The sequence below is a fragment of the Ferrovibrio terrae genome, assembly GCF_943372915.1.
GTDB classification, from domain to species: Bacteria; Pseudomonadota; Alphaproteobacteria; order Ferrovibrionales; family Ferrovibrionaceae; genus Ferrovibrio; species Ferrovibrio terrae_A.
On sequence record NZ_CALSAN010000007.1, the window covers coordinates 56,362 to 111,992 of the forward strand.

The following is a 55,631-nucleotide window of genomic DNA, read 5'->3' on the forward strand; positions in this document are numbered from 1 at the left end:
CGACATCAAGGTCGTGCTGGATATTGCGACGCTGCAGTCCAACACCATCGTGATCAAGGATGTGACCATCCTGCAGCCGGCGGTGCTGTATGAATATGCTGGCGCCGGCGGCAATCTGGAAGCGATCCAGAAGAATGTGCAGTCCTATGCCGCGAAATTCAGCGGCGGCAAAACCACGCCGGACAAAAGCGCCGGGGCCAGCGGGGATGCTGACAAAGCAGCCAGCAAGCAACCGGAAAAGAAAGTCATCATCGAAAACCTGGTGATTCGTGATGGTAAGATCGCCGCAACCCATCAGGCCTTGCAGGGCCGCACGCTGTCCGCCCCGCTGCCGACCATCCAGTTGAAGGACATCGGCAAGGACAAGGGCGGCGCCACGCCGGCGGAAGTGGCCGAGAAAGTAATCGGCACCATCAGTGCGCAGGCCTCACGCGTTGCCACAGCGGAGTTGCAGAAGCAGGTCGGCACCCTGCTCAAGGAACAGGCCGGCGGGTTGCTCGGCGGTGCCACGGGTGGCGCAACGGGCGGCGCCGCTGGCAGCAGCCCGGCCGACAAGCTGAAGGGCCTGCTTGGCAAGTAAGCCGCCGCAGCCGTCACTCAAACGCATAAGACCCATCGCCAAATCGTATGGCGGCAAGGGTCGTCGCCACCGGATTGCCGGGCTAGCATGCCTGAGCGGCATTTATAGCCAGCTTTCCGATGTTGCCGGCCCTCTTGTGTTGTCTGGTCCATGATCAATCCTGTTTTACGCAATGCCCTGGCCGGTTTCGGCGCCCTGCTGCTCGGCCTTGGCCTCGGCCGGTTCGGCTATACCCCACTGATTCCAGTGCTGATCCAGGAGGGCTGGCTCAGTGCCGGCGCAGCGGCCTATCTCGGCGCGACCAATCTGTTTGGCTATGTCGCCGGCAGCCTGATGGCTGCGACTCTGGCAAGGCTTGTACCGGTACCGCGGCTGACCCGCATCTCGATGGTGGTCTCGGCGGTCAGCCTGATCGCCTGCGCCATGCCCTGGGGCTTTGTCTGGTTCGCGCCCTGGCGGTTCCTCGCCGGCTTTGCCGGCGGACTGCTGATGGTTGGCGCCATCCCTTTGATCTTGTCCCGTGCGCCGCTGGCGCAGCGCGGCCGCAGCAATGGCATCATCTTCACCGGCGTCGGCACCGGGATCATCACGGCCGGCACGCTGGTGCCCGCCCTGGCCGGCTGGGGCCCGGGCCCTGTCTGGATCGGCATGGGCCTGCTGGCCCTGCTCATCGCGGCACTGACCTGGAAACAGTGGGATGGCGATACCGCCCTGCCCGCACCGCCCACAGAAGCTGCGCCCGCAAGGGCTTTCACCCTGCCGGTAGCCCTGCTGCTGGCCGCCTATACGCTGGACTCTGCGGGCTTCGTGCCGCACACCGTATTTCTGGCCGATTATGTCGCCCGCGGGCTGGAGCGGGGCGTGGCCGCCGGTGGGCTCTATTGGGTTCTGTTCGGTGTCGGCGCCATCAGCGGCCCGCTGATGGTTGGCTTTGCGGCCGAATGGTTCGGCTTCTATCGCAGCATCATCGGCGTGCTCACCATCAAGAGCGCTGCGATCGCCATTCCATTGTTTTCGCAGCACCCCGTCGCGCTGGCGATTTCAGCCATCACCGTAGGCGCGATGACTCCCGGCATCTCTGCGCTGGCCTCGGGGCGCGTGGTTGAACTGGTCGGCTTCGGCGCCCATCGCAAGGTCTGGGGTTGGCTGACCGCCGGCTTTGCCGGCGCCTCTGCCGGCGTGGGGTATCTGTTTTCCTTCCTGTTCGACCAGACGCATTCCTACAATCTGCTCTTCGCGCTCGGTGCCGCCGGCGTCTTCATCGCGATGCTGCTCACCATTTTCGCCCGTAAACCAAAGAATCAGGCCTGAATCTCAGCTTGCCGAATTCCACATTCCGGAGCTTGACTTTTATATTAGTAATTACTAAATTAGTGACATCTAATTAATGAAATGAGGATTCGATGCGTAAGGCCGATCTGACACGGCTGAAGGCCAGTGCCGCCGAGGCGAGCCGCTTCCTGCGCGCCCTGGCCAACGAAAAGCGCCTGCTCACACTGTGCCAGCTGATGGGCGAGGAACGCTCGGTCGGCAGCCTCGCCGAGGCTGTCGGTCTCAGCCAGTCGGCCCTGTCACAGCATCTCACGCGCCTGCGCGAAGACGGCTTGGTCGCCACACGCCGCGACAGCCAGACCATCTACTACCGACTCGCCGATCCTCGCATCGAGGCGGTAATCGGCCTGCTCTACGACCAGTTCTGCAAACCAGCCCGCTAATAGCCCGGAGCATTACCATGTCCATCCTGCCCAAAATCACCCCGACCGCCCTGCAGCAGCGCCTGCAGAGCGGAGAGATCGTCCTGATCGATATCCGCGAACCATCGGAATATGCCCGCGAGCATATCCATGGTGCCCGCCTCGTCCCGCTGGCCGCCATCGACAGCCATGACTTCGATACCGAGCGCAACAAGACAGCCGTCTTCACCTGTCGCAGTGGCAACCGTACCGCCATGAATGCCTCCCGCCTGCTGGCGAAGGGCTTTCGCGAGGCTTACGTCCTTGAGGGCGGCCTCGATGCCTGGAAATCGGCCGGCCTGCCGGTGCATTTCAACGCGGAGGCGCCGCTGGACCTGCAGCGCCAGGTGCAGATCACAGCTGGTGGCATGGCTTTGCTCGGCGCCATCCTGGCCTGGCTGGTCTCGCCCTGGTTCATCGCACTCAGCGGCTTTGTCGGCGCCGGCCTGATGATGGCAGGTATGACCGGCTTCTGTGGCATGGCGCGCCTCCTCGCGGCCATGCCCTGGAATCGGAAATTCCTCTCTGCGTAACGGAGCAAACTATGCACCCCCAGGTCCATGCGTTCTTCGATGAGGCGACCTTCACGGTCAGCTATGTGGTGGTCGACCCGGCAACCAAGGTCTGCGCCATCGTCGATTCCGTGCTCGACTATGACCCGGCATCGGGCCGCACGCGCAAAGCCTCGGCGGATGCCATCATTGCCTTCATCCGGCAGCAGGGACTGAAGCTGGACTGGATTCTGGAAACCCATGTTCATGCCGATCACCTTTCGGCCGCGCCATATCTGAAAGAGAAACTGGGCGGCAGGCTCGGTATCGGATCCAACATCACGGTCGTGCAGAATGTTTTCGGCAAGGTCTTCAATGCGGGCACAGACTTCGCACGCGACGGCAGCCAGTTCGACCACCTGTTCAAGGACGGGGAATCCTTTCATATCGGCAATATCGAGGCCAAGGCCATTCATACGCCCGGGCACACTCCTGCCTGCATGACCTATGTGATCGGCGATGCAGGCTTCGTCGGCGATACGTTGTTCATGCCTGACTACGGCACGGCGCGCTGCGACTTCCCCGGTGGCGATGCGCGCCAGCTCTACCGCTCGATCCGCAAGATCTTCGCCCTGCCGCCGCAGACCCGGCTGTTCATGTGCCATGATTACAAGGCGCCGGGTCGCGACGACTATCGCTGGGAAACCACGGTCGCCGCCGAGCGCACCAACAATGTGCATGTCCATGACGGCATTGATGAAGACAGTTTCGTCGATATGCGACGCAAGCGTGACGCCACGCTGGATATGCCGCGCCTGATCCTGCCCTCGGTGCAGGTGAATATGCGCGCCGGACATATGCCGGCCGCCGAAAGCAACGGCATGCGGTATCTGAAAATCCCGGTCGACGCGCTGTAACCCGATGCTTACGCTGACCGCGACACAGGCTGCCTGGGCTGCCGCATCAGGCAGCGCCGTTGGCTTCGCCCTGGCGCTGGTGGGTGGTGGTGGCTCCATCCTCGCCGTGCCGGCCCTGCTGTATCTGGTCGGCATCACCGATACCCATCTGGCAATCGGCACCAGTGCATTGGCTGTGGCAGTGAATGCGTTTGCCAATCTGGCCATGCATGCCCGGCGTCAGGCGGTGAAATGGCGCTGCGCCGGCGTCTATGCCGTCAGCGGTGTATTCGGCGCCGCCATGGGCTCCAGTCTCGGCAAGCTGGTGGATGGCCGCCATCTGCTGTTGCTGTTCGCCGCAGCCATGGTCGCTGTCGGCTTAGCCATGCTGCGGCCCAAAGCTGCGGGCGGCGATCCGGATATACAACTGAATGCCCGTATCCTGCCAAAGCTGGTGATCCTCGGTCTGCTCACCGGCCTGGTCAGCGGATTCTTCGGCATCGGGGGCGGATTTCTGGTGGTACCTGGACTGATGCTCGGCAGCGGCATGCCGATGCTGAACGCGGTGGCAGCGTCGCTGGTATCTGTCGGCAGCTTCGGCCTCACCACGGCAGCGAATTATGCATGGTCCGGACAGGTGCACTGGATCGCCGCCGCGTGGTTTGTCGGCGGCGGGCTGGTCGGTGGCGTGATCGGCCTGCGGATGTCGGCCTTTGCCGCAAGCCGCAAGGGCCTGCTCAACCGCATTTTTGCCGGTTTGATCTTTGCGGTTGCCGCCTATGTCGGCTGGCGCGCGCTCTGATCAGCCGCCATACAGCCAGTCATTGCCGGCATAAGCCTGCTCTTTCGTCCGCCCACCCAACGCCATGTTGCGTAATTCGCGCACCGGACCGGTGGCGTGATAAAAATCGCCATAGACGCGGGCCATCACCTGCACCCGCGCCGTGCGCAGGTAGCGCTCCTGCTGATAGGCCAGAAATGCACGATTAGGATCGCTGATCGACTGCGCCAGCTTGTCGGCCAGGCAGACGGCGTCCTCAATCGCCATGCAGGCACCCTGCGCTAGATACTGCAGCATCGGATGGGCCGCGTCGCCTAACAGCGCGACACGTCCCTTGGTCCAGTTCGCCACCGGCTCGCGATCGCACAACACCCACATGCGCCAGGCCTCGATCTTGCCGAGCAGCTTGTGCACCTGAGGCTGCTGGTTCTGGAACCGCTCGTTCAGCTCGGCCACGTCGCCGAAACTGTTCCAGCCTTCTTCGTAACGATTGGAGTGGAACACCGCGACCAGATTGTAAAGTTCACTGCGGCGCAGCGGGTAATGCACCAGATGGGTCTTCGGTCCGGCCCAGAGCACCACGTTATTCTCGAACTGGCCCTGCGGCACGTCGGCCACCGGCAGCACCGCGCGATAGGCGATATGGCCTGAAACACGCGGCTTGCCGTCGCCCACGATCTGCTCGCGCACCTGTGACCACAGGCCGTCGCATGCAATCATGCTGCTGCCCTGGATTGTTTCGCCATCGGCCAGCGTCACCGTCACGCTTTCGCCGCTGTCGGCCCAGGCGGTCATCTTGGCGCTGGTGCGCAGTGTGATCCGTGTCTGAGCCAGGCAGGCCTGCAGCAGGGTGTTGTGCAGATCGGCGCGATGCGTCACCGCGTAAGGCATGCCCCAATGGGCGCGGGCCTGTTCACCCAGCGGCATGCGGGTGACTTCCTCGCCCGTCAGCGCGTCACGCATGATCAGGTTCTGCGGAAAGACTGCATCGGCTTCGATGGCGGCGCGGATGCCAAGGGCTTCAAAACGGCGGAAGACATTGGGCCCAAGCTGAATGCCGGCGCCGACCTCGCGGAATTCAGCTGACTGCTCAAGCAGCACCGAGGGCAAACCTTTCAGCGCCAGCGCCAAAGCCGTCGCCAATCCGCCGATACCGCCGCCGATGATAATGACCGGACGATCCTGTGCCGCTGCCATGGCCCCTCCCCGTTTTTTTGCTGAACTGCCTTTGGCAATATAATCAGTACACAGATTATATGGAAATGTCAAGCAGTTTCTACCGCGTACGCACTATCTCAAATAGAATCTGGTGATATTTCCACTGCTTTATGCATTGAATAATGGACATTCCTGATCCGCTGCAGTGGGGGACACATCATGCTGTCATTCAAAAGCTGGGGTATCTTGTGGAAGATCATGGCGGTGATCGCCGTGCTGCTGGCCGCCATGGCCGCCAGTGTCTGGACCGGCTATCGCGGCCTGCACGAACTCTCCGCCGACATCGTCGAACTCGAACTGCAAGCTAAACGGGTCGAAAATGCCGGGCGTGGCACAGCCAATGCCCTGAGTTGGATTCGCATGGTCGAATCGATCCCGCATGCTGCAACACCGGCAGCGCGGAATGATCTTGCCGCCAAGGCAGCCGATGAACGGCGACGGCTGGGTGTGCGCATCGACAATCTGAAGGGACTGCTGCATGCCCCGGAGGCACAGCAGCGCCTCGCTGCCATGGTGCAGGCGGTACAGGCCTACGAAACCGTCCACCGCACCGTGCTGCAACTGGCTGAACAGGGCGATGCGGCAGCGAGCCAGCAGGCCGCCGTGCGCGGTGTGGCACAGGCTGAGGAAATCCGCGCCCGCATCCGGCCGATGGAAGACGCGATCTCCAAGGAGATCACCGAATTCAGCGCCAAGGCACGCGAAGATGGCGAGCGTGCCACCGCTTTCATGTTGACCCAGTCTGGCATCGGCGCGGCCATCGGTCTCGGCCTTGCCATCCTGATCACACTGGCGGCAATCAGCCGCCCACTGCGCCGCATGATCACAGGCATGGAACGCCTCGCTCAGGACGACCTTGATATTGAGATTGTCGATGATGGCCGCCGCGACGAAGTTGGCCTGATCGGCCGGTCCCTGGTGGTCTTCCGTCAGAACGCCATCGACAAGCGTAGCGCCGAAGCCAATGCCGAAGCCCAGCGTGCCGAAACCGAACGTGAGCGCAATGCCCGCGAAGCACGCGAACGCCAGGCCATCGCCGAGATATCCACCCTGTGCGAGCGTGTCGCCAGCGGTGATCTGGCCGGGCGACTGGAGGAAGCCGACAAAGATGGCTTCCTGCTTACCATCAGCCAGCAGCTCAACAGCCTGACCAACACCCTGCAGCAGATGACCCGAGAGCTGGCTGATGTCACTGGCGCCATGGCCGAGGGCAAGCTGACCCGCTCTGTCGATGGCGCCTATAGCGGGGTCTACGGCCAATTGAAGGACAGCGTCAATGCCATGGCCGGCAAGCTGCGGGATTTCGCAGCGCGGCTGGCCGAGACCGCCCAGGTGGTGCGCAATGCTTCCGCCGAAATCTCCACCGCCAGCCAGGATCTGGCCCAGCGCACTGAAAGTCAGGCCGCTTCGATTGAAGAGACGGCTGCCTCAATGCACGAGATCACCACGACCGTGAAGCAGAACGCCGACAATGCCGAAGCCGGCAACCAGATGGCCGCCACCGCGCGCAATGCTGCCGAACAGGGCGGCACCATCATGAGCAAGGTAACGGGCGCGATGAACGGGATCGAAGAAAGCGCCCGCAAAATCGGCGATATCGTATCGCTGATCGACGAAATCGCGTTCCAGACCAACCTGCTGGCACTGAATGCCTCGGTCGAAGCCGCCCGCGCCGGCGAGGCCGGCAAGGGCTTTGCCGTCGTTGCGCAGGAGGTCCGTGCCCTGGCGCAGCGGTCCGCCGACGCATCCAAGGACATCAAGACGCTGATCAGTGCCTCGAACAGTCAGGTGAAGACCGGGGCCGATCTGGTTGGCCAGGCCGGCCGCTCGCTGACCGACATCATGGAATCGGTGAAGAAGGTTTCAGATATCGTCGCTGATATCGCCGCCGCTTCGCGCGAACAGGCGACGGGACTGGATCAGATCAACACTGCAGTCGGCCAGATGGACGAGATGACGCAGCGCAACGGCGCCCTGGTCGAGGAGACATCGGCCTCGGCACAGCAGCTCGCCACCCAGGCCCAGCAGCTGGCACAGCTGGTCGGATTCTTCGATACCGGCCGGCACTGAACCATGCCACCCCGCCCGACTCGGAGCCGCGTATAAAGCGACTCGCTTTACCCGTTTGACACGCCCTGCGTGACGCCGAATGATCGACTTTGGTCGAAGACTCGGCGGCATGTTTCTGTATGCATAACAATAAGCCGCCTGCCCCGACCGCTCGCACTCGCAGACGAAAAAGCAAAGGGGAAACCAATGGCACAGTCAGATGGCGGCTTCCTGTCGCGCTGGACACTGAAGACCGGAGGCGTGATCGCACCGGATGAGCGGCTGCCCATGGGGCAGACGATTGCGGTTGGCCTGCAGCATGTGGTTGCCATGTTCGGCGCCACCGTGCTGGCGCCGCTGCTGATGGGTTTCGATCCCAATGTCTCGATCCTGTTCTCGGGCATCAGCACGCTGATCTTCTTCTTTGTTACCGGCGGTAAGCTGCCGAGCTATCTGGGCTCCAGCTTCTCCTTCATCGCCGTGGTGATCGCGGCCTCGGCCTATAGCGGCAGCGGCCCGAATGCCAATATCGGCGTGGCGCTCGGCGGCATCATCGCTGCCGGTGCGGTCTATGCCGTTATTGGCCTGATCGTGATGAAGGCAGGGCATGGCTGGATCGAGACCCTGATGCCGCCGGTGGTGACCGGTGCCATCGTGGCCGTGATCGGCCTCAATCTGGCACCGATTGCCGTGAAAGGCGTCAGTGCCAATGGCTTCGATGCGTTCATCGGCCTGCTCACCGTGGTCGCGGTCGGTGTCATCGCCGTCTATACCAGCGGTACATTGCAACGCCTGCCCATCCTGCTCGGCGGCCTGGTGGCCTATATCGTCTATGCCGTGCTGGCCAACGGTGCCGGCATGGGCAAACCGATCGATTTCAGCGGCGTGATGAATGCCGCCTGGATCGGCATGCCCAACTTCACCGCACCGGTCTTTGAGGCCGGGGCCATGGCGCTGATCGCACCCGTCGCGATCATCCTGGTGGCGGAGAATCTGGGTCATGTTAAGGCGATCGGCGTGATGACCGGACGCAATCTCGACCCGCTGCTGGGCCGGGCCTTCCTGGGCGATGGTATCGCCACCATGATCTCGGGCGCCGGCGGCGGCACCGGCATGACCACCTATGCCGAAAACATGGGCGTGATGGCAGTCACCAAGATCTTCTCCACGCTGATCTTCATCGTGGCGGCGCTCTTCGCCATCCTGCTCGGCTTCTCGCCCAAATTCGGCGCGCTGATCCTCACCATCCCAGGCTCCGTGCTCGGCGGCCTGTCCCTGGTGGTGTTCGGACTGATCTCGGCGACGGCTGGCCGAATCTGGGTCGAGAACAAGGTCGATTTCTCGAATGCCCGCAACCTGATCACGGTGGGCGTGGCCCTGACTGTGGGCGCTGGCGACCTGATGCTGAAATTCGGCGGCTTCTCGCTGGGTGGGATCGGCACCGCCACCTTCGGCGCCATCATCCTGTATCAGATCCTGAACGGCCGCAGCAGCCGGTAGTCCGGACTCGACACGATAGGCCGCGGCGGAAAGAATTTCCGTCGCGGTTCTTTTCTAGGCTGCTGCCGCGTATGGTCTGCCACGGTAAGAGAATCACTCTGGAGACGCAGACGTGGATGTGAAAGACAGCAACGGCAACCTGCTTGCCGAAGGCGACAGTGTCGTCCTGATCAAGGATCTGAAGGTGAAGGGCGCCAATGCCACCCTGAAACGCGGCACGGTAATCAAGAATATCCACCTCACCGACGATGAGGAGGAAATCGAAGGTCGCACCGACAAGGTGAAGGGCCTGGTGCTGAAAGCCTGTTTCGTGAAAAAGGCCTGACGGGCCGCGCGGTTTTATTTACCCGAGCAGGCGCGCGACGCAGCGCCGCACGCCATCCTGCCAGGGCGGCATGCGGATGCCATAGACTGCCGCGATCTTGCTGGTATCCAGCACCGAGTTGGCGGGACGCTTCGCCGGCGTCGGATAGTCGGCCGTGGTGATCGCCTCCACTGGCACGCTGCGCCCCCCGAGACTGCCCGCCACCGCCATGATCTCGCTGGCCAGGCCGTGCCATGTGGTGGCACCGGAGCCGGCAAGATGGAAAATCCCGGAAAGCGCTGCATCGCTAGGCGCAGCCATAAGACGTTGCGCCATGGTGAGCACGGCGGCTGCAAGATCGGGGGCATAGCTGGGCGAGCCGTGCTGATCGGCCACCACACGCAGGCTGTCGCGCTCGGCACTGAGCCGCAGCATGGTGCGGACGAAATTGGCGCCGAAAGGACTATGGACCCAGGCGGTACGCAGGATCACGGCCTGCGGTAAAGCCGCCAGCACCGCCTGCTCACCGGCCAGTTTCGAGCGCCCATAAGCACCCTGCGGGTTGCAGGGGTCATCTTCACGATATGGGCCCGTCTTGCTACCATCAAAAACATAATCGGTGGAAACATGGATCAGTGGCAGTTTGTTTCGCACACAGACCTCTGCTACGGCCGCAGCACCATCGCGGTTGATCGCAAAGGCCAAGTCAGGTTCGGATTCTGCCCGATCAACCGCCGTATAGGCCGCCGCATTGACGACAATATCCACGGGCAGACCTGCCAGAGCGGCAGCAACGGTTTCCGGTGCCGCGAGGTCAAGCTGCGGTCGGCCGATACGAACGATATCGACATCCTCGCCGATCAGTTCGGCGAGAGAGCGTGCCAGCTGGCCCTGCATTCCGATGACGGCCAGACGCAGCTTGGACTGGCGTAGCATAGCCTCAGCCTTCGTGCCTGCCGTTGGTGACGATCAGTGGCGGCAGCGGATAATAGGGTGGCAGAACCTTGGCCTCGGCCAACAGCGGTGCGGCCAGATCCTTCTTGGCAATGATCGGATCTTTCAGTTTCCAGTCGATGCCGATGGCGGGATCGTTCCAGCGGATCGCATGCTCGCAGCTGGGATCATAGGGCGCCGTGCACTGGTAGAGGAAATCAGCCTGATCGCTCAGCACCGAGAAACCATGGGCGAAACCCGGTGGAATCCACAGCTGCTGGTGATTGTCGCCACTCAGGATCGTGCCGGTCCAGCGACCGAAGGTGGGGGAGCCTTTGCGGATATCGACGGCGACATCGAACACCTCACCCGCCACCACGGTCACCAGCTTGCCCTGGCCATGTGGCTCCTGATAATGCAGGCCGCGGATCACGCCCTTGCGGGAGCGCGAGAAATTGGTCTGAACCGACGGCACACCAAGTCCCTGGTTCAGGTATCGCGGTGCATTCCACAACTCCTTGATGAAGCCGCGGTCGTCGGAGAATATCTTCATCTCGATGATGAAAACGTCAGGCAGGTCGGTGGCGATGATGCGCATGATATGTCCTGCCCGGCCTAGCGGTCACGGCCTTCGTTGAGGATGCGGCGCAGATACTGGCCATAGGCATTCTTGCTGTAAGCACTGGCGAGTTTTTCAAGCTGCGCGGCATCGATATACCCCTGCCGCCATGCGACTTCTTCCGGGGCAGCAATCTTCAGTCCCTGGCGCTTCTCCACCGTGGCGATGAAGTTGGAAGCTTCCAGCAGGCTGTCGGGTGTACCGGTATCGAGCCAGGCGAACCCGCGGCCGAACAGCTCCACTTTCAGTTTTCCGCGCTGCAGATAGACATTGTTGAGATCGGTGATTTCCAGTTCGCCACGTGCCGAGGGCTTCAGCGTCGCGGCAATATCACAGACCGCTTTGTCGTAGAAGTAGAGGCCGGTGACTGCCCAGTTGGTCGGCGGATTGGCGGGCTTTTCGATGATGGCCTTCGGCGTCTTGTCGGGACCGAGTTCCAGCACGCCGTACCGTTCCGGATCGGCGACCCAGTAGCCGAAGACCACGGCACCATCCTGAATGCGGGCCGCACGACGCAGCACATCGCCAAAGCCTTCGCCATAAAAGATGTTGTCACCCAGCACCAGGGCACAAGCTTCCCCATTGATGAAATTGCGACCGATGATGAAGGCCTGCGCAATGCCGTTTGGCTCAAGCTGCACGGCATAGGTAATGGCGATGCCCCACTGGCTGCCATCGCCCAGCAGGTTGCGGAAAGCCACCTGGTCGCGCGGCGTAGTGATGATCAGGATCTCGCGGATGCCGGCGAGCATCAGCGTGGTCAGCGGATGATAGATCATCGGCTTGTCATAGATTGGGATCAGCTGCTTGCTGGTCACCGCCGTTGCCGGATGCAACCGAGTTCCCGCGCCGCCCGCCAGGATGATGCCTTTCATTGCCGTCCGTACCTTTTCTGCGTCACTGCTACGCTGCCGCCGGCGGGTTTGTCGCCGCCATGCGGACCGAGTCTATCACATGGGCGATCTGGGCGCTGCTCATGCCGGGCCAAATCGGCAGGCTGATAGTCTGGGCCGCGATCGATTCCGCCACCGGGAAAGCGCCCCGGCCATAGCCCAGATCAGCATAGGCCGGCTGCAGATGCGGGGGGGCCGGATAATGGATCATGGCCTGCACACCCGCCTCCGCCAGGCAGGCGATCACCGCATCGCGCTGCGGGTGGCGGATGGTATAGAGATGCCACACGGCTTCCGCCCCTTCCGTGATGACTGGCAAGGTGATGCTGTTCAGATCAGCCAGCCCCTTGCTGTAGGCGCGGGCGATCTGGCGGCGCTGGGAATTGAGGCTGTCGAGCTGCGGCAGCTTGACGCTGAGCAGGGCCGCCTGCAGTTCATCGAGGCGCGAATTGCAGCCGGCAACCTGGTGCTCGTATTTGCGTTCGGAGCCATAATTGCGCAGCAGTCGCAACCGCGCCGCCACACCAGCATCGCTGGTGACCACAGCACCACCATCGCCCAGGGCACCGAGATTCTTGGTCGGATAGAAACTGAAGCCGGCGGCAATACCCAGCGTGCCGGTAGTGTGCCCGCGATAGGTGGCACCATGGGCCTGGGCGGCATCCTCGATCAGATGCAGGCCGTGCTTGGCGGCCAGCGCCTGCAGCGGCGCCATGTCGGCCGGATTGCCATACAGGTGCACGGCAATCACCGCCCTGGTACGACTGGTGATGGCCGCCGCCACGCGAGCCGGATCAATATTGCAGGTGGCCGGGTCGCAATCGACCGGCACCGGCCGCGCCTGGGCCCGCGACACCCCGAGCCAGGTGGCAATAAAAGTATGCGCCGGCACGATCACCTCGTCACCGGCCCCGATCCCCAGCGCCTCCAGCGTCAGGGTCAGGGCATCAAGGCCGTTGGCGACACCAATGGCCGCCTGCGCACCACAATAGCGCGCGAATGCCATCTCAAATCCCTGGAGCGCCTCGCCCATGATGAAATGGCCACGCTGCAGCGTGCTGCGCCAGGCGTCATTCAAACCGGCCGCGATTCCCGCATGGGTCGGGCCGATATCGAAGAACGGTATGGTTATCGCGCGCGGCATTGTTGGCTCACTCATTGCGGCGTCACCGCCAGTTCGTACCAATCATGCACAAGCCCGCGGGCGCCGAAAGCCTCTTTGCTTTCGATCAGGCCATAATTGAGGGTGCGGCCCTGGTCGATGGTGGAAACGCCGAAACTCAAGAAGCGATGGCCGGCATACGGCCCGGTCAGCAGATGGTCGAGCAGAAAATCCAGGGCCCCAATGGCTTTGCCTTCCGGCGTGCTCGCCATGTACTGGGTATGGAAAACCGGCTTGTTGTCGTAGATCACGCAGCCGGCCAGCATGGCTTCACCCTGGAAGGCCCCGTAGAGCAGGATCTGCTCCGGGAAGCGTGAACTGAGCAGCTGCATCTCGGCCACGCTATGGGCCGGCGTGACGCCATGCCGCGTCTCAAGGATGGTCGCCAGCATGGGAATGAAGGTGGCGTAATCCTGCGACAGCCGCACCTCAAGGCTGTTGCGGCGGGCGCGCGAGATATTCGATTTCTTGCCCTTGGTGTATTTCAGCCCGCCTTCGATAAACAGTGCCGAAGACAGGTCGCGACGAGTCAACACCGCGCCATTCAGGGTCAGGGCATAAAGATCTTCCTGCGATGGCTGCGTCCAGAAGACATAGGGGATCGGCTTGTAGACCAGGCGATGCAGACCGGCTTCACGCATGAAGCCGATCAGCGCCTGGAAACAGTCCAACATGATCGCGGCCGTCATATCCATGCCGAACAGCATGCCGCCATAGGTCAGTCCCTGATGGCTGTGCAGGCTGCCATCACGGCTGTTGGCCGGCAGGATTCCCACCAGATCGTCATCGCAGTAAAACAGCAACGAGCAATCTTCGAAGCGGTCGGCATGGTAATCCATGTAATCCCGCTTGAAGATGAAATAGCCGTTGCGTGCCGTCGCCACAAAGCCATCCCATTCGGCCTTGCAATGCGCCGCGTAGCGAACGACCTTAATGCGCGATGAGCTCTGCATAGCCAAAGCCATCGACCCCCATGTCGTTGCCGTTATAGAACATCCAGATCTTGCTGCCGTAATGGATCACGCTGGGATAGCACAGATGCCGTGAATCCCAGCCATCGTCCGACAGGCCGATGCCAAGCTGGGAATCATCGCGCTTCCAATGCACGCCATCGCGCGAGGTGGCATAGCCCGGCGTGTAATCACCATCCACGCTGCCCTTGGTGAAGATCATGCGGTAGCCCGTCTCGCCGACATAGACGCGTGGCCGCCCGATGCGGTATTCGCGGCCCGCCGGCGGCAGGCAGAGATCGCCGGTGGCGTCGAAACGGACACCATCCGCTGATGCCTGATGGCGAATGTGATACTGCGGATAGAAGCCGCCCTTGATCGGTTCCCAGCCGCTGCCAGCCGCATACCAAATGCGCCAGCCACCGGCTTTGTCGGGCATCGCCGTATGCACCGCACGAATGAACAGACCCTCATCGGCGCGGTCGAGCACCGGCGCCGCCTGCGCGCGCTGGAAAGAGTTTCCGCCATCCGTGCTGACAGCCAGACCGGTGAAGGCCAGGAATTTCACCCGCGCCACAATCTGGAAACCCACATAATACATGCGGAGCCGATCGCCATCGGCGACCACATCGCCCAGGATCACGCCGTTGTCGTCAAAACAGCCGGCCATGCCGATATCCAGCACCGGCTCGCGCGATACGCCGACCACCACAGACGGATCCTCGGCCCGTACATCGACAAATCCGATGCGTGAACGGCCCTCGCCATCGCGAAACCCGCAATAGACGCGGATGATATCGCCCATCAGCACCGGAGTCGGCGTCAGGCAGCTATGCTTGGCCCATGCGGAACTGCCATCCGGGCCGTAAATCAGACCGCGCTTCTGCCACTTCATGTCGCACTGTCATCCGGAACTTTGAAATAGCGGCGCGCCGGCACCTTTGAAGGCGGCGTAGCTTCCACGCCGAACAGCTGGTTGTCCTCAGTGTTTTTCAGGATGACGCTGGCGGCACCAATCCAGTTGTCCCGGCCGATCTTGACATGATCGGCCAGCGTGGCATTCACGCCCATAAAGCTGTGCGAGCCGATCTCGCAATAGCCCGGGATCATCACATGCGAGGAGACAAAGCAATAATCGTTGATCGCCGAGCGATGGCCGATGTGGTTGCCACTCCACAGCACCACGCCGCTGCCGATCCGCACATGATGCTGGATCACGTTATTCTCGAAGATGAAGACATTGTCACCCAGCGTGACATTGCGCCAGACGAAGGCGCGCGAGCTGACATAATTGGCCAGCACATAGCCCTTGGCGCGGGCAATGCCGCAGAGCCGGGCCCGCACGCGATTGAGCTTGGTATAAGTCACCGCCACATGCGCCAGGCAGCGGTCAGGTGGGAACTGCGTCTCGATATCTTCCAGCGCCACCACCGGCAGATCGTACATCCGGTCCTTGATCAGGAAGGCACGCTCGGCGGCGAAACCGACGACGCGGAAATCGGAATCATGGGTGAAATATTCATAGGCGATTTCGCCGAATTCACCGTCGCCGACGATCACCAGGTCCTTGGTCTTGTCCATCGCGCCCTCCCTGCCGCAGCCGGCTCACGGCACCGGAATGCCAAGCGCCGCCCATTTCGCCACTGCCGCCTTGCGGAAGGTGGCATGGTCGCGGAAATAGTCGCTTTCGTCATAGACCGTGGACGCCATCACCAGGCAGACGCCGCCGGACGAGAAGTTGTTGATCACGCGCCAGACCATCGGACCGATCAGCACGCCCTTGTGCGAGCGATTGAGAAAGATCGATTCCTGCACACGGCCGTCATCGAGGTGAATGCTGAAACTGCCCGAAGCGGCAACAATCAGTTGCGACAGCACCTTATGGGCATGGCCGGCGCGCTCAGAGCCCGACGGCACGTCGTAAAGATAATAGACGCGGGCGATGTCAAAGGGCACCTGCCGACCGCCCTCAACAAAAGTGAGGTTGCCGCGTGGGTCATGCACCACCGGCAGATCGACGACCGTCCAGCTCTTGCCGTCGTCCATTACCCGTCTCCTGGCTGCTGTAAAGTCGGCATGGTTTTCCGCACTTTACCGCATAAATGGTTAACGGTTTTTTGCGATTGGCGACCTCAATCCGCTGGTAAAACCAGCCCTGCGTGGCGGAAAACGTCGAACAGCTGCGCCCGTAGCCGCGCCACCGAGTATTCCCGTCCGACCCGCTCGCGTGCCTTGGTCAGGATGGCCTGCCGGCGGGCCGGGTCACCGAGCAGGTCCGGCAGGGCCGTAACCCAGTCGGCGTCCTTGACCAGCAGTGCGGCACCATCGGCACAGCAGTCGCGATAGATCGGATGGTCGGAGGCGATCACCGGCAGGCCAGCCGCCGTGTATTCGACCCATTTGGTATAGGTCTTCATGCGGGTGAAGGGATTGTCGCACAGCGGTGTCAGGCCAAGCGACCAGTTGCGACGCTGCAGGTCAACCAGATAGTCGTCATAGGCAATGAAGCGGCGCTCATGCCGCACGCGCTCCCCGAACGGCAGCAAGGCCTCGGGCAGATGGTCCAGCGAACCGATCAGTTCGAACCGGACCTGGGGAAACCGCTCCAGCGCCGCGACAATGCCGGGCAACGCGAGTTTCAGATCCTCGCTATGCCCCCCGCTGGCGGCATAGCCGAATACCGGCGCCGCCTCTGTTGGCGCCGGCAACGGCAGCAGATCGACGGCCGCGCAGATCGGGCCGACATGGCTGTTGGCCACGGCGATGCCGAGTGCGAGCATCCGGTCGCGCAATGCATCCGTGCTGAAATAGGACACCGAGGCCAGTTCCATCTGCAGGCGCAATGCCTGCAGGCGCTTCGGATGGTTATAGTAAGCCACCTTGTCGGCGCCCTGATCGGCCGAGACTTCCATCAGGTTGTCATCGAGATGAAAGACGAAAGGCAGGCCGCGCTGGTGGCTGGCCTGCATGAAATCGGCGGCCAGCGGCCCGTTATAGCGGCTGGAGAACACCAGCGCCGGCTGCACCTTGTCGAGAATGACCCCAGCCAGCGTCGGTGCATCCATGCCGGGCGGGGCGCCCTTGGCGATCTGCGCCAGGGCATCCTGGGTCAGCATCTGGATGTTGAAACCGGCCAGGCCCTGCAGCGGGCGCAGCAGATGGATCGCCAGTGTCGGCGACACACTGGTGGCCAGCGCCAGGATGGTCAGCGGTGCTGCGGCTGGCTGGGTCACGCGGTCGCTGCCTGCAAGTCGCGCGCGACATCAAGCCAGCGCGCCGCGATCGCCGGGGGACTGTAGCGGCCTTCGACATAAGCCTGACCGGCGCGCAACCGCGCCAGCGTCGCGGCCGGATCGGCCAGCGCGGTGGCAATGGCGGACGGGATGGACTCATCCAGGCCGATATAATCCCCGAGGCTGCGATAGCTCTCCAGCGGATGCGCCACCACGGCACGTCCCGCCGCCAGCGCCTGCAGGGCCCGGTTATTGCTTTTGCCTTTCGACATCAGCGAGCCGGCATCGAAGGGCAGCACGACGATGTCGCAGGCCGCCAGTGCTGCCTCCAGCACCGGCACCGACCAGGGCTCATGCGTCACGCCAAGCGTAGCCGGATCGGCGGCACCGAAGACCTGGCGGCTTTCCACCGTCGGCAGCTTCTCGCAGACCAGATGCAGCCGGCAGGGCATGGTGGCGCGGATGCTCGCCAAGTCCTCATGCACCAGCTGGCGCAGGGCCGCGATATGCGCCGACAGGAAACCGAACCACAAAAGCTTCAGTTCTCCGGCCGGGGCAAACCTTGCCTCCTGCCGCGCCACTTCCACAACATCGTCGATGACGAAGACCGGGCGGGCATTGCGCAAGGCAGTGCGCAGCAGCCCGGCCAGTGCCTCGGTCGGTGCAGTGACGGCATCGCAGCGGGCGAAGATCGCATCCAGGATCACGCGGTAGGCCTTGGTCTGCTCGGGGCCGAGCGCCTTGGCCATGGCGTCCAGGAATTCAGCGCTGAACTTGAAATCGGACACATCGATCACCACCCGGCCGCCTTCAGCGCGAATTTTGTCGATCTTGTCGAGCAGCACCGAGATGACATTGGCCAGCATCAGGATGTCATGCTTGGGCTGATGCAGCACCAGCAGGTCGAGCCGGGTATCGAAATCGGGGCGGAAGAGGTCCATGACCGTTGAGACTTCGGCGCGCACGCCATCCTGCTGCATCTGCCGCACGGGAATGAAGCCGCGATAGCGCGCGCTGGCCAGGTGGCTCATCTGGGCCACCGGAGCATGGGGCACGGCATTGACCGCAAAGACGACACGCATGGGCTGGCCTGGTCCCCCGATTCGCAGCGTCAGGAGTATACCTATTCCGCCGGACGCAGCGAGGCGCCGGCTGCAGAATCGCCCTTAATCGCCGGATTCCCAACGGGAAACCGCTAGGCGCGACCTGTCAGCCCGCCGCCGCCTGGATTGCCGCGCCGGCGCCGATATCGGCAATATCGCCCACCACGCGCGCCCGCACGCGCATTGCATTGCCCGGGAGATAGGCGATCGGCAGATCCTCGATCTCGACCAGCTTCAGCGTGCCGGCATCCGCGCCGCCATGGACCGCCTTCTGCTCGGCCAGCTTGCGCGCCTGCGAGAGGGCTTCATCGCGGCTCAGGCCGCTGAACACTTGGTCGATTTCACCCGAGACCTGTGCGATGGCCGCGCCCACGGCATTCGCCACCGAGGAATGCTCGACATGCAGCACCCGGCCGACGCCGGCGAGCTTTTCCGGGATCAGGAAAGCACCGCCGCCGGCCGCGATCAGGGTGACATCCTCGGCCTGGGTCTTCATGCGGTCGATGCCTTCTTCCAGCATGTCGCGCATCCGTGCGAGGGCATCATCGACCAGGCTGCGCGGCAGATGCCTGACCCGGTTCTTATCGCCAAGATCGATCAGGCCGGCTGCCACGCCGATATCCGTGCTGGTCAGCGTGGTGCCGCCAAACACCAGCGCCTCCTGCGGCAGGCGGAACCCGACGCTGCGCGGACCAACGCTGAATGGCTTCTCATTGATCAATGTGCCGCCACCCAGACCCAGCGACAGCAGGTCGGGCATGCGGAACAGGGTGCGCACGCCACCGATCTCGACGACATTGTTGGCTTCGCGCGGGAAACCGTGCACCAGACAGCCGATATCGCTGGTGGTGCCGCCGACATCGACCACCATGGCATCTTCCAGGCGCGTCAGGAAAGCCGCGCCGCGCATGGAATTGGTCGGACCGGAAGCAAAGCTGTAGACCGGGAACTGCGCCGCCACCTCGGCCAGCATAACGGTGCCGTCATTCTGGGTCAGATAGAATGGCGCGCGGATGCCAACGCCAGCCAAAGCCGCCTTGAAGGCATCGGTTGTCTTGCGGCCCAACTCGACCAGACAGGCGTTGAGCAGCGTGACATTCTCACGCTCCAGCAGACCGATACGACCAAGCGTATGCGACAGCGTGATGGCGACCTCTGGATAAACCTCGCGCACGATCTCGGCCGCACGCAATTCATGCTCGGCGGTCAGCGGGGAAAAGGTGGCCGAAATACCGACCGAGCGGATACCGGCATCGCGAATCCTGCGTGCCGCATCGCGCACCGCCTGCTCGTCCAGCGGCATGAAAATGCGGCCATCATATTCATGACCGCCCTCGACCATGAAGATCATGGGGTCGACAGTCTCACGCAGATCCTGCGGCCAGTCGATCATCGGCTCCAGAGACTGCGACGCCGGCAGGCTGACGCGGATGGCGGCAACGCGGATCAGGTCGCGCCGCTGCACCACGGCATTGACGAAATGCGTGGTGCCGATCATCACGGCCTCGACACCGGAAACCCGGTTGCCGGCCTTTTGCAGCAGCTGCTGCAGGCTATCCACCACGCCGGACATCACGTCCTGCGTGGTCGGCGCCTTCACCGCCGCCACCACCTTGCTGTCTTCTACCAGGACGGCGTCCGTATTGGTGCCGCCGACATCGATGCCGATGCGTTTCATGCTGCAAATACCGATTTGAAGTCGATGTCATATCCGAAGGCGCGCGGGCCGACATGCTGCAAGCCCTTGCTGGTGGTGAGCACGGCCGGAGCCGGCAGGGCGATCACCGTGACACGCTGGCCATAGCGCAACGTTTCTGTGCCGATGGCATCGCCCGATACCGTGTCCAACACGCAGATCAGGTCCGGCGTCATCACCTCGGGCTTGCCGTTGATGGTGCCGACAGTGAATTCATTCTGGAAATCCAGAATCATGCTTCTGCCGCGATTGTCGTCCAGGCCCTCAATGGTGGCCTTGCCACGGAGGAATCCTTCAGTGGCGCGACGCTGCACATCGGAAATCTTGCCCTTGAAGACTTCCTTTCCGCCCTCAAGCGCAAGCACTGCGGCAATCGGGTCGCTGTGCGCCTTGCGCGCCTTCAGCACCGCCTCGCCAATGCGGATCGCCTTTGTGGTCGTGTAATGGATGCCCCACTGCTTGACCTCCTTGCCGCTGCGCGGCGCCTTGCAGGTCGAAGCGATCGAGCCGACCTCAACGCAGATCTTGCGGCTGATCCGCTCCATCCACTTCCAGGTCGTGACCTTGGTAACGAAGCTTTCATGGCCGCGCACGTCGCACAGGCTGAGCGGATACATCGGCAGGTCGCCGATGGCAAAGCTGGTCATCTGCGCTTCCGGATAGGCGCGCCCCATGGCGTCGGCATCGACCACAGGTACCCGCATCTGGGCGGCGACCAGCAGGGGCTGCAGGCCGTTGCCGCCGCCGATCTCCACGCTCATGACGGCGCGGAACTTGCGGCCGAGATACTCTTCCATCATTTCCACGGCGCGCGCCGCAGTGGCCGGATCGTTCAGCCGCTCCTGCCCCACCAGCGGCGCGCCCATGTTCGACACCACCGCGACCAGGTCGTCGTCCTTCAGGTCCATCGGATCCATCAGGGAGATGCGATGCCCTTGGGCATACAGCTTTCGCAGGTTGAGATAGTTGAGATACGGGCTGCCGCCACCGCCGGTCCCCAGAATCCAGGCCCCGATTGCCAGAGGTTCAATCTCGTGTTCGCCGATTTCGCGCATCTGCGCCCCAATCCTTATCCCGACTTTTGCCGAATCCGATGGCCGCCACGCTACGCCGTCCGCTCCCCGCTCGGGTATCAGGATGGATACGTATGAAAGGCTTGTTCCCCCGCAGCCGAGGGGCTTAGATGACCCCATGATTGCGGAGCGAGAAACGGCTGTTTTGCCTACGAATTCATCATTGCGCCGCCGTGTGGCCAGCCTGACCGTGGGGCAGACACCGCGGGCCGATGTGCTGCCCGATATCCTGGCGCACATGCCGGCACCCATCGAGGTGGAGGAATTCGGCGCGCTGGACGGCCTGAGCGATAGCGAGATCGCCGCTCTGGCCCCGCAGGCCGATGAATACTGCCTGATCACCCGCCTGCGCGATGGACGCGAAGTGCTGGTGTCCAAGCCCCGGGTCGCCGAGCGGCTGGAGGCGATCTGCCGTTCGCTCGACAGCCAGCGCTACGACCTGGTGGTGATCCTGTCGACCGGCCTGTTCCGCGAATTCGAAAGCCCCTGCCCGATGGTGAATGCCCAGCGCGCCATGGAGGCCTCGATCGACGCCATCGCCGCTGCCGGCCAGACCGTGGGGGTGATTTATCCCACCCATCGCCAGATTGCCGAAAATGCCGGCTATTCCGTGCCCGGCCTGTCGCTGCGCTTCAGCTATGCCGAAAGCGGCGTGGCAGACAGCCTGCGCGACGCCGCCACCGATCTCGATTCCTGCGACCTGATCGTGCTGAACTCGGTCAGCTTTACCGAGGAAGACCGCAGCATCATCACGCGCCATACCGGCAAGCAGGTGATCCTGGCCCGCCGCATGGTGGCTGGTGCGATCCGCCTGCTGCTGGACCCCGGCATGCGCGCGGTTGCCCCGGCAGCCGCGGAGGTCGCACCGCCCCGCAGCGATGTAGACGACCGCATTGGCAGGCTTACACCGCGTGAGCGGCAGGTGATGTCCCTGGTCACCGAGGGGCTATCCAACAAAGCCATTGCGCGCCAGCTGGACATCAGTCCGCGCACGGTCGAAATCCATCGCGCCAAGGTGATGGAAAAGATGGAGGCCAGTTCGGTTGGCGCCCTGATCCGGCTGGTTCTGGCAGCACAGCACGCCGACCACTGACCGGGCCGCCAGCGCGACGGTAGAGACCGGAATCATGCCGCAGCGCACAAAAAACGCGCAGCGGGGACGACTTCCCAACCCGGCCCTGTAAGTGTTCACCCGTATTTGCCCGGTGCCGGCCATCGCATAGCCTTCCTGACTGCAGACGCCAGAGTCGCATCTCACAGGAAGGCCGGCCATGCCGCATGCCCCGCGTATCGCTTTCGTCACTATCGGCCAGGCGCCGCGCATCGACCTGACGCCGGAAATCCTCGCCCGGGTTGGCAGCAAGATCGATGCCGTGGAATTCGGCGCTCTGGATGACCTGACAGCCGCCGAAGTGGCCGCCATGGCGCCGCGCGCCGGCGAAGCCAGCCTGTGCACCCGCATGCGTGACGGCAGTGAGGTGGTGATCGGCAAGGACCAGACCCGCGACCGCCTGCAGGCCCTGTTCGACCGGCTGGACGGTGAAGGATTCGATGCCATCACCCTGCTCTGCACCGGCCATTTCGATCATCTGGGCAGCAAGACGCTGCTGATCGAGTCGCAACGCGTGGTCGATGCCACCGTCGACGCTTTTTCGCTCGGCTGCCAGAATCTCGGCGTCATCCTGCCGCTGGAACGCCAGGTGCAGGAATTCCATGTGCACTCCGATGCCGACCGCAAGGTCAAGGCAACGCATTATTCGCCCTATAGCGGCGACCGCCTGGCAGCGGCCGCGCGCGAAGTGGCCGATTGCGACCTGATCGTCATGCACTGCATGGGCTATTCCGAAGCGATGCGCGCCGAAGCCGCCGCCGTCACCAACAAGCCGGTCCTACTGGCGCGACGCATCGTCGCCGGCGCCGTACAGCAAATCGTCTGACATCAGGGAAACCAAAGGGGAGCTTCTGCCATGAAGAAATTCGTCATGCTCGGCCTTGCCGCAGCACTTCTGTCCACAGCCGCATTGCCGGCTGCCGCCTTTGAACGGGTCGGCGACCGCAAGGTGATCGTGTTCGGCGGTCGCCAGCAGGTGCCCGTGATCGACCCGCATGTGCGCTACGATTGGTCGATCCGGATGATGCAGCAGTCGCTCTATGACGCGATGGCCAAATACAACGGCAACCCGGCCAAGATCGAACCCTGGCTGGCGCAGAAGTGGGAATCGAGCCCGGATGCCAAGACCTGGACCTTCCATCTGGTGAAGAACGCCAAGTTCCACAATGGCGATCCGGTAGATGCCGAAGCGGTGCGCTATTCCTTCGAGCGCGGCCTGAAGCTTAACAAGGGCGTGGCCTGGATGCTGAAGGATGTGCTCGATCCGTCGGGGATCGAGGTGGTGGATGCCCATACCGTCCGCTTTAACCTGAAATCCTCCTATGCGCCGTTCATCAGCTGGATTCCGTGGTGGTATATCGTCAACCCCAAGCAGGTGAAGGCCAATGAGGTCGATGGCGATTACGGCCAGAAGTGGCTGACCGAGAATGCGGCCGGCAGCGGCCCATTCAAGACCAAGCGCTGGGAGCAGAATGTGCTGTACGAGCTGGTCGCGGTGGATGATTACTGGAAGGGCTGGCCGCAGGGCGAAAAGAACCGCCCGGCCGGCATCATCTACAAGATCATCCGCGAGCCGGCGGCCCAGAAGGCCGCCCTGCAGCGCGGCGAGGCCGATATCGTCGAGGGTCTGACGCCCGACGATTACGACCAGATCAAGAGCACCAAGGGCATCGTGGTGCAGAGCCATGCCGGCATGACCACCTTCGGCATCAAGTTCAACACCCAGACCGGCCCGACCAAGGATATCAACCTGCGCAAGGCGATTGCCTATGCGGTGGACTACGACAGCTTCGTCAAGGTCTATAACGGTGCCGCGATCCTTGAGACCAGCCCCTTCCCGCAAGGCATGCAGGGCCATATCGATGTGCCCGAGCGTCCGAAGCAGGATCTGGCCAAGGCCAAGGAATATCTGGCCAAGTCGGCCTATCCCAATGGCGGCATCGAACTCGACTACTACCATGTCGCCGGCCTGGAAGAGGCGCGCCGCATCGGCCTGGTGCTGCTCGACAATCTGTCGAAGCTGAACATCAAGGTGAATGTGACGCCGGAACAGTGGCCCAACATGGTCGCCAAGGGCTCGAAGCCCGATACGGCGCCCAACATGACCAGCGTTTACGTGACGCCGATCTCGACCGACCCCGATGCGGTGGCCTATCAGTATCACCGCAATGCCTGGGGCCAGTATTTCGCCATGAGCCACTATGACAACCCGGACGTGAACGCCCTGATCGACAGGGCGCGCACGCTGGGCAAGTGGGAAGAGCGCGCACCGCTCTATGCCGAGATCCAGAAGAAGATCGTGGCCGACCAGCCGGAAGTCTTCGGCATGATCCAGAACCGCCGCTGGGCCCATCGCGACTACCTGAAGGGCTTTGCCTTCAGCCCGGTCCGGTTCACCGGCGAAGTCGATCTTTATCCGCTCTGGATCGACGCAAAGTAAGCAGAGTATCGTAAGGGCGGCCGGCTGCAGGGTCGGCCGCCCAGAACGGAAAGCGCCCCATGGTTCTCTTTGTCGGCAAACGGCTGGTGCTGTTCGGCTTCATGCTGCTCGGCCTGCTGACAATCATGTTCCTGATCACCAATGTGGCGCCTGGCGATCCGGCCAAGCTGATGGCCGGCCAGAATGCCACCCAGGACATGGTCGAAACCATCCGCCGCGAATACGGCCTGGATAAATCGCTGCCCGAGCAATATGCGGTCTATATCGGCGGCGTGCTGCGCGGCGATCTCGGCCGCTCGATTGTCTCGACCAAGCCGGTGGTCGATGAACTGCTGCGCTATTTCCCCGCCACGCTCGAACTGGTACTGGTGGCGATGGGGCTGGGCATCCTGATCGGCGTGCCGTTCGGCATGCTATCGGCGGTCTATCGCGACAGCTGGATCGATCATGCCACCCGCATCTTCTCGGTGTCCGGCGTGGCCCTGCCGGCCTTCTGGTTCGGCCTGCTGCTGCAGCTGTATTTCGCCGTGCATCTGGAATGGCTGCCGGTCTCGGGCCGGCTGGAACTGATCACGCCGCCGCCGGAGCCGATCACGCGGCTCTATCTGGTGGACAGCCTGCTGCGCGGCGAGTTCGACACCTTCCGCGAAGCCCTCCAGCATATCATCCTGCCCGCGCTGGTGCTTTCTTTCCCCTGCCTGGCCTCGATCCTGCGCGTCAACCGCGCCGAGATGCTGGAGGTGCTGCAGTCGGATTACATCGTGGCCGCGCGCGCCAACGGTATTCCGGCCTTCCGCATCATCACCGTCTATGCGCTGAAGAATGCCATGCTGCCGACCCTGGCGATAATCGGCCTGCGTTTCGGCTGGATGCTGGGCAGCACCGTGCTGGTGGAAACCGTGTTCGACTGGCCCGGTATCGGGCTCTATGCCGTGCAGTCGGCGCTGTATTCGGATTTCAAGCCGGTGCTGGGCGTCACGCTGCTGATCGGCTTCTGCTTCATCTTCATCAATTTCCTGATCGACCTGGCCTATGGCTGGCTCGATCCGCGCCTGCGGACCCAGTGATGGCGAGCGACACCACCTCTGTGGCCCCAACCGGCTGGCGCGCCCGCCATGCCGGCACCATCCGGCAATGGCGGCTCTATGCCCATCTGTTCCGCCGCAGCTTTTCCTCCATGCTCGGCCTGTTCCTGGTCGTGCTGTTCCTGGTGCTGGCCGCTGCCGGGCCTGCTCTCGCGCCCTATCCGGAAGACACCATGGGCGCGGTGCATCTGGACAACCGCCTGAAGCCGCCGTCGCTGACGCATCCCTTCGGCACCGACGAGATGGGCAACGACATTCTCAGCCGGGTGATCGTCGGCACCCGCACATCTTTGTGGATCGGCCTGATCATCACCGGCGTGGCCGCCCTCATCGGCGTGCCGCTCGGCATCTTCGCCGGCTATATGGGCGGCCGCATCCGCGAGGTGATCATGCGGATCACCGATGTGTTCCTCTCGGTGCCCGGCCTGGCGCTGGCGCTGGCGATCGTTGCCTCACTCGGCCCCGGCATCACCAACTGCGTGATCGCACTGTCGCTGGTCTGGTGGCCGGGCTATGTGCGGCTGATCGACAGCAAGACGCTCGCGCTGAAAGAGGAACTCTATATCGAGGCGGCACGCGCCATCGGCGCCCGCACGCCGCGCATCCTGTTCCACCATATCCTGCCCAACTGCGTGTCGCCGCTGATCGTCAAGGCCAGCATGGACATGGGCATGGCGATCCTTTCGGCCGCCAGCCTCGGTTTCATCGGCCTGGGCGCCAAGCCGCCGAGCCCGGAATGGGGCGCCATGATCAGCGTGGCGCGCAGCTACATGCCGGACTGGTGGTGGTATGCGCTGTTCCCCGGCCTGGCGATTTACCTGACCGTGCTGGGCTTCAACCTGTTCGGCGACGGCCTGCGCGACATCCTCGATCCGAAAAGCCGCGGCCGATGAGCAGCCTTCTCGACATCCGCGACTACCGCCTGGATTTCGATACCTTCGACGGCGCCTACAAGGTGCTGGACGGCATCGACCTCAGCCTGGCCGAAGGCGAGACGCTGGGCATTGTCGGCGAGACCGGCTGCGGCAAGTCGGTGCTGGCGAAAAGCATCATGGGCCTGCTGCCATCGCCGCCGGCACGCGTGCTGTCGGGCAGCATCATGTTTGAAGAGCATGACCTGCTGAAGGCCACGGCCGCCGACTGGCGCGCCATCCGCGGCCAGCGCATCGCCATGATCTTCCAGGACCCGATGACCTTCCTCAACCCGGTGCTGACCATCGGCCAGCAGGTCTGCGATGTGATCGCCGCCCAGCAGGGCAGCAAGCCGAAAGCCGCACGGCTGGACCGCGCCGCCATCCGCGCCCATGCCACCCGCATGCTGGAGCTGGTGCGCCTGCCCGATGCCGCCGAGCTGCTGAACCGCTATCCGCACCAGCTGTCGGGCGGCATGCGCCAGCGCGTGCTGATCGCCATGGCGCTGAGCGGCTCGCCGCGCCTCTTGATCGCCGACGAACCGACCACGGCGCTGGATGTCACCATCCAGGCCCAGGTGCTGGCACTGATCGACGACCTGGTGCAGCGCCTGAAACTGGCCGTCATCATGATCAGCCATGATCTCGGCGCGGTGGCCGCGGTCTGCCGCCGCATCGCCGTGATGTATGCCGGCACCGTGGTGGAGGATGCGCCGACTGCCGAACTGCTGGCCCGGCCGCGCCATCCCTATACCAAGGGGCTGCTGGCCGCCCTGCCCGATATCGAGGGCGACCAGGCAACGCTGGTCGGCATCGCCGGCAGCATTCCCAATCTGCTCACCCCGCCACAGGGCTGCCGCTTTCATCCGCGCTGCCCGCTGGCGGATGCGCGCTGCCGCAGCGAGAAGCCGCTGCTGCGCCGCCTGAGCGACACTCATCGCGTGGCCTGCCATCATGTCTGAACCGCTGCTGCGCCTGGAAAACCTGACCAAGCATTACACCGTCAAGCGCGGCTCGTTTGCCACCGCCACGGTGAAGGCGGTGGATGGCGTCAGCCTGCATGTGATGCCGGGCGAGGCGCTGGGCATCGTGGGCGAGTCGGGTTCGGGCAAGTCGACCGTGGCCAAGGTGCTGCTGCGCCTGACCGATCCCACCGCAGGCCGCATCCTGTTCGACGGGCAGGACATCACAGCACTTGATGGCGATGCGCTGCGCGCCCTGCGGCGCGACATGCAGATCGTGTTCCAGAATCCGCATTCGGCGCTGAACGGCCGGCACACCATTTTCGATGCCATCGCCGAGCCGCTGGTGGTGCAGGACGGCCTGCGCGGCCAGCCGCTGATCGACCGCGTCAGCCGCCTGATGGACCTGGTCAGCCTGCCGCGCAGCTTCATCTACCGCTATCCGCATGAACTCTCGGGCGGCCAGAAGCAGCGCGTGTGCATCGCGCGCGCCGTGGCGCTGAAACCCCGGCTGCTGGTGCTGGACGAGCCGACCTCGGCGCTGGACGTTTCGGTGCAGGCGCAGATCCTGAGCTTCCTGAAAGACCTGCAGCAGGAGCTGAAGCTCACCTACCTGTTCATCTCGCATAACCTGGCGGTGGTGCGCTATCTGTGCGACCGCGTGGCGGTGATGTATCTCGGCGCCGTGCTGGAGCAGGGCCCGGTGGCAGCCGTGTTCGACCGGCCGCAGCATCCCTATACCCAGGCCCTGGTGGCGGCGATCCCGAAACCCGGCGTGCCGGCTGGCCACAGCCTGCTGGGCGGCGATATCCCGACCGCGAGCCGCATGCCGCCCGGCTGCCGCTTCCACACGCGCTGCGCCGAGGCGATGCTGCCGCGCTGCGCCACCGACAGCCCGGTGCTGGCGCCGCTGGACGCCGGGCATGACTGCGCCTGCTTTGCCCGCGGGCCGGCGGCCTGACCGCGCCGGAAGTCCGGCTAAATCATTGAAAAGATGGTGCACCCGACAAGATTCGAACTTGTGACCTCTGCCTTCGGAGGGCAGCGCTCTATCCAGCTGAGCTACGGGTGCCGGCGGCGGACCGGCAAAACCCCGCCGGTCGCGAACGGGCCGGACCATAGCCGAGCAGGCCCCCCATAAGCAAGGCGGTGCGGCGGGCCAGGCGGCCTCCGGGCCATTGCATAGTCGCCGGGGTTCGGTCTGCTCCATTTGGGTTCGTTCAGGTTCGTTCAGGTTCGCTGGGGTTCGCTGAGCTTCGCTGGGGTTCGCTGGGGTTCGCTGGGGTTCGTTGGGGTTCGTTGGGGTTCGTTGGGGTTCGTTCGCCGTCTCCCTGTCCATCCCGCAGGGCCATGCAGCTTGCGCGCGAACCGCCTCACCGGCTGCGCGGCGGCCGCACCGGCGCGCGGATCAGCAGGGGCGCACCGCTCATATCCACCGGCGGCACCTCATCCCGCAGATTGCCACCGAGCAGATTGCGCAGCAGGGCGAAACTCAGCTCATAGGCATGTTCCGGCCAGTCGGAATGGATCGGGCCGAGGCGCCCGCCATAGAGCGAGCAGCGGACCGGGCAGCCCCAGCCGCCGTGCGGATCGGGTTCCGGCGGCTGCACCTCGGCGGTGAACTCGGCCAGCGCGCCCTTGTGCAGCGCGCGGCCATGAAACCGCGCCGGCGCGAAACAGGGAATGCCGAAGTCGTCCGTCACCGGCACGGCGATCTCCGCCTTGCGGCCTGCGGCATCGCGAATCTCGAAACCGAGCCCTTCCATGTTGAACCGCAGCCATAACACGGCCTTGGAATAGGCCCATTCGGGATAGCGCGAGCGGAACTGACCGCCGCCGCCGAGCAGCGGGCAATCGAAGCTGCAGATGTAGTGGTCGGCGTCATCGGCGACCGGCGCACTGACATGGCCGGTCAGCGGCAGCGTGACGCCATCGGTGTAGCGGGCGGCGAGCGAGAAGGTGAAGGATTTCATCAAGGATATAAGAACATAAAAAGAACATATTGTCAAATAACTTGTTGGAGTACATACGTATTCAGGGTGCCCACAAACTGGTTGCCGGCCATGACACCGTGAACCATTCCGCAAAGGAATACGCTCGCGGCCCGTTCCACACCAATACCGTCGCGGGCGACTTCTCGATCTTCAAGCGCGGCATGCTTGGCATCGCCAAGAAAAGCACCTGCACCGCTATCTGGCGGAATTTGATTTCCGCCACAACGGCTGTTCCATTGACGACGACGCCCGCGCTGGGCTGTCCATCAAGGGGCCAAGGGCAAACGCCTGACCTATCGGCAGACTCACAGCGCCTAAGCCGATTGCTCCGGCTACGGTGCGACGCGCACTCTGTTATGCGATTGGCCAGATTCTTCTAGGCCATCGCAAATAGGTGTCGTCAAATATCTCTCTTTTGGAGGGGGCATATGATTGATCAAGAGAAAGTCCAATTTGAGATGCGTCTTAGCGCTCTCGAATATTTGGTAACAAAGCTGTTTGTTGCGCACATCACAACAGCAGGCCTCTCAGACGAGAAAATACAGAAATACTTCGACGACTTTCGCGATGGCGCGGCCAAGCAAATATTTCCAGGCTTCGATCCGGCCGTTTCTGATTACGTGACAAGTGAGTGGGAGAACGCAATAGAGTCGCTGCTAGTCGCTCAGAAACAAATGTTGGCTCAGCTTCGGCAGCCAAAGCCATAGCGATAAATCTACCATCATTTGTCATTCTATTTTTTTCCGATGGCTTCTTTTTTTAACTTTCGTCTAACGCGGCTGCGGCTTGGTCTGAAGCATCTTCTTCAGTACCTCGTCGCGCTTTGCATCATCAGGGGATTTGGTCATGGAAGATCAGCTCGGTTCTGATTTGCGTGTATTTCAAGAGTACCGTGAAATGCGTCTAGCCATCGCTGGTGCCGTAATGTCATGGGGAACCCTGGAGAACGCCTTAGCTGGGCTTCTTGCGGTGATCCTAGATACACCCAACTATCAGATGCCGTATGCAGTGTACTACGCCCCGTCCAATACAGAAACGCGGCTTTCTATTATCGATAACACCATTACGCATATAGAACGACGCAGCGAGCTTACGCCTCGCATACTGGCATGCTGGGACTCCCTTAGGACTAAAATAGACCGCTCAAAAAACACCAGAAACAAAATTGTTCACGGCAATGTAGTGACAATCCACTTTAACGAGCAAAATCGTTGCCGCTTGGTTAGCCCGGTTTTTGATTTTACTCGCCGTGCACAAAGAGAACTGGCTGCAGCGTTCCAAAAAAAACAGTTTCTAGGTATGTCGCCACACGATGTTAGTAACGCAGCCAAAATTTTCGATGGCCGCACAAAACAAGTGCAGGCGCTATCGGACCTTATAGTTGCTGATCGGAAGGCCCCTTTCGGGCCATCATCATGGCAACATAAACTTCTCGCGCTAGAATCAGATCTGAATCTGACGGCGGCCCATACAAGCGGCCAGACTCCCAAAGCACCGTAGACCCGCGCTCCAACATCTCAGGAGTAATCTCAAATGAGTCATGATCAGCCTGATCCAAAGCTGCTCGAATTAGAGCCAAACGGTCTTTACACGACGCCAATTGCCTCAGGGTTTCTAGGGATGGCGATTGAGGGAGGCTCATTGCCAGTTCAAATCCGCCTGAGTTTCGCGGGCGGAGCAGAACTTCGCATCCCGATGTCCAATCTCGCTGTAAATCGGATGCTGGCTCAGTGCGCTGGGCTGTATCAAAGCCGGAAAGATCAGCGCACTGAGTAGCGCCGGCCTGTCCGTTATATTGCAACACTTCTGGCATTGTTCACTCAAGTATATAATTGGGATAACATTCCTTTCCTTTGGTTTATTAGCCGAGTGCGGATGGCACCCTACGTTTCATCAATATCTGCGCCATACGGCACCATCCGCCCTTCCGGCTATTCTCCCTGAACCTCAATACCCCACGGTGAACCGCTGGCGGATATGCTTGGGGCTCTCCAGCTCGTCGATGAGCGCGATGGCGTAATCCTCCATCGAGATGCGGCTGTCGCCGTTGGCATCGCTGAGCAGCGTATCCTTGCCCAGCCGGAATTTGCCGGTGCGTTCGCCCGGCACGATCATCGCCGACGGCGACAGGAAGCTCCACTCGAGGTCGGCCGCCTGCGCCTTCAGCGCGTCGAGGAATTCTCCGCCCTTCGCCGCTTCGGCCTTGTAGATCTCGGGGAAGCCCGGCGCGTCGATCAGCTTCAGCCCCGGCGCCACCTCCAGGCTGCCGGCGCCGCCCACCATCAGCCAGCGTTTCACGCCCGACTGCCGCACGGCGGCGAGCAGCTTGGCAAAATCGCTGGCGAGGAAATGCACGGCGCTGACCACCGCATCATGGCCGGCCAGCACCGGCGCCAGCGCAGCGGGCTGATGCAGGTCGGCGGCCTTGGCGGTCAGGCCCGGCCTGGCCGCCAGTGCATCGGCCTTGCGGGCAATGGCAGTGACGCTGTGGCCGCGCGTGAGTGCTTCGTTCAGCACGCGGCTGCCGATATTGCCGGTGGCGCCGATCAGGGCGATTTTCATGGTGTCTCTCCTTTTACCGGTATGGTAGTTTCTACCGGTAACCAGATGGCGGATTGGCCATCTGGTGTAAAGAAGGCACTTTTTTCTCGTCAGGTGAGATCGGGGTAACCGCCCATGACCAGGCGCAAAGCGATGACAGGCAAGACCATGACCGGCAACAGTTACGATCCGCAATGCCCGACCCGGCAGGTGCTGGACCGCATCGGCGACAAATGGACCGTGCTGGTGCTGATCCTGCTGCTGGATGAACCGGTGCGTTTCAATGAACTGCGCCGGCGCGTGGCCGGCGTGTCGCAGAAGATGCTGTCGCAGACGCTGAAAAGCATGGAACGCGATGGCCTGGTGCATCGCCGTGCCATCGCCACCGTGCCGGTGACGGTGGAATATTCGATCACGCCGCTGGGCCAGACCCTGGCCGCGCTGGTCGACCAGATGCGGCTGTGGGCCGAACAGAACCTTGCCCATGTGATGGCAGCCCAGCGGCGTTATGACCGGGCGCAGCCGATGCCTGCGCCAAAAGAAATAAAAACAATCCGCGCGGCATAACGCCCGCCGCAGACGCGGTACCGCCAAGCTTGGCTCGGCATCGCGCTATAAACGCCGGAAGCCCGCCATAATGCGCGGTCGCGGTGCATGGCCCGCCCCACGGCGCGGTTGTGCCTACCTCTTTTGTATGCGGCGCGCGTGAGTCGCAACTGCTGGTGCGATCAGCAGTTGGAGATGGACTTACCTCGAAATAAGCGTAGCCTGCACCCATATTGACAATCGCAGACCCCCACGCCGCCATGCGACGCCGCAGATGATGCCGTCCCTGCATCGACTTCTTTCCGGCGCGCAGGCGGAAGAGGCCCGGATGGCAGCTGTGCGGCAGTATGCCGTGCTGGATACGCCGCCCGAGAGCACCTTCGACCACATCACCAGTCTGGCCGCCGAGCTGTTCGGCACGCCGGTGGCGCTGATCAGCATCGTGGCCGAGGACCGCGTCTGGTTCAAATCGCGCCATGGCATGCCGATGGCGCAGACCAGCCGCGATGCCGGGCTCTGTGCCTCGGCGATCCTGCAGAAACGCGCCTGGCTGCTGAGCGATGCGTCCAGCGATCCGCGCGCCCTGGCGCATCCGCTGGTCACCGGCGATTTCGGCCTGCGCTTCTATCTCGGCGTGCCGCTCACCACCGCCGATGGCTGCAGCCTGGGCACGCTCTGCGTGATGGACCACAAGCCGCGCAGCATCACCAAACGCCAGATCGCCAGCCTGAACAGCCTGGCCGCCATCGTGATGGACCAGCTGGAACTGCGCAATGCGGGCCGGCAGGCCGCCATGGCGCTGGCCGAGGCCGCCGCCGCCAAGGACAAGGCGCTGCGCCTGACCACCCTGATGGCCAACGAGATCGACCACCGGGTGATGAACAGCCTGCAGCTGGTGTCGGGCCTGCTGTCGATGCAAAGCCGCACGCCAAGCGACGACGATGTGCCAACCCAGCTGAAGCAGGCGGCCGGCCGCGTGTCTGCCATTGCCCGGGTGCACCAGCATATCTACCTGAGCGAAGGCATCGAACATGCCGATGTGGCGCAGTATCTGCAGCGCGTCTGCGACGACCTTTCCATCATGCTGCAGGCAACCAACCGCGGCAGCATCGAAGTGAGCGGCGCCGAGGTGAAGCTGCCGACCGCGCGGATCGTCGCCATCGGCCTGATCATCAACGAACTGGTGACCAACGCGACCAAATACGGCGCCGGCAAGGTGGCGGTGCGCTTCGCCGATACCGCAACCGGCTATACCCTGTCGGTCTCCGACGAAGGCGACGGCCCGCCGCCTGACGAGATTCTCAAGCCCGCGCGCGGTTTCGGCATGAAGGTGATCACTTCGCTGGTGTCGCAGCTGCGCGGCGACCTCAGTGTCGGCCGCAAGGATGACGGCACCGGCACTCAGGTCACCATCGCCTTCCCGCGCGAAATCGCACTGCCGCACATGCCCTGAACGGAACTATCCAGCACCCGCCCTGTTCTTTCATATGTGCCGGCCTGTTGCGGCACCCGGAGTACCGTCCTTGCCCCACACACATATGATGATGCTCGCCGCGCAGCAGCCGCCCAAGGCGGCCGTTGTGCTGGTCGTGGAAGACGACGATCTGGTGCGCCTGATGACGGTGGATTATCTCGAAAGCTGCGGTTATCTGGTGCTGGAGGCGGACAATGCCGCCAAGGCCAGGGCCTGGTTCGAGCGCCAGGCCATCGACCTGATGTTCACCGATGTGCAGATGCCCGGCGACATGGATGGCATCGCGCTGGCCGAATGGGCGCGGGCAAACCATCCGACCGTGCCGGTGATCGTCACCTCCGGCGTCGCCTCGGAACTGGCGCGCTATGCCGCCGGCCTGATGATGGCCAAGCCCTATGACCTCGATGCCGTGCATGCGCGCATCCAGGCGGCGCTGGGCAAACGGATCCTGCCGTCCGGCTAGGCTGCGCGGTTGCGCGTCAGTTCCAGGAACAGGTCTTCCAGATCGGCGTCCTGCGTGGTCAGGTCATGGATCGCCAGCCCCGCCGCCTGCACACGCGCCAGCAGGGTGCTGAACGGCATCTGGCTCGGGCGGTAATGCAGGCGCAGGCGACGCGGCCCAAGCAGTTCGGCGCCGAGGCTTTCCAGCGCCGGCGGCACGGTGGCCAGATCGGCATCCAGCGTCAGGATCACATCTTTGCGGTCGAGCCGGGCCAGCAGTTTCGGCGTGGTGTCATGCGCCACGATGCGGCCGTGGTTGACGATGGCGATATGGTCGCACAGCGCCTCGGCCTCTTCCAGGTAATGCGTGGTCAGCACCACGGTGACGCCCGACTGGTTGAGCTGTCGCACATAGGCCCAGAGCTGCTGGCGCAGTTCGATATCGACGCCGGCGGTGGGCTCGTCCAGCACCAGCACCGGCGGATTGTGCATCAGCGCCTTGGCCACCAGCAGGCGGCGGCGCATGCCACCCGACAGGGTGCGCGCATAGGAGTTGGCCTTGTCGGTGAGGCCAAGCGCGGCCAGGATTTCGTCGGCACGGCGCTCGGCCTTGGGCACGCCATAGAGGCCGGCCTGGAAATCCAGCGCCTCGCGCGGGGTGAAAAACGGATCGAGATTGAGTTCCTGCGGCACCACGCCAATCGCCGCCCGCGCGCGCCGCGTGTCGGTGTCGATGTCATGGCCCCAGACCGCGGCGGTGCCCGAGGTCTTGCGCACCAGGCCGGCCAGGATGTTGATCAGCGTCGATTTGCCGGCACCGTTGGGGCCCAGCAGGCCGAAGAAGCTGCCGCGCGGGATATCCAGCGTCACGCCATGCAGGGCGGTCTTGGCGCCCTTGCCGCTGCCATAGACCTTGACCAGGTCGCGCACGGCAATAGCGGACACGGCAGGAACCCCGGAAAGCAGGGCGGAATCGGCAGCGGGCATGGCTCTGAAGGCCTGTAAGACTGGCGTGGCGAACGGTGCTGCGCTAGGTATCACCTTGGGCCTTGGGGGTCAAACCCGGGGCATCAGCGAACGCTTTCTGGCAGCCCTCCGGAGACCACCATGCAGGCCGTCAAGACTACTGCACCCGAGACCATCACCGTCGACAGCCCGGTCGTGGCCTGCGATGGCGGCGGCGGCGCGCTGGGCCATCCGCGCGTCTATCTCAACATGGGCGACAAGACCGAGATCGACTGCCCCTATTGCGGCCGCCAGTATCTGCTGAAAGACGGCGCGGGCCACGGGCATTAAACCACCACCGTCATGCCCGGCCTTGTGCCGGGCATCCATCCGCCGTCGATATCACGCTCCTCCGTCGCCGTTTCCCCGCCGATGGACGGGATGGATCCCCGGCCAGGAAAGATTCTTCTTGGGCCCGGGGATGACGAAATAGAGAATTTCGGAGAGCGTATCTATATGGCCACCAAACATCGCCTCTATCTGGTTGACGGTTCGGGCTACATCTTCCGGGCCTATCACGCGCTCCCGCCCCTGACGCGCAAATCCGACGGCCTGCCGATCGGCGCCGTGTCGGGCTTCTGCAATATGCTGTCGTCGCTCCGCGACAAGGCCGAGCATGACCAGGCGGTCAGCCACATGGCGGTGATCTTCGATGCCGGCCGCGAAACCTTCCGCAGCGAAATCTATCCCGCCTACAAGGCCAACCGCAGCGAGACGCCGGAAGACCTGATCCCGCAATTCGCGCCGATCCGCGAGGCGACAAAAGCCTTCGGCCTGCCCTCGATCGAGAAGCCGGGCTTCGAAGCCGACGACATCATCGCGACCTATGCCCGCATCGCCAACGCGGCCGGCATGGAGGTCTGCATCGTCTCGTCCGACAAGGACCTGATGCAGTTGGTCAAGGACGGCGTCGGCATGATGGACCCGATGAAGGACCGCAACATCGGGCCGGCCGAGGTGATGGAGAAATTCGGCGTCACGCCCGACAAGGTGATCGATGTGCAGGCGCTGGCCGGCGACAGCACCGATAACGTGCCCGGCGTGCCCGGTATCGGTATCAAGACCGCGGCCGAACTGATCAACACCTATGGCGACCTGGAATCGCTGCTGGCGCGTGCGGGCGAGATCAAGCAGCCCAAGCGGCGCGAGACGCTGCTGACCAATGCCGACAAGGCGCGCATATCGTATCAGCTGGTCAAGCTGAAGGACGATGTGCCGCTGGAGCTGGGGCTCGACGACCTCAAGCTGGGGCCGGTGGAATGGCCGAAGCTGTCGGCTTTCCTCAACGAGATGGAATTCCGCACCCTGACCGCGCGGATCGAAAACCGCCTGAAGGCGCGCGGCACCGATATGAGCGGCGGTGCGACTGGCGTCACGGCGCGGCCGGAGACGATGTACGCACCGGTGGCCTCGGCGCATAAAGCGACGACGCCGATTGCCTATCCGGGCGAAGGCGGGCCGGAAACGCCGCCGGTCAGCCGCGAACATTACGCGCTGGTGCAGGATCTTGGCGCGCTGCAGCACTGGATCGCGCGCGGCTTCGAAACCGGGCTGATCGCGTTCGACACCGAAACCACCAGCCTGTCTCCCACCATGGCCGAGCTGGTCGGCATCAGCCTGGCGGTGGCGCCGGGCGAGGCCTGCTATGTGCCGCTGGGCCATCGCAAGGCCGGTGGCGGGCTCGATTTCGGCGGCGACGGCGCCTTGCAGCAGATTCCGCTGCAGGATGCACTGGCCGCGCTGAAGCCCCTGCTGGCCGATCCCGGCGTGCTGAAGGTCGGGCAGAATATCAAATACGACATGGCGGTGCTGGAAAAGCACGGCGTGCAGATCGTGTCCTACGACGACACCATGCTGATGTCCTACACCCTGGATGCCGGCAAGCATGGCCATGGCATGGACGAGCTGTCGGAACGCCATCTCGGCCATACGCCGATCAGCTATGACGAGGTGACCGGCACCGGCAAGGCGCGCATCTCCTTTGCCGAGGTGGCGCTGGACAAGGCGTGCGACTATGCCGCCGAAGACGCCGATGTGACGCTGCGGCTGTATCACGTGCTGAAGCCGCGCCTGCTGGCCGAAAAGCAGGTGACGCTGTACGAGACCATCGAGCGGCCGCTGCCGGCCGTGGTGGCGGCGATGGAATGTGCCGGCATCAAGGTCGATCCGGCCGAACTCAACCGCCTGTCGGCCGATTTCGCCACCCGTATGGAGGCTTTCGAGAAGAAGGCGCACGAACTGGCGGAGGAAAGCTTCAACATCGGCTCGCCCAAGCAGCTCGGCGAGATCCTGTTCGACAAGATGAAGCTGCCCGGCGGCAAGAAGGGCAAGACCGGCGCCTATTCCACCGGCGCCGAGGTGCTGGAGGAACTGGCCGCCGAGGGCCACGAGCTGCCGCGCGCGGTGCTCGACTGGCGCCAGCTCGCCAAGCTGAAATCCACCTATGCCGATGCGCTGGTCGCCTCGATCAACCCGCGCACCGGCCGCGTGCACACCTCGTTTGCGCTCTCGGCCACCAATACCGGGCGGTTTGCCTCCAGCGATCCCAACCTGCAGAACATCCCGGTGCGCACCGAGGAAGGCCGCAAGATCCGCAAGGCTTTCGTCGCCGAGGCCGGCCACAAGATCATCTCGGCCGACTATTCGCAGATCGAGTTGCGCATCCTCGCCCATATCGCCGATATCGGCACGCTGAAGCAGGCTTTCCGCGATGGCATCGACATCCATGCGCTGACCGCCAGCCAGGTGTTCAACACGCCGGTCGAAGGCATGGATCCGATGGTGCGCCGTGCCGCGAAAGCCATCAACTTCGGCATCATCTATGGCATGAGCGCCTTTGGTCTGGCCGCCCAGCTCGGCATCCCGCAGCGCGAGGCGCAGAGCTATATCGAGGCGTATTTCCAGCGCTATCCCGGCATCCGCGCCTATATGGACAATACGAAAAAGCAGGTGAAGGAGCAGGGCTTCGTCACCACCCTGTATGGCCGGCGCGTGCATTTCCCCAATATCAACTCGAAGAACCCGGCCGAGCGCAATTTCCTCGAACGCGCCGCGATCAACGCGCCGATCCAGGGCTCGGCCGCCGATATCATCAAGCGCGCTATGGCGAAGCTGCCGGCGGCGCTGGCGGCGGAAGGACTCAAGACCCGCATGCTGCTGCAGGTGCATGACGAACTGGTGTTCGAGGCGCCCGACTCAGAGGTGGATGCGCTGATCGCGGTGGCGAAGACGGTGATGCAGTCGGCCGCCACGCTGGATGTGCCGCTGGTGGTGGATGCCGGCGTCGGCGCCAACTGGGAAGCGGCGCACTAGGCGCCTTCTCCACGCCATAGATCGTCACCCTCGGATTTATTCCGAGAGTCCATCTGTAAGTTCCGATGCGCGGATGGTTGGGATGGACCCTAGGGACAAGCCCTAGGGTGACGGCCTTGTTTGTGACGACGCGGTGCCCTACTCAAACACCGGGCGGAAGAAGCTGCGCTCGAAGCGGCGGAAACATTTGGTCTTCTCGTAGAAGGCCAGGGCCGCCTGGCATTCGGCATCGCTCGCCGCCGCCTTGCGATAGGCCTCATAGGCGGCCAGTGACGGGAACGAGAAGCTGGCCAGCGCCACATCGCTGGCGCCCTCGCTGGGCATCAGATAGCCGTGATGCGTGCCGCCCAGCTTGTTGACCAGCCGGATCCACATGCGGCCGTATTCCTCGAAATCCTTCAGGCTGCCGGGATCGACTTCGTAGCGCAGGAAACAGGTGATCATGGCTTGGCCGGGATGCAGCGTTCGACGATGGCGCCGCAGGGCTCCATGATCTCGCGACCCGTCGCGGTGCGGCCGCGGAACTCGACGCTGCGCACCCGCCCGCCCTGCAACGCAAAGGTCGCCTCGCAGTAGCGGAAATAGTCGTAATTGGTTTCGCCGCGATTGGTCGGCGTGTAGCCGATATCGCCGGAGATCGCCACCGCCGAGCGGCTGGTCTCGCGGAAATAGCTCCACAGCGCGATGCCGTTTTCCAGATTGGTGGCGGTCGGCTCGCCGGCGCAGGCCTTGAGCTGGCCCTCGGTCATGCCAACCATCTCGCTGCGGGCGCGCTCGGCCACGTGTTCGAGTGGCGAGGTGCAGGCGGCCAGGAAAAGCAGGGCGATGAGGACGGGGATTTTTTGCATGGCCCCAATCTGCCGCAACGCCCTCTCCGGGTCAAATCCCTCCGTAGCCTTACGATATTGTCGAGCCGCCCGCTTTCCGATACACCAGATGCAACCGAGAAAGGGACGAAAAACCATGGGTGAGACTGTCACCGTAAAGCCGGAGCCGCTGCGCGCCGCCGTGCGCCATATCTGCCTGGCCGCCGGCAGCAACGAACGCGAAGCCACCCTGGTCGCCGAGAATCTGGTGCTGGCCAACCTGAGCGGCCATGACAGCCACGGTGTCGGCATGCTGCCGCAATATATCCTCGCTGCGGTCGAGAAGCGCCTGGTGGTGAATCAGTCGGTGCGCGTGACCAGCGATTTCGGCGCCATCCTCAATCTGGATGGCGGCATGGGCTATGGCCAGGTGATCGGCCATGAGGCGATGGAACTGGGCATCCGCCGCGCACGGCAAACCGGCGCCTGCATCGTGAGCTTACGCGACAGCCACCATATCGGCCGCATCGGCCATTGGGGCGAGCAATGCGCGGCCGCCGGCATGCTCTCGACGCATTATGTCAACGTGGTGGGCCGCCCGCCGCTGGTGGCGCCGTTTGGCGGCGCCGATGCGCGCTTTGCCACCAATCCCTATTGCTGCGCGATTCCGCCGAGCCAGCCGGGCGGCGAGCCCATCGTGCTGGATTTCGCCACCTCCAAGATCGCGATGGGCAAGGTGCGGGTGGCGATGAACAAGGGCGAACAGGTGCCGCCCGGCACGCTGATCAATGCCAACGGCGCACCGACCACCGAGCCGCGCACCATGTTCGACGGCCCGATCGGCGCCATCCTCACCTTCGGCGAACACAAGGGCTATGGCCTGGCGGTGATCGCCGAGCTGCTGGCCGGCGCCTTTACCGGCGGCATCACCATGCATGAAGGCAGCTGGGCGAAGAACACCATCACCAACAACATGTTCTCGGTGATCGTCGATCCGGCCAAGCTGGGCGGCGCCGACAGCTGGCGCCGCGAAGTGGATGCCTTCGTGAAATTCGTCAAGGCCGCGCCGAAAGCGCCCGGCAGTGACGGCGTGCAGGTGGCCGGCGAACCCGAGCGCCGCTATCGCGCCAGCCGCAGCCGCGACGGCATTCCGGTGGATGCCACCACCTGGCGCGAGATCATCAGTGCCGGAGAATCGGTCGGCATCGGCGCCGCCCAGACCAACACAGCCGCAGGACTCTGACATGTCACCCAACCCCGCCGTCCTCCAGGATGCCGCCGACCGCCTGCGCCAGGCCGGCGAGACCGGCATTCCCTGCGCCCCGGTGCGCGAGCAGCTGGGCAACGACATGGCCGCCGCCTATGCCGTGCAGGGCCTCAACCGCGACATCTGGCTCAAGGCCGGGCGGCGCAGTGTCGGTTACAAGATCGCGCTCAGCAACCGCGCGGCGCAGAAGACGATGGGCCTGACCGAACCGGCCTACAGCAACCTCTATGCCGACATGCTGATGGGCGACGGCGATACCGTGGCGAAAGGCCGCGTGATGCAGCCGCGTGTCGAGGGCGAGGTCGCCATCGTGCTGGAGCGCGACCTGGCGATGGAACAGCCGACGCTGGCCGATGTGATCCGCGCCGTCGCCTACTGCCTGCCGGCCATCGAGGTGGTGGGCAGCCGCATCGCCAATCTGGATGCCAAGCCGGTGGATATCGTGGCCGACAATGCCAATGGCGGCGCCTTCGTGCTGGGCGCACCGGCGCGCCGGCTGGAAGGCCTCGACCTGCGCCGCATGCCGATGAGCATGAGCAAGGGCGGCGCGCAGATCATCAGCGGCACCGGCGAGGCGGTGTATGGCAGCCCGCTGCATGCACTGGCCTGGCTGGCCGGACGGCTGGTGAGCGACGAGATGCCGCTGCGTGCCGGCGAGGTGATCATGACCGGCACCTATTTTGCCATGCAGCCCGCCGCACCCGGCGACCTGTTCGAGATCGAGGCCGAGGGGCTCGGCCGCTGCGCTGTCGGTTTCGAGGCCTGAGGAGACCACCATGCGCGCCATCGAACTGCAGAGTTTCTCGGTCGATGCGCTCAAGATGGTCGAGCGGCCGGACCCGACACCGAAAGCCGGCGAGGTGCTGGTGCGGGTGAAGGCCTGCTCGCTGAATTTCCGCGACTGGCTGATGGCACTCGGCCAGTACAATCCAAAGCAGAAGCTGCCGCTGATCCCGGTCTCCGATGCTGCCGGCGAGGTGATCGCCGTGGCAGACGGCGTGACCGGCTTCAAACCGGGCGACCGTGTGCTGGGACATTTCTTCCCCAACTGGCAAAGCGGCGAACCCAGCGTGGCGAAATTCGCCATCAGCATGGGCGGGCCGTTCGACGGCTGGCTGTGTGAACAGCGCTGCTTCCCGGCCAGCGCGCTGGCGCATATCCCCGATCATCTCTCTTATGAAGAGGCAGCCGCCCTGCCCTGCGCGGCCCTCACCGCCTGGAGCGCCATCGTCACGCTGGGCCGCGTGCAGCCGGGCGAGCGCGTGCTGATCCAGGGCACCGGCGGTGTGGCCTTGTTCGCGCTGCAATTCGCCAAGCTGGCCGGGGCCGAGGTGATCATGACCTCGTCGTCGGACGAGAAACTGGCGCGGGTGAAGGCCATGGGCGCCGATCATGGCGTCAACTACAAGGCCGATCCGCACTGGGGCCGCACGGCCCGCGCGCTGACCGGCAATGCCGGGCTGGACCATATCGTCGAGCTGGGCGGCGCCGGCACGCTGATGCAGTCGATCCGCGCGATCCGGCCGGGCGGCACCATCAGCATGATCGGCGTGCTGTCGGGCCCCAGCAACGACCTGCAGATTCCGCTGGTGGTGATGCAGCAGGTGCGGCTGCAGGGCGTGACGGTGGGATCGAAGGAAGGCTTCGACGCCATGCTGCGCGCCATGACACTGGCACAGCTGAAGCCGGTGCTGGATGACCGCTTCGATTTTTCGGAAGCCGGCGTGCGGGCGGCCTTCCGCCATATGGGCAGCGGCAGCCATTTCGGGAAGATCGTGATCGCTCTCACCTGAGGCCCGCGCCTAAACCTCTGTATAGTATCACTGCCCGGCCGGGGGCGGCATGGTAGGTTCAGTTCGATCCTCCAGCCCCCCCCCGAGGCCCTTCATGTTTCTCACCCTGCTTCTGCTTGGCCATACGCTGATCAGCGTCGCCGCCATCATCGCCGGCATCGTCGTGGTTGCCGACCTGCTGCGCGGGCGTGACAGCGGCAGCATGGCGACCGTTTTCCTCGCCACCGCACTGCTCACCAGTGCCACCGGCTTCCTGTTCCCCTTCACCGTGTTCCTGCCCTCGCATGGCACCGCCATCGTGGCACTGGTTGTGTTGGCCGCCACCCTGCCGGCACGCTACAGCTTCCGCCTTGCCGGTCCGTGGCGCGCGGTCTATGCCGGTGGCGCCGTAGCGAGCCTGTTCCTGCTGGTCTTCGTGGCGATCGCGCAGGTCTTTGCCAAGGTGCCATCCCTGCGCGCCACCGCCCCCACCCAGTCTGAACCGCCGTTCCTCATCACCGAGGGCATCACGCTGGCGATTTTCGTGCTGCTGGGCGTGCTGGCGGTGCGCCGCTTTCATCCGGGTGCCGGCCGGCCGGCATAAGCCGTTATTCACCGCGCGTATTGGCTGGCGCGAGCGGACGGATTGGCTAGAGTGCGCGCGTGGAAAAACGCGTCGCACTCTACACCTTCGGAATCTTCCGGCGGCCCTCGGCAGATCCGGTCAACGACAGCTTCCACGCCCGCAACGACATCAATCTTGCCGCTGTCGCGCTGAGCGACGGCTTCATCGCACGCTCGGGCTATGACGGCGATCCCGGCCCGGCCAGCTGGGGCCCGGCGGCCTATCCGCGTTTCCACACCGGCAGCGACCCGCATTCGCCCTCCACGCTGTCGCTGTGGGCCGACCTCGAATCACCGCTGGCCTTCACCTACAGCGGCATCCATGCCGAGGCCCTGGCGCATGGCCGCGACTGGTTCCTGAAGCCCGCCCTGCCGCCACAAAAACCGGCCTGGCCGCCTTACGTGCTGTGGTGGGTGGCCGGCGACCATGTGCCAGACTAGCGCGAAGCGGTGGAGCACCAAGAATATCTGCATGACCATGGCCCATCGCCGCGCGCCTTCGACTGGAAGACCGCCTTCGATGCGCAGGGGCAGCCAACGGTTATCGACCGCGACCTGGTCCGGCGCCGAACAGAGAGCAACCTGACGCACCAGGCTGCGGCGTCTCAGGCCGCCGGATAGGCCGGGCGCGCTCCATCCCGCCGCAGGTCCGCTATTGCAAATGCGTATCAGGCGCCATACGCGCCGCCCCGACTTGCTGCTTATCGAAAAATAACTCCGCTTTTCCGCGAAATCTGACGTAAGCACACAAGTGTATTCCGCCCCGGCGGGGCCAAGAAACTTGTGGGACATAAGATGGCTTTGGTTTCTGCGTATGACGAGCGTGCCCTCGCGAAGCAACAGACAAAACGATCCTGGTTTGGCATCGGGCCCCGCATAGCCCTTGGCGTCGCCGCCCTGGTCGCCGTCGAAGCCGCGATCTACACGGCAACCACCTTCCACGAGATGTCCACCTCCATCGAGGAAGAAGCGCACGAAAGGATGGAGCTTTCGGCGCTGGCGGCGAAAGACCGCTTCCTGGCCATTGCCGCTGCGACACAGTCCTATGCGGAAATCTTCAGCCGTCATGGCCGTGTCGTGGACGCGCTGGCCTCTGGCGACATGGCCGCGCTGGAAAGCTTCCTGGTGCCGGAAACAACCCGCATCCGGGCCCTGGATCCTGTCGTCGGCGCAATCGAAGTGACCGACACCAAGGGTATCGTGGTTCTGCGTGGCCATAACCCGAAATCCAAAGGCGATGACAAGACCAAAGTGCCCACCGTGGCGGCGGCCTTGCAGGGTAATGCGACGGCGGCCTGGATCGTCTCCCCCACCAGCAAGGAGCTGGCACAGGAAACCGTATCCCCGATCCGGAATGGCACGACCATCATCGGCACCATCAAGGTCGGCAGCTATGTGCGCGATGACACGGCAAAGCGGATTGCCGATGCCGCCCGGATGGGCGTGGCCTTCTTTGTCGACGGCAAACAGACCGGCCGCTCGGGCGATCATCTGAAAGACTGGGTACCGGCGGACACTGCACCCCTGTCAGCGACGCGCGACACTTACGGTCGCGCCCAGATTGCCGGCGTGACCTATGATGTCGCATTCATTCCGCTGCTGGACAAACAGGGCAAGTTGCTGCTGACCGTGGCCCTGCTGGGCGACCGCTCGAAACTTGAAGCCGCCGTGTCCGGACAGCTCCGCGACAGCATCCTGCTGGGCGCGGGCATGACGATCGTGTTCATCGGCATCGCGCTCGCATTCGCCCTGTCGGTGGCGCGGCCGATTACCCGCCTGACCGGTCGCATGAACGAACTCGCCGGCGGCGATGCAAGCGTCGCGATTCCAGACACCGGCCGCAGGGATGAACTCGGCGCCATGGCGCGGGCCTTGCTGATTTTCCGTGATGGCATTGCCGAGAAGAACCGCCTGGAAACCGAGAGCGCCGCTACGCGGGCCGCTGCAGACCAGGCGCGTGCGGAACGCGAGGCGCGCGAAGCCGCCGCCGGGCGCGAGATCGCCGGACTCTGCGACCAGATTTCGAACGGCGACCTGTCAGGCCGGATTTCAGAAGCCGGCAAGAACGGCTTCCTGCTCGAGGTCACCCGCCAGCTCAACAGGCTGGCCCAGACGCTGGAGGGCGTCACCGGCGAGGTGGCCAATGTGATAACCGGCATCGCCGATGGCGACCTGCGCAGGCAGGTACAGGGCACCTACAATGGGGTGTTTGGCAAACTGAAGGACGGCGCCAACGGAACCTCGGCCAAACTGCGGGAATTCGCAGGCCAGCTCAGCAACACAGCCGAAGATGTCAATCGGGCGGCCGGAGAGATTGCCGAAGTCAGTCATGAACTCGGCAGCCGGACCGCAGCCCAGGCCTCGACGCTTGAGGAAACGGCTGCGGCGATGCACGAAATCACCACGACGGTGAAGCAGAATGCCGATTTCGCCCAGAATGCCAGCCAGCTTTCGGCCAGTGCCAGCTCGCGCGCCGATGCCGGTGGCGCGGTGGTCGGCGAAGCAGTCACGGCCGTCAGCGACATCGAGACCAGCGCCCGCAAAATCAGCGAGATCGTGTCGCTGATTGACGAGATCGCCTTCCAGACCAACCTGCTGGCACTGAATGCGTCCGTCGAGGCGGCGCGCGCCGGCGAGTCCGGCAAGGGTTTTGCCGTGGTGGCACAGGAGGTCCGCGCGCTGGCACAGCGCTCGGCCAATGCGTCGAAGGACATCAAGGCGCTGATCACCGAGTCGAATGTCAAAGTGAAATCCGGCGCCACCCTGGTGAATCAGACCGGCGCCTCCCTCGCGGAAATCGTTACCGCGATCAAGAAGGCGTCCGATATCGTTGCCGATATCGCCGCCGGCAGCCGCGAGCAGGCGGTCGGCCTCGAGCAGGTCAACCAGGCCATCACCAGCATGGATGAAGCGACCCAGCGCAATGCCGCCATGGTCGAGGAAACCAATGCGGCGGCACAGACCCTGGCAACCCAGGCAGGGCAGCTCTCAAGCCTGGTCCGCTTCTTCAAGTCCTGACCGGATCGGAAATCCGGCTTCAGGCGCGGGCAGCGGCAGACTCCGCCGCGACCTGCGGCGGACCCAGCACGCGTTCGATCAGCGCGGTATCGGCATATTCGGTGATCTCGACCACGCGGCCATCGCGCAGCCGGAAGATCATGCAATAGCTGTTGCAATAGGATTCGCCCGCTTTGGTGCGCCCGTTGCCGCGCGCCTGCACCACCACGCAGTCGGCCTCGGCGATGAAGCGCGAGGCACTGAGACGGTTGGGGCCGTCGAGCACCGCATGCAGCGGCTTGAGCAGGCTGGCCTTCACGGCTGATTTTCCCTGATAGCTGCGCGACCAGCCGGTGCTGCCCTCGACATGCCAGACCACATCCTCGGCCAGCATGTCGAGGAACGGCTGGCCCTGGCCGGCGGCGAGATCGGCAAAAACCCATTGCAGCAGCGCCTTGTTGGCGGCGGCCTGTTTCTGTGGCGTGGTCATCGGCAATCCTCCGGTTGCCCGCCAGACTGCCGCCGGCCACTTCATTCTTCCAATCGATAGTCTGTATGATTTATATTCGTGGCATGAATTTGTCCGCCCTCGACCTCAACCTGCTGGTGGCGCTGGATGCGCTGGTGAGCGAGGCGCATGTCGGCCGCGCCGCCCTGCGCATCGGCCTGTCGCAGCCGGCGATGAGCCACGCGCTGCGCCGGCTGCGCGAGATTCTGCACGATCCGCTGCTGGTGCGGGTCGGTCCCGGCATGGAACTGACACCACGAGCACAGGGCCTGCGCGCGCCCCTGAAGCAGACGCTGGAGAGTGTGCGCGGGCTGTTCGTCGCCGATGGCTTCGATCCGGCCAGCAGCACGCGGCGCTTCGCGCTGATGATCCCCGACTACATCATCAATTTCGTGCTGCCGCCGCTGGTCGGCCGCATCGCCGCCGAGGCGCCGGGCGTGCGGCTGGACGTAACGCCGTGGCGCGGCGCACCGCTGCAGGCGAGCGGCGCCATCGCGCCCGACATCGCCCGCCGCATCGACTTCGCCTTCAACTGCCGGCCCGGTGCCCTGCCCGGCTTCCATCGCCAGCGCCTGTTCGGCGATGTCGACATGCTGGCGGTGCGACGCGGACATCCGCAGGCGGCGAGGCTGAAGCAGATGAAGGTTTTCCTCGCTGCCCGCCATGTGGCGGTGATCGGCCGCGGCCAGGACGAAGACCTGATCGACAGCTGGCTGCAGCAGCAGGGCATTCAGCGCCGCATTGCGCTGTCCGTGCCCAGCTACTTGCAAGCATTGCATACCGTGGCGCAGAGCGACCTGGTCGCCTTCGTGCCGGGCCGGCTGATCGCCAGCCTGAGCCGGCAGCTCGATCTGGTGGCGCTGGCCCCGCCGCTGCAGCCCGAGGGCGATGAGGAATACCTGTTCTGGCCGGTGCGGCACCAGAACGACCCTGGCTCGCTGTGGCTGCGCCGCCATATCCTTGCCGTCGGCCGCGACCTGGACAAGCAGAAGCCCAAGACCGCTCAGGCGCGCCGCTAATCCGCCGCCCGTGCATCGGCGGCGATCGCCGGCAGCTGGCGCACGCGACTGCGTGGAAAACGCAGCGTCACGCTGGTGCCTTCGCCCTCGCGGCTGTCGATGGTGATTGAGCCGCCATGTAGCCGCATCAGCGCCTGCACCAGCGGCAGGCCGAGACCGGTGCCGCCATAGGACTTGTTCATGTGGTGATGCAGCTGCACGAAGGGTTCGAGCGCGCGTGGCACATCCTCGCGCTTCATGCCGATGCCGGTATCGCTGACCGTGATCGCCAGCCGGCCATCGTCCTCCTGCTGCACGGCGAGGCTGACACTGCCGCCCGGCGGCGTGAATTTCACCGCATTGCCGAGCAGGTTGAGCAGCATCTGCCGCACGGCGCGTTCGTCTGCCAGCAGGTAAGGCAGCAGATCGGGGAAGCTGCCGCGCAGGCTGACACTGGCAGCCGAGGCGCGTTCACGCATCAGACGCAAGGCAGCCTCGGCATGCTCATGCACATCCATCTCGACATCATGCAGCTCGACGCGGCCGGCCTCGATGCGGGTATGGTCGAGCAGGTCGTTGACCAGGCTGAGCAGGTGGCGACCGCTGGCCAGGATGTCGCTGGCGTAATCCTTGTAGCGCGGATCGCCGAGATGGCCGAACAGCTCGTTGGTGAGAATCTCGGAAAAGCCGATCACGGCATTCAGCGGCGTGCGCAGTTCGTGGCTCATACTGGCGAGGAAGGCCGACTTGGCATTGCTGGCCTCCTCGGCGGCCTGCTTGGCGCGCTTGAGATCCTCGATGGCGCGGCGCAGCGCATCGGCATCGCGGGTGACGCGGGCGATCACACGGTTGTACTGCAGCGCAATGGTCTCGACCTCGGAACCGACGACGACGCGCACCGGCTGGTCGAAGCGCCCCTCGCGGCGCTGGCGCTCCATGTCGCCGACCAGATCGAGCATGGCCGAGCCGGCGCCATGTTCGGCCTGGTTGAGGCCGATGGCCTCGGCCTCGCTGGTGACACGCAGCGGCACCGCCATGTTGATCAGCCGCAGCAGGATATAGGTGACACCGAAGCCATAGACGGCAGCGGCGGCGCAGCCGAGCAGCTGGATGCCGAACTGGGTGAAGCGGTCATGCTGTACAGGCCAGCCGGCCGGGTCGCCGAAGATTGCCACCGCCAGCGTGCCCCAGATGCCGGCGCACAGATGCACCGGCACGGCGCCAACCGCATCGTCGATCTTCCAGCGTTCCAGCAGCTCGGCACCGGCAATCGCCACGCCGCCGCCGACGGCGCCGATGATGACGGCGCCGAGCCCCGAGGTGTTGTGGCAGTTGGCGGTGATCGCCACCAGGCCGGCCAGCGTGCCATTGAGGAAATCCTCAACGCGGATCTTGTCATACAGCAGCTGCGACAGGATCAGGTTGGCGACACCGCCGGCACAGCCGCCCAGCGTGGTGTTGATCAGGATGGAGGGCACACTCTCGTTCAGCGCCAGGGTCGAGCCGCCGTTGAAGCCGAACCAGCCGAACCACAGCAGCATGACGCCGAGTGTCGACATCACCAGGTCATGGCCCCGCATGCTGGGCTGGCCGGGCAGGAAGCGGCCGGTGCGCGGCCCGATGATCAGCACGGCGGCCAGCGAGACCCAGCCGCCGATCGAATGCACCACGCTGGAGCCGGCGAAATCGATGAAGCCAAGCTGCGCCAGCCAGCCGCTGCTGCCGCCGAACTGGCCAGTATTCCAGGCCCAGTTGGCATAGACCGGATAGATCAGGCTCGAGATCACGATGGTGATGGCGATGTAGCTGGCAAAGCTGACCCGTTCGGCCACCGCGCCCGACACTATGGTGGCCGAGGTGCCGCAGAACATCAGCTGGAACAGGAAGAAGACGCCGACCGCGATCTCGCCGCGGGCATCGAACAGCCAGTGGGTGGCCCCGATCCAGCCATTGCCGGCCCCGAAGGCGAAGGCGAAACCAAAGGCCCAGAACAGCAGGGCGGCGATGCAGAAATCGGCCAGGTTCTTCAACGCCACGTTGATACTGTTCTTGGCGCGCACGAAGCCGCTTTCCAGGCAACAGAAGCCGGCCTGCATGGTGAAGATCATGCAGGTGGCGATAACGATCCAGACGATGTCGATGCGATCAGGGGTCATGCGGGCCTGACCAATAGAGAAAGCAAGAGCCGTACCATGCCGAATCAGCGATTCCCGCGCTTGTACGGGGCACCGGCATGCCTATATTTTCACCATGGCTGTCGGCATTTGCAGCGTGGGCTGTTGGCTTTTGCCGCCTGCGCCCTTATCTCTGGTCCCGACAGCAAACCCCTTTTCAAGCGACGATGACCGCCATGGACCTTTCGCCCAAATCTCCCGCCAGCTTGCCAGGCCTGACCGGACTGACCGCGTCCGCCGGGACACCTCCCAGTGCAGCACCCGCTGCGGCTGCAGACCTGATCAAGGATGTCGACATCACCACCTTCATGGAAGACGTGGTGCAGGCCTCGATGAAGCAGCCGGTGCTGGTCGACTTCTGGGCGCCGTGGTGCGGCCCCTGCAAGCAGCTGACCCCGGCGCTGGAAAAGCTGGTCAAGGCGGCGAACGGCAAGCTGCGCCTGGTCAAGATCAATGTCGACGATCCGAAGAACCAGCCGCTGGCCCAGCAGCTGCGCATCCAGTCGATCCCGGCGGTCTATGCCTTCTCGCAGGGCCAGCCGGTGGATGGCTTCGTCGGCGCGCTGCCGGAAAGCCAGCTGAAGAAATTCGTCGAAGGCCTGCCGGGCGCCGGCGCCATCGAGGATACCGCCGCCGAAGCCATCGAGGCCGGCAAGACCGCGCTTGCCGCCCAGGCCTGGGAAGATGCCGCCACGGCGTTTTCCACCGCACTGGGCACCGAGCCGGAAAACATCTCGGCCCTGGGCGGCCTGGCCCGCGCACTGATCGGCATGGGCGAAGTCGAAGAAGCCAAGGAAATCCTCGGCCAGATTCCGCCCGACAAGGCCGAGCATGCCGATGTGGTGGCTGCGCGCTCCGCACTCGAACTGCTGGAAGCCGGCAGCCAGGCGGCGGGCAACCTGAAGCCGCTGGAAGCCGCCGTCGCCGCCAATCCGAACGATCACCAGGCGCGGCTGGACTATGCCGTGGCGCTGCATGGCGCCGGCCAGCAGGCCGAGGCAATCGACCAATTGCTGGATATCGTCAAGCGTGACCGCAAATGGAACGACGAGGCCGCCCGCAAGCAGCTGGTGAAGATCTTCGAGGCGATGGGCCCGATGGATCCGGTGGTGGTGGATGCGCGCCGCCGGCTGTCGTCGATCCTGTTCGCCTGAGCATGGGCGGCTCGATGCACGAGTCTCAATGCCCGGCGAGCATCGATGAGCTGAGCCGAACGATCCCGATCTTTACGCTGAACGGCGTGCTGCTGCTGCCGCGCGGCTTGTTGCCGCTCAACATCTTCGAGCCGCGCTATCTGGCGATGACGCGCGCGGCCCTCGATGGCACCAAGCTGATCGGCATGATCCAGCCGACCCAGAGCACGGGCCTGCCCGGCCAGTCACCGCGCAACAGCGCTGATATCTACACGGTCGGCTGTGTCGGCAAGATCGTGTCGGCCACCGAGAGCGATGACGGCCGCATCCTGCTGACGCTGAAAGGCCTGTGCCGTTTCCAGGTGGCGCGCGAAGTTGAAGCCGGCACGGCCTATCGCCAGGTCGAGGCCGACTATGCCAGTTATGCCGCCGACATGACCGCGGCGCAGGACGGGCTATGCGAACGCGAGCGCCTGATCTATGCGCTGCGCGCCTATTGCACCCGCCACAACCTGCCGGCCGACTGGGATTCGATCACGGCAGTGAACGACGATCTGCTGGTCCATTCGCTGGCGATGATCTGCCCGTTCAGCGCCGGCGAGAAACAGGCCCTGCTGGAAGCCCCCGATTTCAAGGCCCGCGCCGCCATGCTGGTGTCGCTGCTGGAAATGGCCCTGCTGGATGGCAGCACCCTGCCGCGCGGCGCGAAGCCGAATTGAGAGGCCGTGATGAGCGAACCCACACAGACATCCGCACCGGTTGATCCCAAGCTGCTCGAACTGCTGGTCTGCCCGGTAACCAAGGGCCAACTGGTCTATGACCGCGCCCGCAACGAACTGGTGAGCGAAAAGGCCGGCTTGGCCTTTCCGATCCGCGACGGCATCCCGATCATGCTGGTGGATGAAGCGCGCCAGATCGACGACACCCCCTGACATGGCATCTGTGCCAAGCGGGATGAACCCGCAGTCGCTGTATCAGCAGGCCGGCCGCCCGGCTTGCACCGATGTGCGCTATGTCTCGGCCGAAAAGCGGCTTGAGGTCGTCTATGCCGACGGCAAGAGCTTTGCCTTCACCGCGGAGTTCCTGCGCATCGAAAGTCCGTCAGCCGAGGTACAGGGCCATGGCGCCGGGCAGAAGACCCTGGTGCCCGGCCGCCGCCATGTCGGCATCATCGGCATCGAGCCGGTCGGCACCTATGCGCTGCGGCTCAAATTCGACGACCTGCACGATACCGGACTGTACAGCTGGGAATGGTTCTACGACCGCGGCCATGACCAGGATGCGCTGTGGCAGGACTACCTCAAACGCCTGGAGGCGCGCGGCCTCAGCCGCGATCCGCGCGCCAGGTAGAGCCCCTATATCGCCTCACCCTTCAGCAGGCGCGGCAGGCGGCCGATGTCGCCCATGGCATGGCGCATGAACAGTTTCTTGAGCGGCCCGATGCGGTTGACCACGCCCAGGCCAAGATCGCGGGCGAGCCGCAGTGGCGCGATGTCGTTGGAGAACAGCCGGGTGAGGCCATCGGTGACAGCCCCGAGCACGACGTTGTCGACCCGGCGCCAGCGTTCGTAGCGCTCCAGCACATCGACACGGCCGATATCGAGACCGAGCCGGCGCGCCTCAACCACCGCCTCAGTGAGGGCTGCAATGTCGCGCAGGCCCAGATTGAGCCCCTGCCCGGCAATCGGATGGATGCCATGGGCCGCATCACCGATCAGCGCCATACGATGGCCGCTGTAGCGGGTGGCCAGCATGAAACTGAGCGGATAGGACCAGCGCGGGCCAACTACGTCGCAGGCGCCATAGCCGGTGCCGAAGCGCTGGCGCATCTCGGCCACGAAACCCGCATCATCCAGCGCCATGATGGCGGCGGCGCGTTCGGTCGGCTCGGTCCAGACCAGTGACGACCGATGCGCGCCTTGTGCATCGTCGGTCATCGGCAAAATCGCAAACGGCCCGGCCGGCAGGAAACGTTCCTGTGCCACACCATCATGCGGCAAAGCATGCTGCACGGTGCAGACGATGCCAGTCTGGTCATAGGCCCAGTCGATGGTGCGGATGCCGGCATCGCGGCGGATGACAGACTGGCGGCCATCGGCGCCGATCACCAGCCGGGCACGGATCTGCCGGCCATTGTCGAGGTCGAGCACCGCCGGCGCGCCGGAACCCGGTTCGCCATAGCTGATCTGCCGCGCCCTCATCGGCGCGATGAGTTCCAGGTTCGGCGTATCGGCGATGGCCGCCTGCTGGGCCAGGCGCATGACCCGATTCTCGACCAGATAGCCGAACGGGTCGCTGCCCAGGTCGCTGTGGTCGTAATGCAGGAACAGCAGCGAGTCGCCATCCGAGACCCGGATGTCCCACATCGGCTGGGCATCGCTCACATGGCGCCACAGGCCGATGGCATCCAGCATGCGCTGGGACGCCAACGCGATGGCCGAAACCCGCCCGTCGAACCCGGCCGCCGTGGCCCGGACCGGATCCTCGCGGTCGATCACCGCCACCGAAATGCCGTGCCGGGCCAAGGCGATGGCCTGGGTCAGCCCGTTCAGGCCGCCACCGATCACGGCAACGTCGAACAACTCGGCAGGAACAGCAGCAGGGTCCGGTGTCATGGCCGACATCCTCGGCACCTGCCTGGGTCTTGTCCAGCGCCGGGCCGGATTCGGCCAGGCAAAGAGACGTTTTGCCGCAATTTGCTTGGACGCGGGCCACGGCACGTACTAGCCTTGGAGCCATGCCGTTCAAGCCGCTGACCGTCCTGGTTCTGGCCTGGCTGACGGGCCTGCCGCTGGCCACCCTGCCTGTACCGGGACGGGCCGCAGAGCAGATGCCCGTCGATCTTGAATTGGTGCTCGCCGTCGACATTTCCGGCTCCATCGATGCCGATGAGGCCAAGCTGCAGCGCGAGGGCTATGCCCGCGCCCTGATCGACAAGGATGTGATCAAGGCGATCAGGGGCGGCATCCATGGCAAGATTGCCATCGCCTATTTCGACTGGTCGGACTCCTATGTGCAGAACGACATTCTCGACTGGACCCTGATCCATGACGAGGCCAGTGCGCAGGCCGTGTCGCGCCGCCTGCTGGAACAGCAGACACGCACGGCACGTCGCACCAGCATTTCCGGCGCCATCAACCACGCCATTCCGCGCTTCGGCAGCGGCCCCTATAAGGGTGTGCGCAAGGTGCTGGATATCTCGGGCGACGGGCCGAACAACGACGGCGGCCCGATCGACCTGGCCCGCGACAAGGCACTGGCCGCCGGCATTGTCATCAACGGCCTGCCGATCATGAATGGCAAGGTGAACACCTGGGGCTTCCCAGTGCTGGAAGACCTCGACCGTTATTTCGAGGGCTGCGTGATCGGCGGTCCCGGCTCTTTCGTGGTGGTGGCCGAGGGCTTCAACACCTTCCATGAGGCGGTGCGGCGCAAGCTGATCCTGGAGATCGCCACCGCGCCGAGCGTGCCCCCGGCCTGGCAACGGATCGGCCCCCCCGTGACCCACAAGGCCCAGTCGGGCTACCGCTACCCCAAGGGCTGCGATATCGGCGAACGGCAAAGCCAGGAATTCTGGCGTCGCCGTTTCGACCAGTAGCCGGCAAACCGCCCTGAACCGCTCAAAATCCGGCGCCGCCACCCCGGCCATGGCTTGGCCTCGCCCGGTTTTTGCCGTATTTCCAAGCAATAAACCGACCGGATAGAAAACCATCCCGGCCCGAGCCGATCTGACCCTTTCTTCGGAGTATCCCTGATGACCACGCGCCCCGGTCCGTTCGACCGCGCCGATTTCCCGTTCGCGCTCCGCCTTGTCACCGAAGCCGCTGCCGTCGCCGCCCATGCCTGGGTCGGCCGCAGCGCCAAGGAAGACGGCGATGGCGCCGCCGTCGAGGCGATGCGCAAGGCGCTGGGCGAGATCAACATCAATGCCGTGGTGATGATCGGCGAAGGCGAGAAAGACAACGCCCCGCTGCTGTATCGCGGCGAACGCATCGGCAAGGGCGAGCCGGAAATCGAGATCGCCGTCGATCCGATCGAGGGCACCACCAACATGGCCAATGGCGTCGACAATTCGATGGCGGTGATGGCGCTGGCGCCGCGCGGCGCGATGTTCGATCTCGGCCCCAGCTTCTACATGGACAAGCTGGTGCTGCCGGCCGCCGCCAAGGGCAAGGTCGATCCGACCTGGCCGGTGAAAAAGAAACTGGAAGCCCTGGCCTCGGCACTCAACAAGCCGGTGTCGGAGCTGCGCATCTTCGTGCTGAACCGCAAACGGCATCACGCGATGATCAAGGAGATTCATGACGCCGGCGCGC

58 protein-coding genes, 1 tRNA gene and 1 pseudogene (2 of these 60 only partly in view) are annotated in these 55,631 nt (G+C 63.9%); 38 read left to right on the plus strand and 22 right to left on the minus strand.

Annotation, left to right across the window (positions count from 1 at the left end):
* The 6 genes from AAG821_RS06850 to AAG821_RS06875 all read left to right on the plus strand — a co-directional run.
* A protein-coding gene (locus tag AAG821_RS06850) for a hypothetical protein (protein ID WP_341909431.1) crosses the window boundary here: on the plus strand, positions 1–580 show its 3' portion. The gene continues 248 nt to the left of window position 1, outside the view; 580 of the gene's 828 nt are visible here — the last part of the coding sequence; its start codon lies off the left edge, out of view; the stop codon is at positions 578–580.
* Between the two features lie 150 nt (positions 581–730).
* Complete coding sequence (locus AAG821_RS06855; RefSeq protein WP_341909428.1) at positions 731–1,891, plus strand: YbfB/YjiJ family MFS transporter; 1,161 nt, start codon at positions 731–733, stop codon at positions 1,889–1,891.
* Positions 1,892–1,983: 92 nt separating this feature from the next.
* Positions 1,984–2,295, plus strand: a complete 312-nt coding sequence (locus tag AAG821_RS06860; RefSeq protein ID WP_341909426.1) for a metalloregulator ArsR/SmtB family transcription factor — start codon at positions 1,984–1,986, stop codon at positions 2,293–2,295.
* A gap of 17 nt (positions 2,296–2,312) precedes the next feature.
* Positions 2,313–2,846: a rhodanese family protein gene (locus AAG821_RS06865; RefSeq protein ID WP_341909425.1), complete on the plus strand. Its 534-nt coding sequence runs from the start codon at positions 2,313–2,315 to the stop codon at positions 2,844–2,846.
* A gap of 11 nt (positions 2,847–2,857) precedes the next feature.
* Positions 2,858–3,721, plus strand: a complete 864-nt coding sequence (locus AAG821_RS06870) for an MBL fold metallo-hydrolase (protein WP_341909423.1) — start codon at positions 2,858–2,860, stop codon at positions 3,719–3,721.
* Positions 3,722–3,725: 4 nt separating this feature from the next.
* On the plus strand, positions 3,726–4,502 hold the full coding sequence (locus tag AAG821_RS06875) for a sulfite exporter TauE/SafE family protein (protein ID WP_341909421.1): 777 nt from the start codon (positions 3,726–3,728) through the stop codon (positions 4,500–4,502).
* On the opposite strand, the gene AAG821_RS06880 is transcribed toward AAG821_RS06875, so the two are convergent.
* Positions 4,503–5,678, minus strand: a complete 1,176-nt coding sequence (locus tag AAG821_RS06880; protein WP_341909419.1) for a 3-hydroxybenzoate 6-monooxygenase — start codon at positions 5,676–5,678, stop codon at positions 4,503–4,505.
* Between the two features lie 180 nt (positions 5,679–5,858).
* On the opposite strand from AAG821_RS06880, the gene AAG821_RS06885 reads away from it, so the two are divergent.
* From AAG821_RS06885 to AAG821_RS06895, 3 genes are all read left to right on the plus strand, one after another.
* Positions 5,859–7,769: a methyl-accepting chemotaxis protein gene (locus AAG821_RS06885; RefSeq protein ID WP_341909417.1), complete on the plus strand. Its 1,911-nt coding sequence runs from the start codon at positions 5,859–5,861 to the stop codon at positions 7,767–7,769.
* Positions 7,770–7,955: 186 nt separating this feature from the next.
* Entirely contained in the window at positions 7,956–9,248 is a 1,293-nt protein-coding gene (locus AAG821_RS06890) for a solute carrier family 23 protein (RefSeq protein ID WP_341909415.1), read from the plus strand.
* 112 nt (positions 9,249–9,360) lie between these two features.
* Positions 9,361–9,573 carry an alkylphosphonate utilization protein gene (locus tag AAG821_RS06895; RefSeq protein WP_341909413.1) on the plus strand — a complete coding sequence of 71 codons (213 nt, stop codon included), beginning with the start codon at positions 9,361–9,363 and terminating at the stop codon, positions 9,571–9,573.
* 18 nt (positions 9,574–9,591) lie between these two features.
* On the opposite strand, the gene rfbD is transcribed toward AAG821_RS06895, so the two are convergent.
* The 12 genes from rfbD to AAG821_RS06955 form a co-directional block, all read right to left on the minus strand.
* On the minus strand, positions 9,592–10,488 hold the full coding sequence (gene rfbD, locus AAG821_RS06900; protein WP_341909411.1) for a dTDP-4-dehydrorhamnose reductase: 897 nt from the start codon (positions 10,486–10,488) through the stop codon (positions 9,592–9,594).
* Positions 10,489–10,492: 4 nt separating this feature from the next.
* The gene (gene rfbC, locus AAG821_RS06905) at positions 10,493–11,083 is read right to left on the minus strand and encodes a dTDP-4-dehydrorhamnose 3,5-epimerase (RefSeq protein ID WP_341909409.1); all 591 of its coding nucleotides are present in this window, start codon (positions 11,081–11,083) and stop codon (positions 10,493–10,495) included.
* A 17-nt stretch (positions 11,084–11,100) separates the two neighbouring features.
* On the minus strand, positions 11,101–11,979 hold the full coding sequence (gene rfbA / locus AAG821_RS06910) for a glucose-1-phosphate thymidylyltransferase RfbA (RefSeq protein WP_341909407.1): 879 nt from the start codon (positions 11,977–11,979) through the stop codon (positions 11,101–11,103).
* Between the two features lie 28 nt (positions 11,980–12,007).
* Entirely contained in the window at positions 12,008–13,141 is a 1,134-nt protein-coding gene (locus tag AAG821_RS06915) for a DegT/DnrJ/EryC1/StrS family aminotransferase (protein WP_341909405.1), read from the minus strand.
* Between the two features lie 11 nt (positions 13,142–13,152).
* Positions 13,153–14,112: a hypothetical protein gene (locus AAG821_RS06920; protein WP_341909403.1), complete on the minus strand. Its 960-nt coding sequence runs from the start codon at positions 14,110–14,112 to the stop codon at positions 13,153–13,155.
* Complete coding sequence (locus AAG821_RS06925) at positions 14,090–15,004, minus strand: hypothetical protein (RefSeq protein WP_341909402.1); 915 nt, start codon at positions 15,002–15,004, stop codon at positions 14,090–14,092. The genes AAG821_RS06920 and AAG821_RS06925 overlap by 23 nt, the downstream gene beginning before the upstream one ends.
* Positions 15,001–15,690, minus strand: coding sequence for an acetyltransferase (locus AAG821_RS06930; RefSeq protein WP_341909400.1), 690 nt, complete (start codon positions 15,688–15,690; stop codon positions 15,001–15,003). Before AAG821_RS06930 ends, AAG821_RS06925 begins: the two co-directional genes overlap by 4 nt.
* A gap of 24 nt (positions 15,691–15,714) precedes the next feature.
* The gene (locus AAG821_RS06935; RefSeq protein WP_341909398.1) at positions 15,715–16,155 is read right to left on the minus strand and encodes an FdtA/QdtA family cupin domain-containing protein; all 441 of its coding nucleotides are present in this window, start codon (positions 16,153–16,155) and stop codon (positions 15,715–15,717) included.
* Positions 16,156–16,241: 86 nt separating this feature from the next.
* Positions 16,242–17,342 carry a glycosyltransferase gene (locus AAG821_RS06940; RefSeq protein ID WP_341909396.1) on the minus strand — a complete coding sequence of 367 codons (1,101 nt, stop codon included), beginning with the start codon at positions 17,340–17,342 and terminating at the stop codon, positions 16,242–16,244.
* Positions 17,339–18,424, minus strand: a complete 1,086-nt coding sequence (locus AAG821_RS06945; protein ID WP_341909395.1) for a hypothetical protein — start codon at positions 18,422–18,424, stop codon at positions 17,339–17,341. The genes AAG821_RS06940 and AAG821_RS06945 overlap by 4 nt, the downstream gene beginning before the upstream one ends.
* A 127-nt stretch (positions 18,425–18,551) precedes the next feature.
* Complete coding sequence (locus AAG821_RS06950; protein ID WP_341909392.1) at positions 18,552–20,123, minus strand: hydantoinase/oxoprolinase family protein; 1,572 nt, start codon at positions 20,121–20,123, stop codon at positions 18,552–18,554.
* Complete coding sequence (locus AAG821_RS06955; RefSeq protein ID WP_341909390.1) at positions 20,120–21,196, minus strand: DUF917 domain-containing protein; 1,077 nt, start codon at positions 21,194–21,196, stop codon at positions 20,120–20,122. The genes AAG821_RS06950 and AAG821_RS06955 overlap by 4 nt, the downstream gene beginning before the upstream one ends.
* 181 nt (positions 21,197–21,377) lie before the next feature.
* Here AAG821_RS06955 and AAG821_RS06960 point away from each other — a divergent pair, with 181 nt between their 5' ends.
* The 7 genes from AAG821_RS06960 (at position 21,378) to AAG821_RS06990 (ending at position 28,684) form a co-directional block, all read left to right on the plus strand.
* Positions 21,378–22,307 carry an AroM family protein gene (locus tag AAG821_RS06960; protein WP_341909389.1) on the plus strand — a complete coding sequence of 310 codons (930 nt, stop codon included), beginning with the start codon at positions 21,378–21,380 and terminating at the stop codon, positions 22,305–22,307.
* 178 nt (positions 22,308–22,485) lie between these two features.
* Complete coding sequence (locus AAG821_RS06965) at positions 22,486–23,151, plus strand: AroM family protein (RefSeq protein WP_341909386.1); 666 nt, start codon at positions 22,486–22,488, stop codon at positions 23,149–23,151.
* A gap of 30 nt (positions 23,152–23,181) precedes the next feature.
* Positions 23,182–24,765, plus strand: coding sequence for an ABC transporter substrate-binding protein (locus AAG821_RS06970; RefSeq protein WP_341909384.1), 1,584 nt, complete (start codon positions 23,182–23,184; stop codon positions 24,763–24,765).
* A gap of 59 nt (positions 24,766–24,824) precedes the next feature.
* Complete coding sequence (locus tag AAG821_RS06975) at positions 24,825–25,832, plus strand: ABC transporter permease (protein WP_341909382.1); 1,008 nt, start codon at positions 24,825–24,827, stop codon at positions 25,830–25,832.
* Complete coding sequence (locus tag AAG821_RS06980) at positions 25,832–26,743, plus strand: ABC transporter permease (RefSeq protein WP_341909380.1); 912 nt, start codon at positions 25,832–25,834, stop codon at positions 26,741–26,743. Before AAG821_RS06975 ends, AAG821_RS06980 begins: the two co-directional genes overlap by 1 nt.
* Positions 26,740–27,723, plus strand: coding sequence for an ABC transporter ATP-binding protein (locus AAG821_RS06985; RefSeq protein WP_341909377.1), 984 nt, complete (start codon positions 26,740–26,742; stop codon positions 27,721–27,723). Before AAG821_RS06980 ends, AAG821_RS06985 begins: the two co-directional genes overlap by 4 nt.
* Positions 27,716–28,684, plus strand: coding sequence for an oligopeptide/dipeptide ABC transporter ATP-binding protein (locus tag AAG821_RS06990; protein ID WP_341909375.1), 969 nt, complete (start codon positions 27,716–27,718; stop codon positions 28,682–28,684). Before AAG821_RS06985 ends, AAG821_RS06990 begins: the two co-directional genes overlap by 8 nt.
* Before the next feature lie 34 nt (positions 28,685–28,718).
* Here the strand turns inward: AAG821_RS06990 and AAG821_RS06995 are convergent.
* Positions 28,719–28,795, minus strand: a tRNA-Arg gene (locus AAG821_RS06995).
* Positions 28,796–29,096: 301 nt separating this feature from the next.
* Positions 29,097–29,696, minus strand: a complete 600-nt coding sequence (locus AAG821_RS07000; RefSeq protein ID WP_341909374.1) for a hypothetical protein — start codon at positions 29,694–29,696, stop codon at positions 29,097–29,099.
* A gap of 83 nt (positions 29,697–29,779) precedes the next feature.
* On the opposite strand from AAG821_RS07000, the pseudogene AAG821_RS07005 reads away from it, so the two are divergent.
* The 4 genes and pseudogenes from AAG821_RS07005 to AAG821_RS07020 all read left to right on the plus strand — a co-directional run.
* Positions 29,780–30,035, plus strand: a pseudogene (locus AAG821_RS07005) (transposase); the annotation flags it as partial.
* A 110-nt stretch (positions 30,036–30,145) separates the two neighbouring features.
* Positions 30,146–30,424 (plus strand): hypothetical protein, encoded by a 279-nt coding sequence (locus AAG821_RS07010; RefSeq protein WP_341909372.1) that lies wholly within the window; start codon positions 30,146–30,148, stop codon positions 30,422–30,424.
* Between the two features lie 139 nt (positions 30,425–30,563).
* Positions 30,564–31,217 carry a hypothetical protein gene (locus tag AAG821_RS07015; protein ID WP_341909370.1) on the plus strand — a complete coding sequence of 218 codons (654 nt, stop codon included), beginning with the start codon at positions 30,564–30,566 and terminating at the stop codon, positions 31,215–31,217.
* Between the two features lie 33 nt (positions 31,218–31,250).
* Positions 31,251–31,493, plus strand: a complete 243-nt coding sequence (locus tag AAG821_RS07020) for a hypothetical protein (RefSeq protein WP_341909368.1) — start codon at positions 31,251–31,253, stop codon at positions 31,491–31,493.
* A 171-nt stretch (positions 31,494–31,664) separates the two neighbouring features.
* On the opposite strand, the gene AAG821_RS07025 is transcribed toward AAG821_RS07020, so the two are convergent.
* On the minus strand, positions 31,665–32,279 hold the full coding sequence (locus AAG821_RS07025) for an NAD(P)-dependent oxidoreductase (RefSeq protein WP_341909366.1): 615 nt from the start codon (positions 32,277–32,279) through the stop codon (positions 31,665–31,667).
* Between the two features lie 114 nt (positions 32,280–32,393).
* On the opposite strand from AAG821_RS07025, the gene AAG821_RS07030 reads away from it, so the two are divergent.
* The 3 genes from AAG821_RS07030 (at position 32,394) to AAG821_RS07040 (ending at position 34,741) form a co-directional block, all read left to right on the plus strand.
* On the plus strand, positions 32,394–32,825 hold the full coding sequence (locus AAG821_RS07030; RefSeq protein ID WP_341909365.1) for a helix-turn-helix domain-containing protein: 432 nt from the start codon (positions 32,394–32,396) through the stop codon (positions 32,823–32,825).
* A 307-nt stretch (positions 32,826–33,132) separates the two neighbouring features.
* Entirely contained in the window at positions 33,133–34,257 is a 1,125-nt protein-coding gene (locus AAG821_RS07035) for a histidine kinase dimerization/phosphoacceptor domain -containing protein (RefSeq protein ID WP_341909362.1), read from the plus strand.
* Positions 34,258–34,327: 70 nt separating this feature from the next.
* Entirely contained in the window at positions 34,328–34,741 is a 414-nt protein-coding gene (locus AAG821_RS07040; protein WP_341909360.1) for a response regulator, read from the plus strand.
* On the opposite strand, the gene AAG821_RS07045 is transcribed toward AAG821_RS07040, so the two are convergent.
* Positions 34,738–35,706, minus strand: coding sequence for an ABC transporter ATP-binding protein (locus AAG821_RS07045; RefSeq protein ID WP_341909358.1), 969 nt, complete (start codon positions 35,704–35,706; stop codon positions 34,738–34,740). The genes AAG821_RS07040 and AAG821_RS07045 overlap by 4 nt on opposite strands.
* A gap of 120 nt (positions 35,707–35,826) precedes the next feature.
* Here AAG821_RS07045 and AAG821_RS07050 point away from each other — a divergent pair, with 120 nt between their 5' ends.
* Together AAG821_RS07050 and polA are read left to right on the plus strand one after the other, a co-directional pair.
* The gene (locus AAG821_RS07050) at positions 35,827–36,015 is read left to right on the plus strand and encodes a zinc-finger domain-containing protein (protein WP_341909356.1); all 189 of its coding nucleotides are present in this window, start codon (positions 35,827–35,829) and stop codon (positions 36,013–36,015) included.
* A 165-nt stretch (positions 36,016–36,180) separates the two neighbouring features.
* Complete coding sequence (polA, locus tag AAG821_RS07055; RefSeq protein WP_341909355.1) at positions 36,181–39,036, plus strand: DNA polymerase I; 2,856 nt, start codon at positions 36,181–36,183, stop codon at positions 39,034–39,036.
* A 138-nt stretch (positions 39,037–39,174) separates the two neighbouring features.
* Here the strand turns inward: polA and AAG821_RS07060 are convergent, their stop codons facing one another.
* Both AAG821_RS07060 and AAG821_RS07065 read right to left on the minus strand, forming a co-directional pair.
* Positions 39,175–39,480, minus strand: a complete 306-nt coding sequence (locus AAG821_RS07060) for an NIPSNAP family protein (RefSeq protein WP_341909352.1) — start codon at positions 39,478–39,480, stop codon at positions 39,175–39,177.
* Complete coding sequence (locus AAG821_RS07065) at positions 39,477–39,884, minus strand: hypothetical protein (RefSeq protein ID WP_341909350.1); 408 nt, start codon at positions 39,882–39,884, stop codon at positions 39,477–39,479. The genes AAG821_RS07060 and AAG821_RS07065 overlap by 4 nt, the downstream gene beginning before the upstream one ends.
* Before the next feature lie 115 nt (positions 39,885–39,999).
* Between AAG821_RS07065 and AAG821_RS07070 the strand changes: the two genes are divergently transcribed.
* The 6 genes from AAG821_RS07070 to AAG821_RS07095 all read left to right on the plus strand — a co-directional run bounded on the left by AAG821_RS07070 (position 40,000) and on the right by AAG821_RS07095 (position 46,523).
* Positions 40,000–41,085: a malate/lactate/ureidoglycolate dehydrogenase gene (locus AAG821_RS07070; protein ID WP_341909348.1), complete on the plus strand. Its 1,086-nt coding sequence runs from the start codon at positions 40,000–40,002 to the stop codon at positions 41,083–41,085.
* Position 41,086: 1 nt separating this feature from the next.
* Positions 41,087–41,875: a fumarylacetoacetate hydrolase family protein gene (locus AAG821_RS07075; protein ID WP_341909346.1), complete on the plus strand. Its 789-nt coding sequence runs from the start codon at positions 41,087–41,089 to the stop codon at positions 41,873–41,875.
* A 10-nt stretch (positions 41,876–41,885) separates the two neighbouring features.
* Complete coding sequence (locus AAG821_RS07080; RefSeq protein ID WP_341909344.1) at positions 41,886–42,902, plus strand: NAD(P)-dependent alcohol dehydrogenase; 1,017 nt, start codon at positions 41,886–41,888, stop codon at positions 42,900–42,902.
* 94 nt (positions 42,903–42,996) lie between these two features.
* Positions 42,997–43,485: a hypothetical protein gene (locus AAG821_RS07085; protein ID WP_341909342.1), complete on the plus strand. Its 489-nt coding sequence runs from the start codon at positions 42,997–42,999 to the stop codon at positions 43,483–43,485.
* Between the two features lie 59 nt (positions 43,486–43,544).
* Positions 43,545–43,946 carry a DUF3291 domain-containing protein gene (locus AAG821_RS07090; RefSeq protein WP_341909341.1) on the plus strand — a complete coding sequence of 134 codons (402 nt, stop codon included), beginning with the start codon at positions 43,545–43,547 and terminating at the stop codon, positions 43,944–43,946.
* Positions 43,947–44,300: 354 nt separating this feature from the next.
* Positions 44,301–46,523 carry a methyl-accepting chemotaxis protein gene (locus AAG821_RS07095; protein ID WP_341909339.1) on the plus strand — a complete coding sequence of 741 codons (2,223 nt, stop codon included), beginning with the start codon at positions 44,301–44,303 and terminating at the stop codon, positions 46,521–46,523.
* A gap of 19 nt (positions 46,524–46,542) precedes the next feature.
* Here the strand turns inward: AAG821_RS07095 and AAG821_RS07100 are convergent, their stop codons facing one another.
* The gene (locus AAG821_RS07100; protein ID WP_341909336.1) at positions 46,543–46,992 is read right to left on the minus strand and encodes a nuclear transport factor 2 family protein; all 450 of its coding nucleotides are present in this window, start codon (positions 46,990–46,992) and stop codon (positions 46,543–46,545) included.
* Between the two features lie 83 nt (positions 46,993–47,075).
* On the opposite strand from AAG821_RS07100, the gene AAG821_RS07105 reads away from it, so the two are divergent.
* Positions 47,076–48,029, plus strand: a complete 954-nt coding sequence (locus tag AAG821_RS07105; RefSeq protein ID WP_341909334.1) for a LysR family transcriptional regulator — start codon at positions 47,076–47,078, stop codon at positions 48,027–48,029.
* Here AAG821_RS07105 and amt read toward each other — a convergent pair.
* Positions 48,026–50,164 carry an ammonium transporter gene (amt, locus tag AAG821_RS07110; protein ID WP_341909332.1) on the minus strand — a complete coding sequence of 713 codons (2,139 nt, stop codon included), beginning with the start codon at positions 50,162–50,164 and terminating at the stop codon, positions 48,026–48,028. The two genes, AAG821_RS07105 and amt, sit on opposite strands and share 4 nt — an antisense overlap.
* A gap of 194 nt (positions 50,165–50,358) precedes the next feature.
* Between amt and AAG821_RS07115 the strand changes: the two genes are divergently transcribed.
* Genes AAG821_RS07115 through AAG821_RS07130 form a run of 4 tightly spaced genes read left to right on the plus strand, consistent with a single transcriptional unit; the run spans position 50,359 to position 52,665 of the window.
* A complete protein-coding gene (locus AAG821_RS07115; RefSeq protein ID WP_341909330.1) occupies positions 50,359–51,336 on the plus strand; it encodes a co-chaperone YbbN in 978 nt (325 codons plus the stop codon).
* Between the two features lie 14 nt (positions 51,337–51,350).
* Positions 51,351–52,034, plus strand: a complete 684-nt coding sequence (locus AAG821_RS07120) for an LON peptidase substrate-binding domain-containing protein (protein WP_341909329.1) — start codon at positions 51,351–51,353, stop codon at positions 52,032–52,034.
* 9 nt (positions 52,035–52,043) lie between these two features.
* The gene (locus AAG821_RS07125) at positions 52,044–52,247 is read left to right on the plus strand and encodes a Trm112 family protein (RefSeq protein WP_341909328.1); all 204 of its coding nucleotides are present in this window, start codon (positions 52,044–52,046) and stop codon (positions 52,245–52,247) included.
* Position 52,248: 1 nt separating this feature from the next.
* Positions 52,249–52,665, plus strand: coding sequence for a DUF971 domain-containing protein (locus AAG821_RS07130; protein WP_341909326.1), 417 nt, complete (start codon positions 52,249–52,251; stop codon positions 52,663–52,665).
* Between the two features lie 5 nt (positions 52,666–52,670).
* Here AAG821_RS07130 and AAG821_RS07135 read toward each other — a convergent pair whose 3' ends face one another.
* Positions 52,671–53,930, minus strand: coding sequence for a UbiH/UbiF/VisC/COQ6 family ubiquinone biosynthesis hydroxylase (locus AAG821_RS07135; protein ID WP_341909324.1), 1,260 nt, complete (start codon positions 53,928–53,930; stop codon positions 52,671–52,673).
* Between the two features lie 122 nt (positions 53,931–54,052).
* Between AAG821_RS07135 and AAG821_RS07140 the strand changes: the two genes are divergently transcribed.
* Complete coding sequence (locus AAG821_RS07140) at positions 54,053–54,913, plus strand: DUF1194 domain-containing protein (protein ID WP_341909322.1); 861 nt, start codon at positions 54,053–54,055, stop codon at positions 54,911–54,913.
* Between the two features lie 156 nt (positions 54,914–55,069).
* Positions 55,070–55,631, plus strand: the 5' portion of a protein-coding gene (gene glpX, locus AAG821_RS07145) for a class II fructose-bisphosphatase (protein ID WP_341909320.1). Its footprint extends 401 nt past the window's final position; 562 of the gene's 963 nt are visible here — the first part of the coding sequence; its start codon is at positions 55,070–55,072; the stop codon falls past the right edge of the window.

Coding starts and splice junctions, on each gene's coding strand:
- AAG821_RS06855 (WP_341909428.1), top strand. CDS start 731: ATGATCAATCCTGTTTTACGCAATGCCCTGGCCGGTTTCGGCGCCCTG.
- AAG821_RS06860 (WP_341909426.1), top strand. CDS start 1,984: ATGCGTAAGGCCGATCTGACACGGCTGAAGGCCAGTGCCGCCGAGGCG.
- AAG821_RS06865 (WP_341909425.1), top strand. CDS start 2,313: ATGTCCATCCTGCCCAAAATCACCCCGACCGCCCTGCAGCAGCGCCTG.
- AAG821_RS06870 (WP_341909423.1), top strand. CDS start 2,858: ATGCACCCCCAGGTCCATGCGTTCTTCGATGAGGCGACCTTCACGGTC.
- AAG821_RS06875 (WP_341909421.1), top strand. CDS start 3,726: ATGCTTACGCTGACCGCGACACAGGCTGCCTGGGCTGCCGCATCAGGC.
- AAG821_RS06880 (WP_341909419.1), bottom strand. CDS start 5,678: ATGGCAGCGGCACAGGATCGTCCGGTCATTATCATCGGCGGCGGTATC.
- AAG821_RS06885 (WP_341909417.1), top strand. CDS start 5,859: ATGCTGTCATTCAAAAGCTGGGGTATCTTGTGGAAGATCATGGCGGTG.
- AAG821_RS06890 (WP_341909415.1), top strand. CDS start 7,956: ATGGCACAGTCAGATGGCGGCTTCCTGTCGCGCTGGACACTGAAGACC.
- rfbD (WP_341909411.1), bottom strand. CDS start 10,488: ATGCTACGCCAGTCCAAGCTGCGTCTGGCCGTCATCGGAATGCAGGGC.
- rfbC (WP_341909409.1), bottom strand. CDS start 11,083: ATGCGCATCATCGCCACCGACCTGCCTGACGTTTTCATCATCGAGATG.
- rfbA (WP_341909407.1), bottom strand. CDS start 11,979: ATGAAAGGCATCATCCTGGCGGGCGGCGCGGGAACTCGGTTGCATCCG.
- AAG821_RS06915 (WP_341909405.1), bottom strand. CDS start 13,141: ATGCCGCGCGCGATAACCATACCGTTCTTCGATATCGGCCCGACCCAT.
- AAG821_RS06920 (WP_341909403.1), bottom strand. CDS start 14,112: ATGCAGAGCTCATCGCGCATTAAGGTCGTTCGCTACGCGGCGCATTGC.
- AAG821_RS06925 (WP_341909402.1), bottom strand. CDS start 15,004: ATGAAGTGGCAGAAGCGCGGTCTGATTTACGGCCCGGATGGCAGTTCC.
- AAG821_RS06930 (WP_341909400.1), bottom strand. CDS start 15,690: ATGGACAAGACCAAGGACCTGGTGATCGTCGGCGACGGTGAATTCGGC.
- AAG821_RS06935 (WP_341909398.1), bottom strand. CDS start 16,155: ATGGACGACGGCAAGAGCTGGACGGTCGTCGATCTGCCGGTGGTGCAT.
- AAG821_RS06945 (WP_341909395.1), bottom strand. CDS start 18,424: ATGCGTGTCGTCTTTGCGGTCAATGCCGTGCCCCATGCTCCGGTGGCC.
- AAG821_RS06950 (WP_341909392.1), bottom strand. CDS start 20,123: ATGAAACGCATCGGCATCGATGTCGGCGGCACCAATACGGACGCCGTC.
- AAG821_RS06955 (WP_341909390.1), bottom strand. CDS start 21,196: ATGCGCGAAATCGGCGAACACGAGATTGAACCTCTGGCAATCGGGGCC.
- AAG821_RS06965 (WP_341909386.1), top strand. CDS start 22,486: ATGCCGCATGCCCCGCGTATCGCTTTCGTCACTATCGGCCAGGCGCCG.
- AAG821_RS06970 (WP_341909384.1), top strand. CDS start 23,182: ATGAAGAAATTCGTCATGCTCGGCCTTGCCGCAGCACTTCTGTCCACA.
- AAG821_RS06975 (WP_341909382.1), top strand. CDS start 24,825: ATGGTTCTCTTTGTCGGCAAACGGCTGGTGCTGTTCGGCTTCATGCTG.
- AAG821_RS06980 (WP_341909380.1), top strand. CDS start 25,832: ATGGCGAGCGACACCACCTCTGTGGCCCCAACCGGCTGGCGCGCCCGC.
- AAG821_RS06985 (WP_341909377.1), top strand. CDS start 26,740: ATGAGCAGCCTTCTCGACATCCGCGACTACCGCCTGGATTTCGATACC.
- AAG821_RS06990 (WP_341909375.1), top strand. CDS start 27,716: ATGTCTGAACCGCTGCTGCGCCTGGAAAACCTGACCAAGCATTACACC.
- AAG821_RS07000 (WP_341909374.1), bottom strand. CDS start 29,696: ATGAAATCCTTCACCTTCTCGCTCGCCGCCCGCTACACCGATGGCGTC.
- AAG821_RS07010 (WP_341909372.1), top strand. CDS start 30,146: ATGATTGATCAAGAGAAAGTCCAATTTGAGATGCGTCTTAGCGCTCTC.
- AAG821_RS07015 (WP_341909370.1), top strand. CDS start 30,564: ATGGAAGATCAGCTCGGTTCTGATTTGCGTGTATTTCAAGAGTACCGT.
- AAG821_RS07020 (WP_341909368.1), top strand. CDS start 31,251: ATGAGTCATGATCAGCCTGATCCAAAGCTGCTCGAATTAGAGCCAAAC.
- AAG821_RS07025 (WP_341909366.1), bottom strand. CDS start 32,279: ATGAAAATCGCCCTGATCGGCGCCACCGGCAATATCGGCAGCCGCGTG.
- AAG821_RS07030 (WP_341909365.1), top strand. CDS start 32,394: ATGACCAGGCGCAAAGCGATGACAGGCAAGACCATGACCGGCAACAGT.
- AAG821_RS07035 (WP_341909362.1), top strand. CDS start 33,133: ATGGCAGCTGTGCGGCAGTATGCCGTGCTGGATACGCCGCCCGAGAGC.
- AAG821_RS07045 (WP_341909358.1), bottom strand. CDS start 35,706: ATGCCCGCTGCCGATTCCGCCCTGCTTTCCGGGGTTCCTGCCGTGTCC.
- AAG821_RS07050 (WP_341909356.1), top strand. CDS start 35,827: ATGCAGGCCGTCAAGACTACTGCACCCGAGACCATCACCGTCGACAGC.
- polA (WP_341909355.1), top strand. CDS start 36,181: ATGGCCACCAAACATCGCCTCTATCTGGTTGACGGTTCGGGCTACATC.
- AAG821_RS07060 (WP_341909352.1), bottom strand. CDS start 39,480: ATGATCACCTGTTTCCTGCGCTACGAAGTCGATCCCGGCAGCCTGAAG.
- AAG821_RS07065 (WP_341909350.1), bottom strand. CDS start 39,884: ATGCAAAAAATCCCCGTCCTCATCGCCCTGCTTTTCCTGGCCGCCTGC.
- AAG821_RS07070 (WP_341909348.1), top strand. CDS start 40,000: ATGGGTGAGACTGTCACCGTAAAGCCGGAGCCGCTGCGCGCCGCCGTG.
- AAG821_RS07075 (WP_341909346.1), top strand. CDS start 41,087: ATGTCACCCAACCCCGCCGTCCTCCAGGATGCCGCCGACCGCCTGCGC.
- AAG821_RS07080 (WP_341909344.1), top strand. CDS start 41,886: ATGCGCGCCATCGAACTGCAGAGTTTCTCGGTCGATGCGCTCAAGATG.
- AAG821_RS07085 (WP_341909342.1), top strand. CDS start 42,997: ATGTTTCTCACCCTGCTTCTGCTTGGCCATACGCTGATCAGCGTCGCC.
- AAG821_RS07095 (WP_341909339.1), top strand. CDS start 44,301: ATGGCTTTGGTTTCTGCGTATGACGAGCGTGCCCTCGCGAAGCAACAG.
- AAG821_RS07100 (WP_341909336.1), bottom strand. CDS start 46,992: ATGACCACGCCACAGAAACAGGCCGCCGCCAACAAGGCGCTGCTGCAA.
- AAG821_RS07105 (WP_341909334.1), top strand. CDS start 47,076: ATGAATTTGTCCGCCCTCGACCTCAACCTGCTGGTGGCGCTGGATGCG.
- amt (WP_341909332.1), bottom strand. CDS start 50,164: ATGACCCCTGATCGCATCGACATCGTCTGGATCGTTATCGCCACCTGC.
- AAG821_RS07115 (WP_341909330.1), top strand. CDS start 50,359: ATGGACCTTTCGCCCAAATCTCCCGCCAGCTTGCCAGGCCTGACCGGA.
- AAG821_RS07120 (WP_341909329.1), top strand. CDS start 51,351: ATGCACGAGTCTCAATGCCCGGCGAGCATCGATGAGCTGAGCCGAACG.
- AAG821_RS07125 (WP_341909328.1), top strand. CDS start 52,044: ATGAGCGAACCCACACAGACATCCGCACCGGTTGATCCCAAGCTGCTC.
- AAG821_RS07130 (WP_341909326.1), top strand. CDS start 52,249: ATGGCATCTGTGCCAAGCGGGATGAACCCGCAGTCGCTGTATCAGCAG.
- AAG821_RS07135 (WP_341909324.1), bottom strand. CDS start 53,930: ATGACACCGGACCCTGCTGCTGTTCCTGCCGAGTTGTTCGACGTTGCC.
- AAG821_RS07140 (WP_341909322.1), top strand. CDS start 54,053: ATGCCGTTCAAGCCGCTGACCGTCCTGGTTCTGGCCTGGCTGACGGGC.